Source organism: Sphingobacterium sp. GVS05A (assembly GCF_019969845.1).
GTDB lineage: Bacteria > Bacteroidota > Bacteroidia > Sphingobacteriales > Sphingobacteriaceae > Sphingobacterium.
In genome coordinates this window covers 173,015-230,685 of the sequence record NZ_JAHXYR010000005.1, presented here as the reverse complement: position 1 = coordinate 230,685, position 57,671 = coordinate 173,015, and the positions used below count along the sequence as shown (strand labels likewise).

Sequence of the window (57,671 nt, the reverse complement as noted above, 5' to 3'; positions counted from 1 at the left end):
AGTGTTTTGATTAAAAAGAAAGGCCATGAAATAATTGCTAGCCCAAACTGATCGTCAATTGGAGCCGTATCGGAATAACTAACCATGGCATCCCAAAAAGAAAATAAAACACCGAATATTCCGCCGATAATAATAAATATAAGTTTCATTCTAAACAACTTAAAAAAATCATCTTCTCTTAGAAATAGATCGAATCTGTTTGATCGAAAAATAGATCAGCCAGATAGAAAAACCTATAAAGGCAACAGTCTGAAAAGCAAATCGTATAGGTCTGGTAGTCCACTTTATCGTTGTATGCCCACCACCTATTCTACCAAATCTCAACTTATATTCGCCTTTTGCTATTCCTTCAATAGCCATACTGACGGTCATGCCCGCTAACGCCAGCAGAAATATTACCATACCTATCTGCAGTAAATAATATGCTGTGGCAAAAAGCTGTTCAATCAGATTTTCCCACGAACCCTTTGCACATATAGATGTAAGAGCAAAATATAACAACATCAAAATTATGCCAGCAACTAAACTGACAATTCCAATGCACAGTATGACCACAAATATTTCTGTTATACCCACTATCTGATATGCTTTAGCGATTTCTATCCTATTATCCGAAATAGCACAAATTACTGTTCCAATCCATTAACTTTCAAAGAAAGATCTTTAACAAGAAAGGCCTCAATCCCCCTAAATAATAAATGCGCAACTGCCGAATCAAAGATATCAAGTTATTTTCGGTCAACATTAAACGAATCTTAAGTCAATCTCGGCGAATCGTAATTTTTTGCAACGACAACAGGAGCTATTCGTACAATCAAAAAAAAATTGCAAGAGACACATTCCAAACTTACACCATATTATCCTGCAACATAATACGAGCTTATACGACATACAACTAACGGAGTCGATATACAACGTTGATAGAAATATAAAAAATGCGAACTCAACGAAACCTCTACATGATCATGCTCAACTATTCGAAAGCAAGATTAATTTTAATCACATTCATAACCCTATCACTGTCTGTATCGACAATTAAGATCATGGCACAACAGGTTCAGAGAAATGATTTCATATTATCTGGAAAAATAGCGGCTACGGAAATTACCTCGCTGCAAATTAACCTATTCAATGCAGAGGCTAAGCTGATCAAAACCGAATTTCCCAATCAACAGGGTGAGTTCCGATTTAAGGCCCTCAACAAAGGAGTGTATTACTTTAAAATTAGGCAGGGTCAATCAGACCTCTACAATTCCGATGTCATTCAGGTGACGAACCAAGACATAGCTCTACCTGAAATTCGAATAAACGAACAACGACTGGAGACCGTCGTCATTATCAAATCACGTCCTTTTATTGAACGACATGACGGTAAAATGATCTTAAATGTGGAAAGTAGCCTTCAGAATACGGGTGGATCTGCGCTAGAAATACTTGGAAAAGCACCTGGTGTTACAATAGATGGGAATGACAACATTATTTTGCGGGGAAAGAACAATATTTTGATACAGATTGATGGGAAAAACTCACCACTTACCGGCGATGAGTTAGCCAATTACCTACGCGGACTCCCCGCTTCTGCGATTGACAAAATTGAACTCATTACCAGCCCTTCTGCAAAATATGACGCAGCCGGAACCGCCATTATTAATATAAAACTAAAAAAAGGAACAAATAAGGGAACCAACGGAAGCTTTTCTACAGCGTTAGGTGCAGGTAGATACGTTAAAAATAACAACAGTTTTAATATCAACCATCGCAATAATAAGCTCAACCTCTTCGCTAATTATAATTTTGCTTATCGCGAAGCTTTTAACGAGCTTATGATCGATCGAAAGTTTTACACGGAAGGCAATTTAGAGAAAACATACTTGCAGGACAATTTCTTTAAGTTCAATACCCGCAATCATAATGGTAAAATCGGTTTCGATTACAATCTAACTGAAAAAAACTTACTGGGCGCATCTGTCAGCTTCACAAGTAATGTCTTTAAACCACGTGGTGATAGCAAAACGGCTATCCTAGATCCCAACGATCAACCATTCAGTCATACCGCTACTTTAAGTCAAACGGCCAATACCTTGAAAAATATCTCTGCTAATCTCAATCATAAGTACAGTATGGATACTCTTGGTTCCGAACTTAGCACGGATATAGATTTCATTCGCTATGTCAATACATCAAACCAAGATTTTGATACCAAAACCAGCAACAACGACGGTGAACCTATAGGTATACCCTATATCCTAAGAGGAAAAACTGATGGCGGTTTGAACATCTATGCACTAAAAAGCGACTGGATTAAGAGCTTGCCTAAAAACCTCAAACTGGAAGCCGGCTTTAAAACGAGTTACGTTAAATCAGATAACGATATTGAATTTTATGATCATAGTACATCGCCGGCTGTACGGGACACCAATAAATCTAATCATTACATCTACCAGGAGCACATCTACGCAGCCTATGGTAATGTGTCAAAAAAATGGAATAAGCTGAAAACCGAATTAGGTCTACGTATTGAAAAAACCGATGTTACAGGAACACAGCTCACCACTGAACAAATTAATAAAAGGCAATACACTCAGCTATTTCCAAGTGCCGTTTTTTCCTATGAGTTCACAACAGATCATAATCTCGAAGTCAATCTCAGCCGTCGCATCAACCGTCCCAATTATCAACAGCTCAACCCCTTTAAATACTATATTAATGCGACAACATATCGCGTTGGCAACCCCGATCTAAATGCACAAACATCGCAAAACTACGAACTCACCTATAGTTTCAAAAGTAGATATATAGCCACCCTGAGTTATAGCAAAATAAGCGACAATATCACGACTGTCATAAAACCCACCATAGAAAATGGAGAGAACATCACCGTTCAGACAGAAGAGAACCTGAAATCAGCTTCCTATTACTCCCTCAATCTCATACTACCGATCAAGCCGACCAATTGGTGGGATATAAACACCAGTGCGAACTTTTATTACGGTTCATATACAGGAAACGTTTCAGAGACGCAGATCAATAATATTGGCAATTTTACCCTCGACATGAATAGCATCCATACCCTTAAATTGGGTAAAAATTTCGTCGCCGAATTAGCGGCCAATTATAAAGCTACCGAAGTATATGCCTTCGTCCGTATTGACCCTTATTGGTATCTCAATATCGGATTGCAAAAGAAATTTAAGGACAAAAACACCTTGAAGCTCGCCGTAAGTGATATATTCAACAGCAATACTATAAAGGGAGTGACAGTCTACAATGATTACAAAGAAAATTTTAAGAGCAGAAGAGAGCCCCGCGTTTTGATGTTGTCCTATAGCTATAATTTTGGATCCACCAAAACAGGACAGTCTCGAAAAACCGGTGCCGCCGACGATCTCAAACGAAGGGCCGAATAGCGTGACTCAAGAGTTTGGATTCACAAACTCTTGAGTCAAGCTATTTATCTTTCAGAAGCGGCCGTGGATCAAAGACAACCTTTATCTTCAGGATCAACTCGTTTTCTACTTGATACCAGCCTGAACTAAAGATCTCCATTCCACCCATATCAATGTTATAGAAGATAGCCACATGATTACCATTTGTCATTACTTCTTTAATATTGTATTTAAACTTCATTTTCTTCATATCCGCAATATAATGATCCGCAGTATGCCGACTCCCAAGCACCCCCTCGAACACCATATCACTATCCAATAATTCATATGCAGCAGTAAAATCTTCTTTATTCAGACTTTCGAGAAAACTGAGCACAATGTATTTCGCTGATTTCATTTCTTTCTTTTTATGGTTATTTACACTATTCCTTATTTGGCCACTACTATTATGAATACTTAAATAGAAATTCACAACATCCTGCCTCAGGCCAGTTAAATAAAAGAACAACAAAATTGACCAAGCGTTTGATAATTTTTTATTTTCCCCTTCCCTTCTATCACTTATACCCTTATATTTCCGGCAAAACAAAGATTCCGTCTCGAAAAGCAGCCCTTATCTAGCTTTACCACTGGCATCAAAAAATAACTTGACAGGGTCAAAAATTTATTTAAATTTGTTTCTAACAAGAGAAGTATATAACCCTTCTTTATAAATCCTAACACAATCGAACCATGCCAGAGAATAAAGTTTTATCTCAATTGACCAAAGAGGAGTTAAATAAAAAGAAAAAACAGTCCATTGGAGTTATGATATCTTTTGGTATTGTCATGTTTATAGCTATTGTAGTTTTGGTCTACCTCTCCTTTAAAACAAAAAAGTATGCCCTTTCAGGTATTGCAGCTTCCTTATTTTGTGTATTTATACCGATCTATGTGAATAATATACAGATCAACCAAGAACTCAAATCGCGCCAATCCAAGAAGGAATAAATTGCAACTTTGAAGCTGTATAGATTGCTGTAATGACTATAGAAACTACGTTATGTATTGAAACAATATTCCTCACTATTGATCATAGAATGAGCAGGCCCTTAACAGTGGTCATCATTCTTAGCAACTAAAAGCGATTCACCCCAGTCGTTTAATTTCCAGAGCACCTCTACCAGACTTTTACCTAGTGGTGTCAGTGTATATTCTACCCGCGGGGGTAGCTCTTTAAAGACTTCCTTGCGAAGTATTCCGTCATACTCCAGCTCCTTTAACTGTTGATTCAATACACGCCGATCTACTTTGACAATGCCACGCAACATTTCGCTTGGACGCTTTTCACCTTGATTGATACGCCAGACAATTGGAATTTTCCATTTTCCACTGATCGCATTGACTGCAAATTCCAATGGGCATATTTTTTCTTCTATGGCCTTATCCGTTTTTTTCATAATGTTGACTTTTTTAGCCCATAGTGACAATTTTATGCGGTATTGTACTTATGGATTAACTTTCGAATCTTTGCAAAGATTAGGAATAAATATGAAAAATTGACAAGAGGATATGCCAGTATTAAATAAAAATTCAGCAAAACAGTGCCGACCACCAAAACGAACAGGCGCACGAAAAACCAGTGAGATACCAGCATCTATTCTGGAACAATTGAACAAGGGCGAGATTGAAACTGCCAATCTTGTCGAATGGCTAGCCGTAGACCAACCTGTTTTGTTAAACCATCTACTTACATACCATGATCGGACAGCCTATCTTAAGCCTATACTTAACATAATTAACCAGTTAAAAAAACAGACTGTTAACAGCATCAATGAAACCATCGGAATTGGACTTCTTGAACAGATCACGCAGCAAAATGACGCTGTTTTCCTCCAGACAATATCGCTTCATCCTGCTGATCTGGTTCGTTGTTGGGCCGCATATACTGTTGGGAAAAATAACGAGCTTAGTATCACAGAAACATTAGACCAGATCCAACAGTTTGCTGCTGACCCACATTTTGGTGTTCGAGAAATCAGCTGGCTAGCCGTACGTGAAAAAATAAGCATCAACTTACAAGAAAGCATTTCTATTCTTACCGAATGGACCAACAACGCCGATGAAAATATTAGGCGCTTTGCTTCAGAGGCTATAAGGCCCAGAGGTGTATGGTGTGCACATATCGATGCGTTAAAACAAAATCCCGCCATCGCCTTATCAATATTGGAAGCCTTGAAGTCCGATCCATCCCGATATGTGCAAAATAGCGTGGCCAATTGGCTAAATGACGCCGCCAAGACCTGCCCGCTATTTGTTAAAGAATTATGTACCAGATGGGAAAGAGAAAGTAAAAGTAAAGAAACCATGTACATCGTAAAGCGAGCAGTCAGAAACCTCAATTGAGACGACAGATAACGCTAGATATCAATTCATTTTTAATTTTTCATACAACAGGAAATACGTACATTTGGTATACATCAACTCACGGATTAAATCATGCAGGTACTCCCGCCAAAAGAATTATTGCCTTACATCAAGCACTATCTCTTTTTGGAAAGCGCTACCGATTCGCAAAAAACGCTACGCTTATTCTCGGATGGTAATACAGGAATGGTATTTCTTTTGAATCAAGGCCGTTTATCCATCAACCGAAACAATCATCTCCCCCAGTCATTTTTGTATGGCCAGATCAGTCATTTTAAAGATCTCTGTCTGATCGAACGCATTTCCTTTATTATTGTTGTATTTCAACCCGATGGTCTCTACAAATTACTGGGTATACCGGCATATGAGCTAAAAGATCAAATCATTGGCTTACAGGATATCTTTGGACAGTCCGCAGACCGGCTTTACGATCAGCTTATATACTGCAAGCATCCAACAGCTAAATTAAATGCATTAGATACCTTCTTTTATACACTCGCCATTCAACACAAATCGCTAGGTCAGACCTCCTTTTCTAACGTTTTAAAATATATTACCGACCACAAAGGGCTCCTCTCTGTGGAAGAATTACTCAAACTCAGTGGTCATAATGAGCGGCAGATGGAACGGATATTTGCCGAACAGGTCGGTATGAGTCCCAAAAAATTCGGAAGCATTGTCCAACTCCATTTCTTTTTGAAGTTACTTCGCCATAAACCTGATGGTACAACACTGACGACCATCTCCTACGAAAGCGGGTATTTTGATCAATCTCATCTCATCAGGACATTTAAAAAATATACTGGTTTTACACCATCCATATATTTGAACAATACAAGCAGACTGGCAATCAATTTTATGGAGTTCCAAGCCTTGCCCGATCGCTTGTCGGGTTTGTACAATTTATCTTAACAACTTACAAGTAGATTTGTCAATAGATCAAAGAGAGAAATATGGACAAATTAAAAATTGCTACAGCACAATTTGAGCATAAAAGTGCGGATAAAGCCTATAATCTGACAATCATCGAGACCCTTGCGCAACAGGCCGCAGCCCAAGGTGCTGATGTGATTGCTTTTCACGAATGCTCCATTACTGGTTATACTTTCGCAAGAAATTTAGATAAACAGCAAATGCTCGATATTGCCGAACTCGTTCCCAAAGGAAACAGCACCCAGAAGTTGATCGAGATAGCAGCCAAATACAATATCACCATTCTTGCCGGTTTATTTGAAAAAGATGAAAACGACAATTTATATAAGCCTTATATCTGTGTCGACAAAGATGGCTTAGTCGCCAAACATCGCAAATTACATCCTTTCATAAACCCCTACCTGACCGCAGGTCAAGCTTACACGATATTTGAGATCAAAGGATGGAAATGTGGTATTTTGATCTGCTACGACAATAATGTCATTGAAAATGTACGCGCAACAAAATTATTGGGAGCTGACATTATCTTTATGCCACATGTGACCATGTGTACTCCTTCATCTAGACCTGGAGCGGGCTTTGTGGATCCTCAGCTCTGGGATAACCGTGAAAATGACCCAACCTCCTTGCGATTGGAGTTTGATGGAATGAAAGGACGCAGCTGGTTAATGAAATGGCTGCCAGCCAGGGCCTATGACAATGCGGTTTATACTGTATTTTCAAACCCCATCGGAATGGATGACGATCAGTTAAAAAATGGTTGTTCAATGATCTTAGACCCTTTCGGGGATATTCTCGCAGAATGCCATACATTTGACGATAGTTTTGTCATAGCCACAGTCACACCCGAAAAACTGATACAGGCTGGCGGACATCGTTATATCAGCGCCCGACGACCAGAACTCTACCGCAACATTATTGGTCAGCAACATGAAGCAGAGCAAAAAGTAGTGTGGTTACATACAGAAAATAGCTAATCTCCATCAATCCAGCAACTGATTTAAGGTCTCTCAACCGAAGTCTTAAATCAGTTGTCTCACTATTATCCACCAGAGGTACCCCAGCCATCTGTCAATTAAAGTATTGCGAACATTTTTTTCGCTAAGCATCGCGCTACAACACCTTATTTATGTTAATTTAGCGGATTAATATTCACTAGCAGTTTAAATAAAATTATGAACTATATCCGAAGATATTGGAACATACTCACGAATATCGGAACGCATCCGGATATGTCCTATATCGACCTCAAAAGGATACAGATGGTCAACTTGATTGCCATACTTTGTTTATTGCCCACACTTTGCTTCTTTATCCTTAATATCATCGACAAACGTTATCTGCTGTCGACGATCAACCTATCCAATACCATTTGTTCTATTTCGGTACTCTTTCTACAATACGACGGTAAACATAACTTTGCGAAGGCGATGTTATTGGTCAGCAATTTCATCTTTTTTCTTTTGGGAGCTATGTTATTTAAAAATGGCGGAGAATATTTTCTATTATGCACCCTGATCGCGTCCATGTTACTCTATAACGACCGTCGTATCCATATCTTTTTCTGCCTTGCTACTGCTTTCGCCATTGCATTGCTCTATTTCTTTCCGACCATTCTTCCTGTAGCCCAACGTGTCCCCAGGCTAAGACTGATCTTCAACATTAGCAATGCACTTGCCTTTATTGTTATCGCTGTCAACTCCTTCCTACAGATTATTTACAACAATATGGAGAAGATTGAGGAACAGCGTCGAAAACTTGAATCTATGAATCGCGATAAGGAGAAAATATTTTCCATTGTCGCACATGATATCAAAAGTCCATTTGCCAGTTTGGAGGCATTGGTATTGATGCTTCGCGAACAGATACTCAACAATACCGTATCCAGAGAATACATACAACAGCTTTATCAACAGATTGTGCATCAAAATCAAGCGCTGGACGACTTTCTGCAATGGGGAAGTAGCAGTATGCGTGGGATTACCAGCCCTGCTATTTTAGTGCTGATCGAACCATTGATCCGCGAAATCATCATATTGTTTGCCGATCAAATACAGGCAAAACAACTCAAGATAGAGTTTGCTATACCCGAAGGAACACATATCTTCGCCAATAAAGACCACACCACCATTATTCTGCGCAACCTTATTAGCAATGCCATCAAATTTAGCTACGTAGCTGGAAAGATAAGCATCTATTGCAGTAGAAATGAGATTTATACCAACATTCATATCCAAGATGAAGGGATTGGAATTAATCCATCCAAATCGGCCTTACTCTTTAATGTAATACAGCATAAATCATTCGGTACGGAAGATGAACCCGGATCGGGCTTAGGGCTCGTATTATGTAAAGATCTGATCGAGCGCAATAAGGGTATAGTCGATATTCAGAGTATTCCCAATAAAGGTTCAATTTTCACTGTTGGCTTACCGTCATACCCCACCAGAAACCAGGCCTCCAAAAAAGAAGCACAGACCTGTTGCTAAAGCTTCTTATGCCGTGCAATATCCCCACGTATTCCTTTAGCACTGTATTCAATCAACAGCAGTACAATTGAATTTCCTCTCCTAAAAGGTAAAAGTCACTAACAGGGCCTTATGATCTGTAGGCCATATTCCTTTTGGAAGCAAAAATTCATCTTCGCTATCTTTACCCTGCTTTTTGGCATATTTCACTGTTTCCGCAGGTCCCACAATCCTCGCCTTCACCACTTTTAATGGTAGCTTACTACGATAATAGACATAGTCTATTCTGTCCCGATCATCCGCTGTGGGAGCCCAGGCCAGCTTATCAATAGGCACATCCTTATTGAACGCCGGATAGGTAAACCCGGGATGACTTACGGGGTTAGGATACTGCACACGAAAACTATCTTTAAACCCTGCCTTGTTTAATAGAACCGAACAGTCCCAAAGTACTACTGCACCCCGATGGTCGAATAAGTCCTTTGTCGCTGCAGTCCAATCCAGATGTGAAGGCTCATTAAAATCACCCGCAATAATAAAGGATTGCGATTGCTTCTCCCCCTCCACATCGCTTATTATATCACGTATCGCCTCATCCCTTTTACTTTTACGATTGGCTTCCACAATTGCTGATACCTCAGTAATCGGATTTTCCAATTTCTTCCAGGTTATACCGTCATACCCCCTAGGAAGGTAACAGGCATAATTGGTATAATCCAGGTGTAAAGAATAAAAGACAAAATCTCGGTTGCCAACCTTGATCTTGCTTTTCAACACACCCCCCATCCCACTATCTTTGCCATACAATGCATGTTGATCCACCACCGGAAATTTGGAGATCAACCCAACATCCAGCTTTTCATCACTTGACTTACCAAAATAGCTTGCACCTTTGGATTTTAATTCCGCTAATATCCGCTGGATATAATCGGTTCCTTTGTAATTACGCACCTCACTAAAGAGCACGATATCCGCATTCTTGTCGATGATTTCATCCGCAATAGCCGGAAAGCCATTGGGTACGACCGACCCCTCCTGCCAGATATTGATCTGCAGCACTTTTAACTCGGTTTTCCCTTTGGCAGTGATAATCTGTCCGATGGCGAGCAGTAACAGCAACATTATAAGTTTTCCTATTTTCATCTATATGGTATATATTTACGCATCAGTTTATGAAACTTGCCCTAGCGAACTAAGGCAAGTCCAATCCTCAAATATCCAAAGACTTTGTCACAAGTCCTATCTTATTTTTGTAACAACCATATGATTTTGTCTACATTATCTACACCGCCCCACTGACGTTGTATCGCCTTTTAAGAAATCAATCCATGCATTTCCAATCAGCGAAAAACAACGATTGATTCGAGCATAAACAAATCAGCAGTTAGCGAAGTGCGAACGTTATTTACCTAAACCAAGCACTAACGAGATCATCTTCCTTTCTTGATGAGGTTTTTATTCAAATAAAATCCCCTAAACCTTTGTGCTTAGGGGAAATTCATGATTAAATCTATAAACCGATAATGATATTCAGCAATAGTTTTTAGCAGAAAATAGGACAATGGCTTTTCCATTAATGACTATTCGAGTGTACCGAATTTACCAGCTTGGAAGTCCTCGAAAGCCTGATAGATTTCCTCTTGTGTGTTCATTACAAAAGGGCCATAACTCACGATAGGTTCGTCAATAGGTTCTCCACTCATAAACAGTAAGACAGCTTGCTCATTGGCCTTGATTACGACTTCTTCTCCATCGTTTTCAAACAGTACAAAACTATGTTCTTTGGCCAACTGTCCATTGATCACCGCTTCTCCATTGACCACCAGGACAGCAGAATTGTGATGTTGAGGAACACTAAATGCTGTCTGATGTCCCTTTTCCAGTTTAATATCAAAGAGATTGACTGCAGTATAAGTTTCGGCAGGTCCCTTTGTATCCTGAAATACACCGGCTATGATATTGACTATCCCGCCATTTTCAGGTAATTGTACTTTGCCCATCTGATCTGCCGTAATACCCTGATAATGCGCTTCGGTAGATTTATCCTTTGCAGGAAGATTAACCCAAAGCTGTACCATTTCAAAGGGGCCGCCAGCTTTGGAGAAATTCTCCTCATGGTACTCTTTGTGCAATATTCCCGCTCCAGCGGTCATCCATTGAACATCCCCGGGATTGATCACTCCGCTGTTGCCTGAACTGTCGTGATGTGCTACACTGCCTTTATAGGCGATTGTAACTGTTTCAAAACCTTTATGCGGATGAACATCTACACCACGAATATGATCTGATGGACCAAAATCAAATTCCGCATTGAAATCCAATAAGAGGAAAGGACTCATTCGTCTTTTGGTAATCCCGTTACCGGGAACCATATTATACACACGGAATCCATCACCTACCATACCTGGCTGTGCAGGACGAGGGAAGATTTTTTCAATTGATTTTTTCATTTTTAATACTCCTATCTTTTGAATTCATACATCACCGAATACACTCCGCTTGCTTGCTTGCTTACTTGCTGTTCGATTTTGTATATTCAAATTTACGCAAACAAAGAGGTATAAGCCAATAACCTAGCTTAAGCTAAAAGCTTAATGTAGATTAAGAATCCATCAGCGTCTCTTGTGCTGCAGGTTTTTTAAAAAGCAGCCACAACAAGATAAAAAAAATCAGGTAGGCAATATTAAATCCCGCCGCGAGCAACCAACCCTTCAGTACAGACGAGGGTAGGAATCTCAAGGGCAACTGATATATAGTGATAAAAACAGGACTGATAAAGGCTGCCCAGCGAGGTAACTGTGTCCTCCGCATAAAAACCAGTATCGAAAACAGCAGCCAACCTACCATCAACACCACAATAGCCGTCCCCCAAGCAATATACAGTACCTTCGTAAAACCCGAGGCCGTCTCCAACAGATATGGATGAGCGACCGGATCGGTATGGTATATTGCTTTGTATATTTCACCCGTATAATAAAAGTCCGCATGACCGAGGGGCATCAGCATAACACTGACTATCAACACAAAATAAGTTCCCCAAGCATACCACCTGGATTTGTCGTTAAAATACTGATAGGCCAACCATACGCCCGGCAGAAATAAAGTAGCCGTCATCGAGGCTATCAGTGCACCAAACATGAGACGTTCGCTCGACCCTTTCAGCATGAGTACCGCAATACCCACATCCACCTGCTCCGCATAAGTCTTCGAAAAAAGTGGATATTCCGAAGGATCTACATCAAAACCTGCGACAAACATATCTCCGATAATCCAACATACCGCCGCCAGTATACTAACAATAAATGACCATTTAATTTTTGTAGTGTAAAGCATATCAAGAATTATTCTAAATAATATAAATATGCTGCAAAGATATTGTTAAGGAAGCTAGACAGAATCCGTCTAAAGGAGCAATTTATCCGCAGAACGGATTTTTTGAATGGATACTGAGAATACGCAACAGTCGTCTCTGCTTAAAAAACATTAAATCACTCAAAAAACAACCATAACCATTGGTTATAAGCACGCATTTTTATCACTACACTTTTAATTCATATAAACATTATAACCGACTAGATTTCAAACAATAACTACACACAAGACACAATTAAAAACTCCGAGTTCATCGCTACAAATCCGTTATGGATATCCGACTCCATAGGAATCTATATTACCGATTTTATCATGCTCAAAATAGTATTTTATCAAAGCAGTCGCTTCGCTCATCGTCACTGCTGTGACGGCAAATTTGATCAGATATTCATCTATCAGTATCTCCACTTTGATTTCTTTATTATCCGCTACTTCAGTCCTATCTAAGGGTTTCAATTGTAAATAGGAATCTCCGAATTCTTGGTTGTAAAACGTATTTTCATCATCCCAATTTAATGTGTAGAACAATGCAAGAGCTTATGGATAATTCATAGGTATTCCATAATGACCGTTGGATTTACTGTGTATTACTTTCTGTAGTACCATATTAAAAATGATTTATTGAATTCAAAATAAAAGCTATGATCAGAATTTCGCTATGGAATAGTAGATCCTGGTTATTCCTTTCCTGTTTTCTACCATTTTGTCAAAGCCTCTTTCTTTTGTAAAGATAGCGTCCAGTTTATCCCTGTTCTCCAAAATAGGCTTGCCATAGATCAAATTGGCAAAACCTACATGATACTTGACCAACTTTTCCTGGTAGCTGATCACGAGTTTAGCATAGTCGGAATCATTCCAAATATCAAAACTCGCAATCTTATCCAAATCAAACTGTCGTACCCCGTCCCCCTGGACCACGATGCGATCTGAATAAAATGCCATGATATATTTTTTAGCGAGGAATTTCGAAAAAATAAATGCGACACAAGCGAAGGACAGAATACCTAAGCCTCCCATAATACCGATTATTTGTCCCCTATTCAAATCGGTGATATTATTATGCATTACAAAACCCATAAAGGCTGCTACCGGGATCAAAATAGCTATCAGGATCAGCCCAATGGCTATCTGATATCTTTTGCTGCTAAGTGCTCTAAATGTCAGATTTCCGATCACTGTCAACGATACGGTATTATTTTCAATATTATTTTCCATGTCTTAATTTTCCGATTTATAGAATTTATCTTTTATTCCCCCACCAATAATCACCGCCCCATGACCACTATTTTAAACTAGCCATCAGCATATAGCAGCTCAATACTGACTAATACCCTTTTACAAAAAAAAATAATAACAATTAATAATCAATACATTATAACAACCAAACTAAACATAAACTTCACTACTATCCATCCATCAGATCGATAAAATTATGTGAGGCAGAAATGGCTAAAAAATTTATTCCATTGTCCACTACCTATGTAGTTACACTTAAATATACGGCAATCACAGGCCGCCCACAGCGGCAAATTGATATCCGGCACATTTTATTTACCATTCGTTATATGCAAACTATTATCCGTGCAAATGAATGTTCCATTAGCAAAAAAAAACTCTTGAAATATAGCAACCAGTGCTTAGTTATCACCAAGAGGTATCGTACAAGGCGTCAAAAAAACAACTTTCTCCATCAATAGATTTTTTGTTAGTACCTGGGAATATTGGTTAATATGAGCTTCCTCTATGTTATACCTTCTTTGACAGCAAAGCTATATCCACAGCCCGCTTAACGATCTGATGCTTCTCCCTAAGGCAGCTACCCTATAATTTATTTGGTAAATATGGACTGTTTTCTATCTTTGTATCACTAATTAACAAAATATTTAATCCACTGATTTTTTAATATTTCTCAACCGTATGAACATAATGAAATACTGGTTATGCCTTACGCTATTTGTTGCTTCAACAATATCGTATTTGCACGCCCAAGAGAAGGTCAATGTGATCCTTCTCGGAACGTACCATTTTAATAATCCAGGTAATGATGCTGCCAAGGTCATTGAACGAAATATTTTAAGTGAAGAAAATCAATTGGAACTTGAAGAGATAACAGATGCTATTATCCGTAAACATAAACCTGATCAAATATTTGTGGAGAGTGCGTTTTCCAGAAAGGAACATTTGAATTACCTCTACCGCTTATATCAGGATAATCAGTACAGCCGTTATACAGACACCTTACAGAACAAAACATATAAGCGCTACTTCACAGAGGGTGAAACTTTTCAGCTTGCTTTTCGCCTGGCAAAAAAATCAAGGCACCAAGAAGTTTTTCCGATTGATACAATGATAGAAATGCGATTTGATCTTCTGCTAAAATTAGTTCATGCTAACGCGGAATTAAAAAAAGAATATGACACACAAATCATCACCTTAGGTAAAAGCACGAATAAGGCTATCGAGCAGGAAAAACTAAAAGATGTATTTTTAAGTCTCAATGAGGATAGACATTTGACAGAAAATATAGGCTTCTATTTCTGGTTATCAAACAAAATAGGGATACAAGATGATTATTTTGCAGCCAAACTAGTCTCGGACTGGTATAAACGTAATTTATTTATGTATGCCAATTTTCAGAGCCAGTTGAAGCCGTCCACAAAAACAGTTTTTATCTTGGTCGGCGAAGGTCATGCTGCCATATTTAAAGACTTCTTACGGCATGATGATCACTTCAATCTGATCGAGTTAAACAATGCACTGTAACACCAATTTTATTCAGAATATGAACATAATAAAATATTTAAGGTACATAACCTTATTTTTATCTTTAACTATAACGACGCTACATGCCCAAGAGAAGGTCAATGTGATCCTTCTCGGAACATACCATTTTAATAATCCAGGTAATGATGCGATGAAAGTCGCTGAGCGAAATATTTTGAGTGAAAAAGATCAGTTGGGGCTTGAGGAAATAACGGAAACAATCCTCCGCAAGAATATTCCCGATCAAATATTTGTGGAAAGCGCATTTTCCCAAAAAAAACATTTGAATTACCTCTACCAGTTATATCTGGATAATCAGTACAGCCGATATACAGATACCTTGCAGAGCAAAAGATCTAAGCGCTATTATATCGAGGGTGAGACCTTTCAGCTTGCGTTTCGTTTGGCAAAAAAATCAAACCACCAAGAAGTTTTTCCGATTGACACAATGATAGAAATGCGATTTGACCTCTTATTTAAAGAGCTCAATGCAAATCCAGACTTAAAAAAGGAGTTCGACACAAAATTGGCCACATCAAGTAAAATTGGAAATGAAACACTTACAAAAGAAAAACTAAGAGATGTCTTTCTGGCGCTTAATGAAGACCATGCTTTAGCTAGGAATAAAGGTATTTATCTATCCCTAATTAATAAAGTGGGGATCCAAAATGATTACTTGGGAACTAAATTAGTCTCAGATTGGTTTAAACGCAACCTGATCATGTATAGCAATTTTCAAAGCCAGTTAAAGAGTACCACAAAGACGGTAGTCATACTAGTCGGTACGGGTCATGCCGCAATCCTAAGAGACTTTATTAAAAATGATGATCGCTTTAATCTGATCGACTTAAAAAATATTTTATAATCTTTGTTAACCTTTATCTGGGACCAAAATAAAGCAATCAGATTTAACCCAAAGTGCACAACAATAATGCGCTTTGGGTTTTTAGTTTTTAAATTTTCCTCTTTTTGCTATTTCACAGTTTAACTCCCGCTGTAGCGTTTCCTGCAATTGTGTGAGCAGCGGTTTCACTTATTCAGCTGTCAACTGTACAATTGCTGCTTCCAACACGGTATCCTTTCCCTTTCTAAAATCTGCTACTGTCGGTGACACGATAATATCAGGCTGTATCCCCTTACCAATAAACTCTCCGCCATCACCAAGTTTATCCCTCTTGGTGCAGATTCTTGCCGATCCACTACCAGGAAGATCAATCATCAGAGGTTGCCCCGAACTACCACCCGTAGCCTCGCCTATTATCTTGCCACGACCAAGTGATTTAAACGCGCCGGCAAAATCTTCTGCGGCGGAATAAGTTTGTCCACTGGTCAGGACAACTACCTGTTTTCCGAAATACGTATTCGGCATTGGATTCAAAAAATTTTCGCCAGTATAAAAACGCTGCTTATAATTCCATGCGCGGTAGGCCGAATTGTATAAGCGGCTTTGCATCTGATGGATCTTCGCTGGTTTGTTGATCAAATATCTGAGAATACGCTGGAACGAGATCAAAATTGACAAAATTATACTTTGCCTCAGACCAGAACTTCGACAGACCAGCCAGCTTTTCCTCAGCAGAGAGATTTGGTCTAAATGCTGTCACCAGATTTTTGGAATCCCAGAATGAATTTCTATTAAAGAACATAGCGTCCTCCTTTTTCCTATTTTTGGCATTTTCCGCTACTTCTTTTAAAATTTCTTTCCATTGCGGATCGCTATGAAGCGAGATAAAATCAGCATCCTGTGTTAACATGTCCACCTGATGGAGTCCGTCCTTCTGCACAGCCGCTTTAAGATATTTAAATGCCAATGCATGTTCCCCCGCCAAGGCAAAATAACAAGCCGAATTATAATTGGAAATTTCAGTATCTCAACTTAAAATAGATGCCTTCAATTTGGTTAGTTGTTCCTGTCCGGAAATTTTCGCTTGTCCATGACCAGAAGCTATAGCTAATAATGTACAGGTAAAAGTTAAAAGGATAGTCTGGTATCTCATTTAGGTTTTTTTTCAGTCGTTACCCCAAAGTATATGCCAAGGCTCAATAAGTTTCCGTATATCAATTTAGGCACTAAACACGAAATTTAACTGTTCGTTTTCGGACATGCTATTGTCCAATTATGAACATCAGAAATAACTTATCATTTCACTCCTATTTTCAGTGATTTAAAGAGTCATTACCATCAGCATCTGGAGACTACTATTTTGTCCATAAAGCGTATTTGGTTCCTACAATGAATAGTGAAAAATTTCCACATCGAGCAATAAACAATTACAATCCAGCAATTGTTCCTTTCTAAAAAAGAAGAACAAAAACTGACAGTCATGAATGATATTTTGATAAAAGATCATATTCAACAATTAAAGGATGTCGAAGCAGCTGACCTCTGGATAGACGAAAATTTTGCAAAGAAACTAGCTCAGGTGGACGGAACAACAGCTTTTGAGCGTCCCATCCCTGAAATGCACAGCATCGCAGAACTAGCATCCCATTTAATCGAGTGGCGCAGGGAAGTTTTAAGCCGCCTAAAGGGAAATCCAAGAGGACTTGAGATGAGTGATGCAGCAAACTGGCGAAATAATGATGAGTTAAGAAAACGTGGTTGGAAAAATCTAATGCAGGATCTTCACGCTACACAGCAAAATATTATTTCTTTTCTGGAAGGAAAAGATGATGCTTTCCTTCATACTGCTTACCCACATGCTGACACCTCCTTTCCACACGATTATAAGTACCTGTTAACGGGTTTAATTCACCATGGCATGTACCACCTCGGGCAGATGGGCATTACGATTAAGTTCCTTAAAATTCAACATTGAGATGTTAACACATCCATTCTCAATGATTTTACAAGAACGCGATATTTAGAAAGCACAGGAGCTGATTGGTATCCTTTATTTTTTCGTTACTGTATTCGGCCACTTTCACTTTCGAGCGCTGACTTTCGACTACGCTGTTCCTTTGTTGCCCCACGGCTAAATCTATAGCCAAAACTAAGACGCACCTGCCTTGACTCATAATAGCCATAGCTTGATGACTGCAAGCCGGGTAAATTCTGCGTGTATTTAATCTGGTTGCCTTTATAGACATCCGTCACGGCTAGTCTAAGCGTCGCTTTATCCTTCAATAAACTCTTTTGTAATGCAATATCCACTTGACTGATCGGTCTACTTATCGTATTTGCTCCACCAAGCCGCTTCGAGTTGTAGACCATTGAAATCTCACACCGCATCTTATTCGGCAGCTTAAAAGACTGAAGAAGGCTAACACGTCCCGCAGTCTGCTTTAAATTGAGGTTTTGGTACTGGTCAAATGAAACATCATTGTGGATATAATATAGCACTCCATTAAAGGTAATATCCCACCAAGGTTTTGGTGATAGCGTCTGAGTCAAGGATAGCGACCAATGCTTTTGTGTACCCACATTTTTACTGATCATCATTATTTTATCAGCTTCCAATGTATCCGTTATTTTGGCATTCAATTGATCCGTATACACATAATTTAAGCCGACAACCGTCGAGCTTTTTAGGGAATAAAGTAAGGAAAATCGTTGGGTCAGTGAAGGGATCAAAAAAGGGTTTCCTTTCCAGAAAGACAGCTCATCGAGCATATAGACAAAAGGATTCAGATCCTGATAGGCCGGTCTTTCAATACGCTTGGCGTATGACAGTGAAATCGTCTGTTCATTGACCAGTTGCCTCGTGATAGATAAAAAAGGGAAAAGATTAGTGAAATTTCTATTGATTTGATCATCCAGATCCTTTTCTTGCTCCCGATAAAATAAAACACCCTTGGAATTCGCATTTTCTAGCCGTAGTCCAGCTTGGAGAGACCATTCTCCGATCGTTCTTTTATAGTCAAGATATGCGCTAGCTATGCGTTCGTCAAAATGAAAATCATTGGACCGTCTATTATCGAGACTATCACTTGCAGGGCCGACATGATAAAACCGGGAATTGTTTTTAGAGCCTACGGCCGAATATTTGGCACCTGCTTCCAATTTTCCGTCCCACAGTTTCGTAGCGTAATCCACCTTTAGCCCTTTTAGATCAATATCGATATCATTCAGCGTACGGTACAGATTCTCGTCAAAGACATTTCCCCCATTGTCCCGATAGGTATTCGATTGCAGGTTTTTATTCCATTTATCAAAAAGACCGTAATCCAAATCCACATTTAGGCTACGACCCAGTGTATCTTCATATTTGTAGTTCAGATTAAAGTTGTAACGCATAGTACTCTGGCCGTAGTAATCGTTGATTGCATCAAGAGATTCTTCCCGCACAACCGAGGGAAGTGTGGCAATCGCCGTAGCTGTATTGGTCAGTCCGCCACCAAAGATAAAATTACCGTTTGCCAAAAAACCTATTGTATTTTTATCATTGAGAAAGTAGTCTACCCCCACCTGACCACCCATTTTCTGGCGCTTGTCCACATCGACCGTGTGGCTGTCATAGGATTTGCCGTTTTGCTGACGATGGGTCCCATACAAGTAATTGTAGTTACCCAGTGTATGGTTATAATTCCCAAATACATTGAGTTTATTCACCCGGTAATTGAAGGTCATATTCTGCAATTGCTTCGGGCTGACACCATAAGCAAAGGCACTTGTTATACTTCCATTCAATCCCTTCAACTGATTTTTCTTCGTTTTGATATTGATAATACCAGCTGCACCGCTAGCATCATATTTAGCAGAAGGACTATTGACAATTTCGATGGATCGAAGATTATTCGATGACATTGACTTCAATAGATCGCTGAGCTCCTTTCCCGAAAGAAAAGTTTGCCTCCCATCCAACAAGATCTGCACTCCGCTTTTACCGTTGAGCGTAATATCGACTTCATTTTCTATTTGTACCCCAGGAGCTCTTTTCAATGCGTCAAAAGCCGAAATATCCTGTGCTCCGATACTATTTTCTACCTGATAGACAATGGTGCCACCATCAACCGTCAGCACCGCTCTTTTGCCTTCGACTGTCACCGCTTCCAACTTATTTTCCTGTCGGGAGAGTTTTACGGTACCCAGATTGCCATTAGCAAGGTCAAATAGAGCGCTCCTATGATCCAGGTAGCCAAGGTGTTTTACCGCTATAAAATATTTACCCGGGATTTTACCCCGAAGCTGAAATGTTCCCAGATTATCAGTGTTTGTACTGGATACCAATACCCCGATGCCACTGTACAAGCCTACTGTAGCCAAGGCAACAGGTGACATCTCCGGATCAACCACCGCACCTTTGACCAGGTTACTATCATTCTGCCCATAGAGTATTCCACTCCATAAGAAGACAGTTGCAATCAATACGAGTTTTGTAAAATCAAATAGGATCATTGGCTACCCTTAATCGTCCGTAATGATACAGATAAAAAAGCAAGCTATGCAATAAAACGCAAAAAACCTCTTCTTTATTGATGTTCAATAAAGATAAAAAAAATCATAGTAACTGAATTCTGACAGGGCAATATCATATATCACAATCATATATAAATTGTTTTTAGTAAATTGTAAATCGAATAATTCGAACCAACCTTTTATCTATGAAAAATCCCATCGGCATCAAGGATATTGCTGAAATGCTTGGCATTTCTGTTTCCACTGTTTCACGAGCGTTTCGAGACACGCATGATGTCAACCCCAAAACACGTCAGAAAGTATTGTCACTGGCCAGGGAACTTAATTTTAAGCCCAACAAAAATGCAGCGGCATTAGCCTCAGGTTCAACAAAAAATATTGGCGTTGTCATTCCATTTATTACCAACTATTATTTCTCGACAGTTATTTCAGGTATTCAGGAGGAAGCCTATGAACAGGATTACAATATCATTCTTTATGTCACCAACGATAGTATGGCCCGTGAGCAGAGCCTACTGGAAAACCTATCGACCAGTAGCCTCGACGGACTTCTAGTCTCCATATCTTCGGATTCCTATATCAACGGACATTTTGAACGACTGATGGCTAAAGGGCTACCTATTGTATTTTTCGACCGGGTCCCAAATAATATCGTAGCATCAAAAGTTGTACAGGATGACTTTGCGGGCGCTTTTCAGGCAACAAGATTTCTACTCGAAAATGGCGCCAACCGTATTGCCCATATCGCTGGTCCGAAAGACCTCAAATTTACACAACAGCGGCTCAACGGTTATATTGAAGCATTGAAACAGTGCAACAGACCTTTGGAAGAGAACCTGATCGTACATTCCGGTTTCTCGCAAATTCACGGCAGTGAGGATACAACCAAACTACTGGCACTACCTCAGCGTCCCGACGCCATCTTTGCTGCCAATGACCGCAAAGCTGTAGGTGCAATCTTGTGCATCAAAAAACACAACTTGCGCGTAGGTATTGATATCAGCGTTATTGGTTTTACAAATGACCCCATCTGCACCGTAGTCGAACCCAATCTGACCACCATAGAGGAACCCGCCTTTGATATCGGAAAACGTAGCTGTGCCCTGCTGATCCGTCACATAAAAAATAAAGACTTCGAAATTCAGGATATTATACTCCCCGGAAAACTGGTGGTTCGTGATTCGGTGATCAACAAGATCACCTAATTAATTTTTATAACATAATTTGCCGGATATAAAAGTATAGTGTACCCGTATATCTTGATCAAACAGAACAATATCCGCATCCTTGCCGATATCTATCGCACCCATACGATCGTCGCAGCCAAGTAATCTTGCAGGGTTTAGCGTCATCATCTTTATGGCCGTTATAAGATCTAAACCAGCCATATTGATCATAGTCCTGATTAGCCGATCGGCGGTAGCGACACTCCCAGCAAAAGAAGAGTAATCAGGTAGTTTAGCAACACCATCTTCAACAATAACTTCAATTCCACCAGTAAGACTTCCCAATATACTTTTTCCTTCGGGCATACCTGCGGCCCGCATGGCGTCTGTAATCAGAATGATTTTATCATCACCCTTGATTTTATGGATCAATTTTAAAAAGGGTTCTGGCAAATGAACACCATCGGCGATAATCTCGACATCAATAGCATCTAGGAGCAGACAGCTCTCTATTGCCCCAGCATAACGATAAGCATTCCGTCGTGTCATTCCAGACATTCCCGAATACAAATGAGTTGCCAACCGATAGCCGTGTTCGACTGCTGGGAGGATTTCTTCATAGATAGCATCTGTATGAGCCAGGGCCAGTAAAATTCCATAGTCATGGACTTTCTGTCCAAAATCAAGCGCCCCCGGAAGTTCAGGTGCGGCACTCCATCGTGCAATCAGATGATGATACTGCTCGAGAATAGGCAGATACTCATTCGGGTCTGGATTTCGAATATAACGTGGATCCTGTGCCCCTCGCTGGTTCATCGCAAAATAAGGTCCCTCCAAGTGCAACCCCAAAAAGCGCGAGCCGTGCACGTTGCGGTTTAAAGCCTCCATATAGGTATCAAACAAAGCCAATAACTCACTTGGCTCACTGGTCAGTGTCGTCGGCAACATCGCTGTGGTACCATAACAGACATGTGTCTGTGCAACTTTTAGAAAAGCATCAACCGTATTATCCATAAAATCGGCACCACCACCACCATGCACATGGATATCAATAAATCCCGGGGACAAAAAAAGCCCCTTGGCATCCAGCCATTCACCTGGCTGCTCTTCCGCTGAAACTCGCTGCGTAGCGATATCCACAATTTTTCCCTCAGCAATCCTTATTGTTCCATTTTCAATGATGCGATTGGGTGTAATGATGTTAGCGTTTGTAATCGTTAGCATAGCTCAATTTTGTTTATTAAATATATTCCATGTGCGTAACCTATGGCCTTTGAATGCATAGAAAACTAAATATAGAAAACAAGGTATCAATATCCAATAGGCAGACTTTACATCAACAGCATCTGCCCATAATCCATACAGCAACGGTAATACGGCATTCCCACTCAGTCCCATAATCAACAATGCAGACCCCTGTTTTGCATAACTTCCCAAGCCTTCCAATGCTAGGGGCCAAATTCCAGCCCAAATCAGGGCATTGGGTAGCCCGATCAGTACGATGAACCAAACCGAAATATCCAAATCTTTATTCAAAAAATAGACAGAGCCATGCGATGTACAAACTAATAACGCCAGCATTAACCCAAGGATCGTACAAAATTTAAGCGCGAGTCGTTGGCTGCAAATCTTTGGGATTAGCACAATACCACAGAGATATCCACAGATCGTAGCAGTTAATGTATAAGATGGCAGAGCTTTGGCTTCCAACAGGGATAACCCCATCGATCCGGCATAATTAATTATGGTATCGATCGCAATGACTTGCGTTCCCACATGCAAAAAAATTGCCAGCGCCCCAAGTACCAGGTGTGGGAACTGAAAGATTCCTTTTTTGTTTATCCTTTGTCCATCCACTATAGTGGCTTCCTGTTGATCCAATTCTGGGAGAATGGAAAACTTGACTAATACCCCGATCAGAAACAGCACCCCACTTACGACAGTGTAAGGCCACACGACACGTAAAATCAACTCATCCAACGCGATGACACGTGACACCTCATCCATTGCTTCCAGTTGATTAAAAAGCGTATTGTCCTGAGGCCGCAGGATAACATATGAAAAGATCAGCGGAGCCAATATTCCGGCTCCTTTGTTACAGATCCCCATCATGCTGATTCGTTGTGCTGCCCGCTCTTTTTCACCAATCAGTGTAATATACAGGTTAGCGACAGTTTGCAGCACCGTCAATCCGGTACCCAAAGTAAACAGACCCACTAAAAAAATAAGGTATGTGCGTCCATAAGCAGCCGGGACGAATAACAATGCTCCCATTGCCATAATCCAAAAACCGACCATAATCCCATTTTTATAACCCAGCTTCTTTAATATATAAGATGCAGGCATCGACATCAACAAGTAGGAAATGTAAAACGCAAACGCTACCAAATACGACTGAAAATTACTTAATTCACATGCGATTTTAAAATAAGGAATCAGTATCGCATTTACCCAGGAGACAAATCCAAAAATAAAGAACATCAGTCCTATGATCCCTATGGATACCAATGTTGTCTTTCGATCTAAAGCAGTTGATGTCATCGCAGCGGATTATAGTAAAGAAGCTGATTCTTTGTCGAGATAGCAAGTACTATCCGTGTGTTGCTGTAATATGCTCGCAGGATGCCAGTTCGAGATCGTCCCGGAGAGGCAGTTCCGCACCGCCTCTGCTTTTCGTCTATCTGGTACGGCACATATAATTTTTCGGGATAACATAATCTGTCGAATAGACATACTGATAGCCTGAGCAGGAACTTCGTCAATCGATGCAAACCATCCCTCCCCCAGCTGTTGCTGCCTGCACTGTGTATCAAGGTTTACTACCAGATAAGCTCCACTGGCATCAAAATCCGCAGGCGGATCGTTGAAAGCTAGGTGTCCATTTTCGCCTATCCCGACAAAGGCAACGTCGATGGGATGTGCACCGATTTTTTTGTCGAGACGTTCACATTCAGCTTGGGGATCCCCTTCTCCATTAATGAGCACGACCTCTTTTAAAGGGGCTACAAGATTAAGAAAGCGCTCGGTCAAATACTTACGGAAGCTTGCTTTATGTGTTACCGGAATACCGATGTATTCATCCAGATGAAACATCCGTACTTTGCCCCAATCAATATCCGTCGCCGCTACAAGCGTTGCCAAAGTTTCAAACTGGCTCTGTCCTGTCGCCAGAATAATATTTACCTCACCATTTTCCGCTATTGCAGTTTTAATAGCCTCGATTCCGGCCTTTCCAGCCTCCAAACCCAGTTCTTCGCGTGTTTTAAAAGTTTTTAAGTTCACTTGATTTTATTTATTTATTTATTTATTTAGTTGATTTCAATACTTGTGTTGTTCCACCTTTTGTTAAGTTGATATCATGTACCAGATTATCTTTCCAGAGGCCATTTGTAAAATCTGGTATTTCAATCGGCTGGGAGCCATTAGCCACAGACCATTCGCTCAATGGGCCGATAACACTCCAGCTTGCGGCATCGTAGACATCCATATCGACCGGAAGCCCATTTCTAAGACAGTCGATCAATCGCCAATCCATCATAAAATCCATCCCCCCATGACCACCAATTGCTTTTGCTAGCTCGCCGATCTTGGTGATAATACCAGGAGCATACTTCTTTTCCAATTCAGCCATCTCCGTTGCTCCTAAAAAATCATCATGCCCTATGGCGATCTTTCCAGGCAATGGATATTTTTGAGCAAACGCCTTTGTACCGCTCACCAGATGAATACGCGAATACGGACGCGGTGAGCTTACGTCATGCTGCAGCATCATCGTACTACCGTCTGAGTTCATAATGTTCGACACATTAATATTTCCACGGAAAGGTTTATCGACATAACTTTCAAACTGCTTATTTACCTGTGCCATTTCCTTTGCTTTGGAATTAAGCATAAAGTCCTTTGAAGACATTGAGTTCATATAGTCCATTTTGTTGCCACGATTGATCCGAAGTATCTGGCAAATCGGCCCCAGTCCATGGGTTGGATATAGATTTCCGTTTCGAGCAGCATTTTCTTTGAGCCGCCAAAAATCGTATCGCTTTTTCTCATCAAAAAGGCTGTCCATGATATCATGGATATAAGCTCCCTCACAGTGGATGATATCACCGAAAAACCCCTGTCTTGCCAAGTTGAGCGTCAATAGCTCAAAATAGTCGTAACAGCAATTTTCGAGCATCACACAATGTTTTTTTGTTGCTTCGGAGGTTCTCACCAATCTCCAGCAGTCCTCCACCGTAATTGCCGCAGGGATCTCGAGTGCGACATGTTTACCCTGCTCCATGGCATAGATCGCCATATCAGCATGCATGCTCCAATGTGTAGCAATATAGATCAGATCAAATTGATCCGATTCACACATCCTTTTCCAATCTTCTCCAGTTTTGGCATAAATTGTGGCAACATGCCCTGACGTCTTAATCCGCTCCTTGGCTTCATGGGCTTTCTCCGGCCTGATGTCACAGATACCATTAATGCTGACACCAGCAATCTGGCTCATTCGTTCTACCGCCACCGAGCCCCGGTTTCCAACACCAATAAAACCCACGCGTACAGTTTCAATTTTGGGTGCGGCATAGCCCGACATGTTAAAAATGCTGTTATATTTTTTAGATGCTTCCAGCCGGATATGATCGAGTTTAGTACCCGAGGTTTCCTTTTCCTGTGCGGTGCAACCGGTTATTAGTCCAAAACCGGCTAGACCAGATAATTTTAAAAATGATCTTCTATTTGTTCCCATGGTCACTAATTGATCTGGAGAGTTCCTCCAATGTTAAACTTTCTTTTATACGCATTTACCTTATTCAATAATTGCTTTTTATCCTTTTCTGGGCAGCTTTTACCACTCCAGGGCATCAGCTCATCCACATTAATATCTTCCCTGCTCAATGCCAACAACAAGGGTATATCGCCCCACTTTAAAATTCCAGGAATATGGACGGCCATGTTGAAATTTTCCAGACTGCCGGTCATATCTGGCAGGTAACTGGCGGGCAATCGCCGGAGCTGCAGTATCCGTTGTTGTGGCGATAAGTCGCTGCTGATCAAGGCTGCCAAAGCAGTTTCGCGATAGGCATGAACAATCAGCTTATGGTTACCGTAATGCTGCTGCAGATAGTTACTTACAAGCGTAATCTCGTTGGCCCATATTCCCATCATAGTTTGCCCCATCCAAAGCATTGAACGTGAGATGGTATGAAAACGAGGTAGCGCCCCATCAATATGTTCGCCACTGGCTGAAGCTCGCTCCCCGAGGCCAAAGAGATCTATGATCGCAATGCCCTCGCCCCTCGCGACCATCTGTTCAATTTCCGTAAGATTAAGTCCCTGTTTGCCCTGATCGGGGAATAACACGTGCATTATCTTCCCTCCTCCAGCAGGCTCCTTAACGAGCAGCGGAATCAGTTGCCGCTGAGCCGTTTCGAGGATAATTCGTCGCCATCCTGCCTCAGGTAATAACGTTCTTACCGAAAGCAGTCGATCCGATTCGACCTTGGAGAGCAGCAGGCGGAGCTCCTGCAGATAGGTTTCTGTGCTCCGCCCCTTAGTGACGATTAACTTATTTTCAGCTAGCTTGAACTCCCTATTCACAAAGGCTGGTATCGTCATTATTTTTTCGCTTTTAATCCCATATTGCAACACCGACAAACGACTGGTATCGAGCATATGTACCGCATTTAGCTCAATTGGTAAGGACTGACGATAATTAAAGCTTTTATTAAACCAAGAGAGCATAGCTTTATTCATTTCAATTGTATAGCTGTGCGACTCATCAAATAATTCATACGCTAATCGATCTGCCGAGTCCTGTTGTTGATATGCTAACTTGCCAAGACGATACGACTTCAGCATCTGATGAACGTTAAATGCGGCGTTCCCATCTTTTAGGGCTGTAATGATCTTTACAGCCTTAGGAGCCATCGCCTGCAAGAGCTGCCCCTCTTCAAAATACTGCAGGCCATTAGGATGTAACTCACAGACACAGTTGCTATTCATAATATAAGAGCGGAAGGTACCTATACTGACTACCGGGACAGCAGCTTTGACGCGAGCATCCATTGCTGTTAGCCACATGGTCTGATTGCCACCACCACTGGCACCAGTAGCGCCAATTTGCTCTTTATTCACATAATCCAAGCTGCATAGCAGATCTATGGCACGTTTATTTTCCTGCAGCTGTATCCCCATTAGGGGTGTCCCCATATCCAGTAATAATGACCCCAGATTGGCCCCATGATATTCATGTTCGTGCCGACGTCCACGTTCCCCCGCCCCCATAGCATCGATACTAAGGCATACATAGCCATTGCTTGCTAGTATTTGAGATGTCCGTTGCACGATTTCACTACGACGTCCCGGTGCCCAATGACCGTGGCTGTTTAATATCGCTGGAAAAGGTCCTTGCCCTTTGGGAACATAGAGGTTGGCTGGGACGTATACGCCCGGCAGACTTTGAAAGATCAGATTATATACCATATAGCCACCACAGTCCAGGCTAGCAACAACCCGCATATCGAGATCACTATCGTCGCTGTTACCCAATTGAAGATTGGTATGAATCTGATTTAAGAGTTGTCCAGGGTCTACAATACGATCCATCGGCAGTTTATACAAGAGTTCATCCGCCTGACTTTCGATTAATTCCTTGAGCGGATCAATGTCCTTTGGGATGGATAGTATTTCCGGTAGGACTGTCTGTGCAGCTACCTGCTGTCCGAATGTCATCATAAGCGTGACTGTATATAGTTTAAAATTCATCCTTATTTAACCCTTAATCCACGTCCCACCAAAGTTTAGTTGCGGCGTTATCCGCTCCACCGAGCAAGGCACGACCCTTTGTCAATTCGGCAAAGTTGTCTGTCACTTCCGTCAAAGGGTAAGGCAACCTCTTGATAAATGTTCCAGCCGGCAGGTCGGGATTGTCGGACTGTAGCACCGCATACATCTTTGGGTATCCTGAACGACGATATTCAGCCCATGCTTCCATACCGTTGGGATAGATTGCAAGCCACTTCTGTACACCAATCTGTTCACGCTGTTCAGCCTCCGTACCGCTCCATTTAATTGGAGTTACGGCAACTGCTGGAGAATTATGGTAATCGCCCGGAGCGGTCGGTCTATTCGTTGAGGAAAGGTAATTGCGGATGATTGTTTCATCATTGACACCCCATTGCGCCATACTCAGACGTATTCCTTGTTCGTAGAGCACCTGTGCTGTACCATCCATATTCCAACCATTCAGAGCGCCTTCCGCACGCAGCATAAACGATTCGGCGGCGCACATAATATGAAAATTCTGTGTAAAATTACCTTCGAGCACTTCGCCATTGTACCGCACCCAGTAGGTACCCACATTGGAATTGGCTCTCGACTGATTTCTTGGCTGCCCAAGATCGGTGGCTATAGCTCCATTACGCACACTGTTAAAGACTTTTCCACTCAAGCTGGGTTGAAAATAAATACCCAATCTTGGATCTTCATAGCCTTTGAGATATGAGGCTATCGTTGAACTCATCGAAAATTCGTTCCAAACAGCCACCTGCGACAGACCGTTGGTATCGTTGCCCGAGAGTGACTTGAGCATGGTGGCATTTTGACCATTACTGGTCATCACACCTGCTGCCACCGCAGCTTCAGCTTCAAACTTTGCCTTTATGGGATCTACTTTTGATATCCGAAGAGCGAGCCGGAGGCGCATGGAATTCGCAAAGCGGATCCAATTTTCAACATTTCCGTTATACATTAGATCATATCCCTGAAAGATTGTTGTGCCCGAAGGCAGGGCTTTCAGCTGGTCTACCGCTGTCGTAAGACGAGTAAAAAAATCTGCATAGATCTTATCCATCGGATCGTAAGGAATGACATCGCGAGCCTCTGCTGCTGCAAAATAAGGGATCGGACCAAAATGATCAGTCAAGCGGTGAAAGGCATATACCCACATAATATTCGCGAGTGCCGCTTCCCCTGTACCAGACTCGGTATTATCCATAATACTTTTAAGCTGCGGCGCGGTATCAACATACACCACAGTCCAGAATCTCCGCTGCCAGTCAGGTGTCAGCAGGTAGCGATCCGTACTGAAAGAATTAGTTGTCAATGCAAAATACTGTCCATATAGATCGGCGCCAAGATTCTGTACGGTTTGGTAAAAAGAACGGTTCAACGCAGCCGAAGACTGTGCTTTTGCAAACATAAAGGGCAGCTCACGCTGTGTGATCACCGTGATGTTGTTGGGATCGCTGTTAATCCGATCAAAATCTTTGCTGCAAGAAATAAGGCTCAATCCTAGCAAAGCTCCATATAGCATGTTTCTTCTCATGTTTACAACTGTTAAAAGGTTAATTTTAAGTTTAGCCCGAATGTCCGTACCGACGGTGGTAGTCCAACTTCCACACCCTGATAATTGCCAGCTCCCAGCGCAGCCTCGGGGTCTATCGGGTTTTTTGTCTTCCCAATGCCCGGTATATCCAGTTTGGATTTTCCGCGGTAGATGAAAAAGAGGTTACGTCCTGTTAGGGATAGCCCAGCATTCTTGAATACCGAGGTATTCTTTAAGTCCAACCTATAAGTAATGGACAATTCCCGGAGCCGCACATTAGTCATGTCATAAGTAAAAAACTCACCCCAACCATCCCGGCCATTTTGCGATACACGTGTCCACAACTGCTGTGCGGTGATGGCTTGTGTATTGGCGGCACCATTGGCATCCACAGCATCCAGTACGAGACCACCTTCGCGATACATTGAGGTGTAGTCTGCTACACCAAAGGCTGCGAGGTAGGCTGAAGTTCCTGAGACTATTTCTCCTCCAATTCTTGCATCCACTAATGTATTGAGCGTAAAACCCTTGTATGAAAAGGAATTGGACCAACCCAATAAAGCCTTGGGATTAAAGTTACCTAATTTTTGATTCGCTTCTACCACCGGCAGCCCACTACCATCTACCACAAATTTTCCACGCTGTGGATCACGTTTCCAAGCATAACCGTAGAGGTCACCATACTTCTCTCCTTCGTTTACCACAACTGTGGCATACCTGTTATTGTCGGTAATATTGGCTCGTTTTGTTTTATCGTGCAATGCGATTATCTTGTTGGTGTTACTGGCAAAATTCAACGTCGTCTCCCAAGAAAAATGTTCGCTTTTTATAGGCGTTGCCATCAGCTGCAGCTCAAGTCCTCGGTTTTCAATATCCCCTGCATTGATGTATTGCCGGCTATAACCGCTAGCCATAGGCAGCCCCAGAAAGAGTAGCTGATTTACCGTATTGCTTTTGTACAAAGTCAGGTCAAAACCTAGTCTGTTTCCAAAGAATTTCATATCAAGACCTGCTTCAAATGACTTGGTCAATTCGGGTTTTAGGTCTGGAATAGCTTTAATCGGCGAACGGGAAATAAATCCATTTCCGGCTCCCAATCCAAATGAATAAAGCTGTCTGAGCAGATACGGATCAGCATCATTACCAACCTGAGTATAAGATGCTCTAATTTTTCCAAAATTGACCCAAGCAGGCATCTGTAACAACTCATTGAATATCGCAGACATACCAACAGAAGGATAAAAATAACTGTGCGGTGCTTTCAATGTTGAAGTCCAGTCATTACGGGCAGTCATATCCAAAAAAATAGTATTGTCAAAGGATAGCTGTGTACTGGCATAAACGGAATTGAGGCGGCGCTCGTAGCCTGCTATAGCTAAAAACTCAGGCGTCGTTGCCATTTTCAGGCTAAACTCATTTGGAATGGATAGACCATTGGCCATATTCTGAAAACTACTGTATTTCCGACGTAGTGTACTAGCCCCGAGATTGTAGGTAATGGCGATATGTTCTGTCAACGGATTTTTACCGTTGATCAGAAAGTCAAGGTTACTTTCTTGGTACCGGGCATTGGTCTCATAATATTTCCCCCCTTTGCGCACATCGCCAACAGATACTGTACTCGCAAAAAAGGAACCATCCGTATTATCAATATATTTATCAAAGCTATATCTGCCCATGATGCTGATCCAGTCCCTAAGCTGATAAGTCGCCGAACCCAGTGCTGTAATGCGATCACGTACTTCATTGACAGATGTACGGTTGATACTCCAATAAGGATTATCGTAAATGGCCGATCCAGACCAGTATTTACGTAGGGGCTGACCTGTATTGGGATCGATGGTCTCATAATCCATCAGTTCATTTTTATCCATGTCCCGTGGAATAATATAGGCTTCAACAGGAATCCCCATATCCCCCAGGCGTGGCCGGTTGTCAATCTGCTGATTGACATAATTGAGTTTGACATCCGTTTTCAATTTGGGAATAAGCTCCGTATTGACGCGCAGATTAAGGCTGTTACGTTTAAGTGAGTTACCCTGGATAATCCCGCCGATTTTGTTGTTGGCATAGGAAACATATCCCTGCAGCTTCTCTGTACCACCATAGGTGCTGATACTGTTATTGAAAGTTGCCGAATTTTCATAGAAGTCCTTAACATTATTTTTATAGGTTTGTGCCTTTGGTCCCCAACTCTCCCCGATGTTTGTCCCGCTGACACCACCATTTCCTCGGCCATAGGTATTTTGAAACTCGGTAAGTAGGTTGACCTGATCAAAGAAGGCACTTCCGTTGTAATCTATCGTATATCGTCCTGACTTTCCCTGTTTGGTCGTGATCAGAATTGCCCCGTTTGCAGCTCTGCTTCCATACAACGCCGCTGCTGAGGGACCTTTGAGTACGTTGATGGATTCCACATCATCCGGATTGATATTGGCAGCACCATCACTGGTACCGTAGTTATAGGTCGTACCAGTTGCCTGCTGTGCACTTGAATTGTCATATGGTACGCCATCGACAACGATCAGGGCATTATTATTTCCTGAAATGGATTTGTTACCGCGGAGAACCACCCGTGCTGAAGCACCGGGACCGGAGGCGGCAGTGGTAATAACAGCACCGGCCACTTTACCCGTGAGACTGCTCATGATATTCCCGCTATTGTCCCTAGCGTCATTAACGGCACTGCCACTAAGCTGCTGTGTTGCATAGGTAAGTCCTCTTGTTTCCCGTTTGATACCAAGTGCTGTTACCACAACCTCATCGATGGTAAAATTCTCCTGTGCAAGGCCAACGGTCAATAAGCCTGCTGCCGTCACAGGCAACTCCGCCGATTTATACCCGATCAAAGAGAACTTGAGTCTATCCCCCACCGCAGCCCTGATACTAAAATTACCTTCTTGGTCTGTGTGCTCCGCCAGCTGCGTGCTGAGGTTTAGCACCGTCACTCCCAGTAGCGGTTTCTGATCCGTCGTGCTGATCACCTTTCCTGTCCGGGTGCTTGGCTGTGCATGAGCTCCCTTGGTAAAAAGGAAGAAATAACAGCCAATTAGCCCCACAAAAAACAAATGTTTACTGTCGATACGAGCTATCATAATTTATCGATTTAAATTGTTGGATTTTAGTTTATTTCCATTGCGTTATACCCAAAGAAAGACCTTTGGAGAAAGAAATCCAACAGATTGCCCGAATAAAGTAGCGGTAGCGTTACCGAAAATCCGCCGTCTATATAAAGCGTTCAAACGACCAACAAAACTTTTCTGACAGTGTGATCAGAGCAAATCGGACCGATAACGTTACCATTGATTTCCATTGTTGTTTTTCATAATAAACAGTAGAATTGTAAATCAGATCGAAACCCGATTGCCGCGCTAAAAAAACGAACAATGGAAAATAATAAAGCCACATTATCTTGGAAGCAGCTGAACGCTATAGATCCCACATGGGTCGATATCCCCGAGCTGTCTCTATTGACACTACCTGAACGGGTGATCCAATTTGGCACTGGAGCCCTTTTGCGTGGCCTACCTGACGACTATATCCACCGAGCCAATCTCGCTGGCATCTTTCAAGGCCGCATTTTAGTCGTCAAGTCGACCGATCAAGGCAGTACAACAGCCTTTGAACAGCAAAATTCGCTCTATACTTTACTTGTACAGGGGTACGAAGATGGACAGCATATCGTCTCTAGACAGGTCAATGCTGCTATTTCCCGCGTATTGTCTGCACAGCAACAATGGCATGAAATCTTAAAGACCGCCAGATCTCCCGAAATGGAGATCCTGATTTCCAATACCACCGAAGCTGGTATTGTCGGCTCCGAAGGTACAATCCATGACAGTCCTCCAATAAGCCTTGCCGCTAAAATACTTGCTTACCTATATGCTCGTTATCGGCATTTCGATGCGGATCCGACCAAAGGGTTGGTCATTATACCTACCGAACTCATTACAGACAATGCTGTTGTACTTAAAGATATTATCCTCAATTTATGTCATCAGCAACAACTTGAAGACACCTTTATCGATTGGGTTGATCAAGCAAACTACTTCTGTAATTCGTTAGTAGACCGGATTGTCCTCAATAAGGTAGCCCCAGAGACACTGCCTTATGTGGATTCACTTGCGATAATGGCAGAACCCTACCGGCTATGGGCCATCGAATCGGATAGCATTGTTGTACACAACAAGCTGTCTTTTGCAGCCCTGGATCCATCGATCAAAATAGTTCCAAATATCGCTAAGTACAAAGAGATTAAGCTCCGCCTGTTAAATGCGACTCATACACTCTGCTGTGGGCTGGCTATACTTTCCGGTATTGCAGATGTCAAAACATTCTTTACAGATGCAGTCCTGGACTGTTATATCCGTCAGATCCTTTTCAAGGAAATTGGCCCTAGCCTACTGCAAACAGGAATTCTAACTACAGAAGCTGACCAGTTTGCCCATACCGTCATTGACCGTTTCAAAAATCCATTTCTGTCCCATCAATGGACTTCCATTGCCATACAATTCAGCAGTAAGATCAAGACCCGTGTGCTTCCTATACTGCCTTATTGGTATGGCCAGCATCAAGCTCCCCCCACAGGGGTCGCCATCGGCTTTGCAGCCTATATTTTGCTGATGCAGCAGACTACTAAAGAAAACGACTTTCATGACGATTACCGCAGCGCAGTACAATTACATCTGCAACAGCGTGATCCTATTCCATCCTTACTAGCAGACCAGCAGATCTGGGGTGAGTCTCTCCTAAACTATTCTGGACTTGCCTGCATGGTCAGTGAAATTTTACAACGTATTAAACAGTTGGGACTACGCAGCACCATAGTTGATTATCTTTTCGAACAGCAAACAGTATGAATACACTTAAAATACATCCCAAAGACAATGTAATTGTCGCACTGAGGGATTTATACGCACAGACTACCGTAAGAAACGGATCCAACACGTATTACCTCCATAATGATATTCCGGCCAAACATAAATTTTTTATAGAGGACCTGAAAGCTGGGCAAGAGGTCCTGATGTATGGTGTCGTCGTTGGCCGTTTAACGCAAGATGTGACACAAGGCAGTCTGATGGACACTGCCAATACCCAACATGCTGTGGATTCTTTTCAATACCGAGGATTTTCACAACAATGGACACCACCAGATGTCAGCTCATTCAAAGATCGACATTTTATGGGTTACCGCCGTGCAGACGGTCGTGTAGGCACTGCGAACTACTGGCTATGTATTCCAACCGTTTTTTGTGAAAATAGAAATATTGATGTCCTCCGGCAGGCCATGGAGGAAGAACTGGGTTACGGCAGTTCCAATATATATAAAAATTATACTCGGGCTCTATTGCGCGCTTATGATTCTATTGAAAACCTAGAGCAAGTGGATCTATCACCCGAAAACACGCAACATGAAGCACGTGTTTTTACACACGTTGACGGCATTAAATTTTTACAGCATCAAGGTGGTTGCGGGGGAACCCGGCAAGACGCAACTGTACTTGCCCATTTATTAGCCGCCTATGCGGATCATCCCAATGTTGCTGGTGTTACTGTATTGAGCCTAGGCTGCGAGAATCTACAAGTCGAAGACTTTCGCGCTGCACTATTCCATCGCAACCCCCAATTTAACAAACCGTTGCTTGTATTTTCGCAGCAGCAAATAGGAAGTGAAAGAGCTCTTATGCAGCATGCCATTAAAGAAACATTTATTGGCATGGTCGATGCCAATAAACTGCGACGAACACCACAACCAATCAGCAAACTTACCCTTGGCGTCAAATGTGGTGGTAGCGATGGCTTCAGCGGCATCTCTGCCAATCCCGCAGTAGGTTACTGCTCGGATCTTCTGGTTGCTCTGGGAGGCAAGGTTCTCCTGGCCGAATTTCCTGAACTCTGCGGGGCCGAGCAGCAGCTCATCGACCGCATGCAAGATGCAGAAACCGCTCATAAATTTATAAAGCTGATGAGTGACTACAGCTTTGCAGCTGAACAGGCTGGGTCCGGCTTTCATATGAATCCTTCACCTGGGAATATTAAGGATGGCCTTATTACTGACGCCATAAAGAGCAATGGAGCTGCAAAAAAAGGAGGTACTTCACCTGTAATAGCTGTTCTGGATTATACCGAACCGGCAAACAAAGCTGGACTCAGTCTTGTCTGCACCCCTGGCAATGATGTGGAAGCAACGACAGGAAAAGCCGCCGCTGGAGCAACCCTCATGCTATTTACTACAGGTCTAGGCACACCGACAGGCAATCCAATCTGCCCGACGATCAAAATAGCCACCAACAATCGACTAGCCACCCACATGTCTGATATCATCGATATCAATACAGGAGCCATTATCGAAGGCCAGAAGACAATTGAGCAAATGGGAATAGAAATCCTTGAATATTGTATTTTGGCAGCCAGCGGAAAAATCATTCCTAAAGCAGTACAACTTCGACAGGACGATTTTATTCCTTGGAAACGTGGCGTGAGCCTTTAAGTCTTCTTTCCATCAAACAGAACTATTTTAATATCCGCTTGAGAAGACTTATGATTCGCTAACCGCAGCTAAATTCTCCCATTTGCATACTTACGTACGGCATGAAGGAGTGTCCCATTGGTTCCGGACCAGAGTGCATTCCTAGTAAACGGCTTCTTTCGAAACAGTTCATTCCTTAAAACTTAAGGTACATTAAGTCTTAGGCTTAATCTGCTTCATTTTCCACTAAAAATACCGTGCCTACCTTTAACCAAAGATTTATTATACAAATTAAAATTTTAAAATCATGGCACTTACAACAAGAATCAATGCAGATGATGTCGCATTTTTACTGATCGACCATCAAAGTGGTCTATTCCAAACAGTCAAAGATATCGAAGTACCTACATTACGAAACAATGTCGTGGCACTAGCCCAAATTGCTGCTGTAGAAAATATTCCGGTCATCACAACTGCATCAGAACCCAAGGGACCCAATGGACCATTAATGCCTGAAATCCATGAGCATGCGCCGCATGCTGTATATGTTGGCCGTACTGGTGAGGTTAATGCTTGGGATACTCCGGCTTTTGTTCAAGCAGTGAAGAATACCGGGAAGAAAAAATTAGTGATTGCGGGAGTACTGACCAGTGTCTGTGTTGCCTTCCCTGCTATTTCAGCGATCGCCGAAGGTTATGAGGTATTTGCGGTCATTGATGCCTCTGGCGATATGAGCCCGCTATCGACTCAGGTAACTCTTGCAAGACTGCAGCTGGCAGGAGTTATCCCAATCACAACTACTGCTGTTATCAGTGAGGTATTAAAAAGCTGGCAACACAAGGATGCTGCGAAATATGCCAAAGCACTTTCCATGGTCATGCCAAATTACCAGGCCTTGATTGAAAGTTACTACAAAGCACAGGAAGTGGCACTTGAGAATAAATAATAACCACACATTAGACTGTCGTAAAAATTACGGCAGTCTAAATAAAAAAAGACTAATCTCACGACTAGTCTTCCTATGAAACAACAAATTTAAGTGCTTATGTCGTCTCGAAGATAAGTCTTATTTAGAATAATTACAAATAATAATATATTTATTTAATCATTAAAATTATCGAAATTGCTTTGGTTTCATTTGACAGGCAGCCTGTTCAGCAATCTCCGCGATCCGTTTGTTCCGGGTTTCGGGACGTTTCGCTAAAGCAATCCATTGCAGCAACATTTTCTTTGCTGATTTGCTCAAACCGGTAAAGAATGCTTCAGCCTCGGGATAGCTCTTCAATGCACTGTCCAGATCTTCTGGAATAAACAGTTCCTCTACGCTATCAAGAACGTACCACGAGCCGTTTTCCTGGGCCATCCGGATTACTTCCAGTCCTGCTTGAGTCATCTGCCCACTGGCTATAAGCTTCTCTATTTTTTCCTTGTTAACTTTGGACCAAGTTCCCTTGGGCTTACGTCTGCTGAATAACTGCTTAAAAGAGCCTTTCTGAATTGTTTTTCTTGTACTATCAATCCAGCCAAAACATAATGCTTCATCCACCAATTCACTCCAGGCTACAGCCGGCTGCCCCGAATTCTTTGTATGACAGATAATCCACACGGATTTCTCCACAAGATGGTTATCCATTAGCCACTGTCGCCATTCCGCCTGTGTATGAATACTGATGGACTGCACTTCCTTTATCTGTTGTATCTTATTCATTTGTGGTTTATTTATTATTTCCAGCTCTCGACAGATTATCCCCACAGATATATTTCTACAAGGTGCAGCATTTTATTGCATTGTCAACCCGCCCCCCCTATTGCTGGTACATAAAATTAATAAAACAAAAGACAACAGTTTGTCAGTACGGAATATTTCTACAGGATTACTTCGGAGATGAATCGCTTTTGACCGGAGTTTAGTCAATTTAGGTACTGCAAAAAAACGGATAAAACCTCGTTATTTGTAGCCGAATTAATAGTATATTTAATAAACCGATTATTGATGATTTTCCAGAGAAATAACAAGATACCATCTAAAACTGAGCATTATGAAAAATATTAAAATTGAGATCAAATGGGCTATTTTTTTCACACTGATGACTTTAGCGTGGATGCTCTTAGAAAAAATGTGTGGGCTCCATGGCAAGTATATTGACTATCACCTTTACCTGACCAATCTTTTTGCTATCCCGGCAATTCTATTTATGGTTCTGGCACTGAAAGATAAGAAGAAAAATTTCTACCATGGCAATATGAGCTATATCCAAGGATTAATTTCGGGCCTAGTACTTTCTGTTATTATCGCTTTATTAAGCCCGCTGACACAATGGATTATTTCTTATGTCATCACGCCTGAGTATTTCCCCAACGTCATCAAACGATCGGTCGAAATAGGCTATTACAAAACAACGGCCGAAGCGGAGGCGAATTTCAATTATAAGAATTATGCCATTAATTCCACTATTTTTGCTTTCATTTTCGGTGCTGTCACGACAGTCATTGCGATGATTTTCATTCGTACAAAAAAATGATCCCCTAACCAGAATTTTTAAATGTATAACCAAAATTGAATAATAAAAATCTATAGGGAACTACCCGTTTCCAATACTATTTACCTCATTCTTTGCTGCTTTTCTATAAAGTCAAGCAGATCATTTTTATTACCCAGGAAAGTAAAGTTTCCTGTCAATGTGGAATAATTTCTTTTGTCCGAACAATTTCCGTAGGCAGCCTTGGCGACTTTCAGCTTTTCGTCATCCCATTGAAAACGTTTCATGATTTCACTAATTTGTTCAACGCGAAGTGTTGTCTCAGAAAAAATCGGGTTAATTATTTTGAATTTTGCATCGTCAAAAGGTTCCCTATTCATAAGACTGAATAAACGATCCAATTCTGCCCTGGTGATCGGTGTAATGGAATTTATCGGTGGGATCCCCATATCCGGATTATCACCCAGATGAATAGGTCTGCCCGGTGCACCGTAAGCATAAGCCACGCCATTACCGTTGTCTACCAACGACATGTCTATAGGAATTTGAGCAAATAGATTAATAAGCTGGCTACGGCTCCGTGTATTGCGCTGAATTCCGACTTTAAAGATCATCTCCACAAAATCACCATTTTCATTGCGTACAGTAATCTGCCTCCGTTCCATTTCCCGCTGTCCTCTTCCACTTATCAGGGTGCTAATAGTATACAACTGATCCGAAAGTCCATCGATGGTCACCTGCAATTCCGGCCGATCGTTATAAGCTACCCCGTTCAAGGAAAGAATAAAGGGCTGACTTTCGGAAACAACTGTAATTCTTCCCATATTGGAAGGACGATACTGGGCTTGTAGATTAATTCCGATCAACTGAACCAGAAAGAAAATGAGGGTATATTTCAACATAAAATACAGATTATTTAATACTATGACTCTTTCGTTCGCGCAAAGATTAATTCACCATACAATTTTTTAATAATTTTATTTAATCCATCATACCGTAGCATCATGTAGCCCACTAGCAGCACTACTTTACAGTTATTATCGTTACTTTTTACTATATTTTTTTATAATATTAGTGAGTACGCTTTCCGTAAGTTCGTGGTTTTCCAAAGTCGGAAATCCTTCCCAACGGACAATACCATCAGGGTCTAGCAAAATGCAATGTGGTATCCCCTGGACTTCAAGTTCTTTTTTTAGTTTGCCTTTTGTATCTACGGCACTGTAATAATCAATTTTAATTTCCTTGGCATTTTGAACTACAGTAGCCGCTTCGTCTGAAACACCAATTATCGCGAGCTTGTCCCCATACTTTTTATGCCACTCATTCAATTCGGGAATGACCCTACGGCAAGGTCCACACCATGTCGCCCAGAAATCAATAAGTACAAATTTGCCCTTTGTCTCCGGCGTATCAGACAGCCACTGCTCTACTTCCAATTTTGGTGCCTTCTTATTCAAAATTGATTTTGCCCATAATTTTTTATTATTGTTGCTTTCCTGTGCATGACCAATGGTACATAACAGACAAAGGGACATAAAGGCAATAGCTTTTATTCGTGTTTTTACATTCATAAAACTGGTTTTTATTTTTTTCCTCCTTATTCCTAGCAGCTGACTCATAACTATTTGCATTCAACAACCGATTTTAATTTCACTTATACAAATAATCATATTCAGCAATATCCGAAAATAAACTATTTTTTTTTATCATCCTAGAGATGGCCGAATCTGTCCATTCTTTGTCATTGTAGCCATATCACCTTCTTCGTACATTTGTACCATACAGCGTACACGATGGAAAACACAGCGAAACAAACAGAAATAAAAACAATTGCACTTTTGATCTTGCCGGGGGTTCAGTTATTGGATGTTGCGGGTCCCTGTGATGTATTTATGTCTGCCAACCACTTTTTGCCAGATGATAGCGCACTGAAGTATGAAGTGGAGCTGATATCCAGTACCTCAGATAAGATCGTATATTCAAGTGCTGGAATTCCCCTTACCTGCGGTCATTCCATTGATGATGATGATTTTCCGATAGATACGCTACTCGTTGCCGGTACCGAACTTAGCGTGCTGGATGAAATCAACACCGACCTTTACAGGTACCTGCAACGTCGGGCTACAAGTGTAAGACGTATCGGATCAGTCTGTGTCGGGGCATTTGTTTTGGCCAAAGCGGGATTATTAAGAGGTAAACAGGTCACGACCCATTGGAAATACGCTGCTATCCTGCAAAAGGACTATCCCGAGCTTGAAGTGAATGTCAATCCGTTTTTTATCCGTGATGAGGGCATCTATACCTCAGGTGGAGTAACGTCAGGAATAGATCTAGCCTTGGCACTATTGGAAGAAGATTTTGGAAAACCTTTAGCTTCCGAAGTAGCCAAACATCTTGTACTTTATTTGAAACGCCCAGGTGTGCAGACCCAATTTGGAAATCTGATTAGCGACTATGATCTATTATCCCCCTTCACAAAGACAATCAGGGATTTGCTCAAAGATAAGCTTGGCCAAGCGGTCAGTATAGACTATATGGCGGAATCTGTCTATATGAGTGTCCGTAATTTCTCAAGGGTATTTCTCAAAGAATCAGGTATGACACCCGGTAAGTTTCTGGAGAAAATGCGACTGGATCAGGCCAAAAACATGCTGGAATATACCGATATGAGCCTAGCTATGATTGCACAAAAATGCGGATTTGGAAATGTAGTCTCCCTTCGACGCCTATTTCTGAAATACCTTTCCATTTCTCCAGTTCAATTCCGAAAGACCTGTAAAGGCAGCGAGTAGTCCATTTCACCTTATTAAAATCACAAAAATACTGGTATTCAATCACCGGCAGGGAAAACTATGTCCCAATTTAACGAACAACAACTTGTATATCATGATGAATTCAAACCAAAACAACAAAAGCATGAATGTCGCATTTTTAATTTATGATCAAGTCGAGGCACTTGATCTCAATGGTCCACTGGATGTATTTATCAAGGCCAATGTCATCGCAGCCGGAAGTTATCATTGTTATACCGTCGGGAAGACCAGAGAAGCCGTGCAAATGGAAGCGGCGACCATGGCAATCATCCCGACGCACAGCATACAAACCGCTCCCCTTCCGGATATGATTGTTATTCCGGGAGCCAATCCCGATTGCGTCATGGAGTACCTACAGGATAATGATTTTCAGCAAACCTTAATGAAATGGGTCAAAAATCACTATGACCGCGGCACGATTATTTTTACAGTTTGCACCGGAAGCATGCTGCTGTCCAAAACCGGTATTCTGGATCATTATGCAATTACGACCCACGCCATGCTGCTGGATGCTTTAGAACAGCACAATCCAAAAAGTAACGTCAAACGTGCTGTTCGGTTTGTCGATCAGAAACGGTTGATCACCACTGCTGGAATAACCGCAGGAATAGATGCGGCACTTTATTTGGTGGAGCAGCATTATGGAAAAGAACTGGCCGAAAACATTATTGAAATATTTGAATACCAGCAGCCCATAGATAGGTTAAAAACAAGCTAGCCCCACCAGTTTTGGCTAAATTTCGCCATTCTGGATCAGCTACAAGTTAGGACACCTAACTAAGTTTGTATTGACAATAAGGTCATCACTTAATGATTCAATCAATATGAAAAAATCAATTTTTTATCACGCCGGCTGTCCGGTTTGTGTCAGCGCAGAACAAGATATTATTGGCCTTATCGGCGAAGCGAATGTCGAAGTTGTCAATATTGGCGAAGACCGAGCACGTATCGGTGAAGCGGAAACAGCAGGGATCCAGTCGGTACCAGCGCTGGTCACACCCAATGGAAATGTTTTACATATCAACTTCGGTGCCTCCCTGGCAGATGTAAAGGGTTAGTACCAAAGGCTGCAAGAGCACCACTAGCTTGCAGCCTTTTTCTTGTTTTCAATCTTAAAAAATTAAAAAAAATGAAAGTAACAGTTTGGGATACCTATGTAAAAAAACAAAATGGCGAAACGATGCATTTTGATATTATTGCTCCGGCGTACATCCTTGAAGAGGCCATTATCCATAAAATGGGGAAAGAATACCTGGCCACAAAACAACACGCGGATTTGCAGTTAACAGCCAAGGAGTGCCGCTTATGCCATCAGGAAATCGCCAGTGCGGAGATGCTGGAGAGCCTGCATGCAAAAGGTTATTTTATTATCGAAATGGAAGGTTGTGATTAGCTCTTTCAAAACAGCAGTCAGCACTCCGACAGCGATCGACCGTAAGATCGTATCCGCCTTGGAGAAAGTATCGCAGGTGCTGCGTACCCTTGCCTGGAAGAAGGCGACCGAGCAGTCCATCAATCCGATACAGCTGCAAATCCTTCTTTTCCTGCTCCAGCATCCGGAGCAACAGGTTAGCGTAAGTCTACTTTCCGGCACATTTAATATCTCCAAAGCCAGCATCAGCGACACCATTAAGCTACTGGAACGTAAAATGCTGATTGAAAAAGTATACGACCCTTCGGACTCCAGAAAGTTTACGATCCAGCTACTTGCGAAGGGCCGAAAAAGCGCATTGGAGGCCGCTCTTTTTGACAGGGCACTGCTGTCGGGCATAGGAGAAATGGCGGCTATAGATAAAGAAAACCTCTTTTCTGCCCTTTCGCAGCTCCTGCACAATCTATACCGCGTCAATGTCATCAGCCATCAGCGGATGTGTCAGACCTGCCAGCATTACCGAAAGAAAGAAAACCTTCACTACTGCAACCTGCTGCAACAGTATATGGCTGTTGCAGTATTACAGATTGATTGTCCCGAACATCTGGCCCAGCTATAGATAGTAGACAAAAGGCTTGAAACATAAAAAGCCCCTCCAAAAATAGAGGGGCCATCCAGCCTGTTAAAAGCACACCCTAACTGTAACAGATACCACTACTATTCTTTTGCTGGGATCTTCATCCGCAGCTTCAGGATATAATCCCTGTTCTAAGCGATCACCATAGTCGCTCATACCCCTGTGGTCAAGCGGCACTGCATCCGGAGGATTTACTCCACCGTAAACCAACGGTAGCTCTCGGCCGGTATTGTAATGGTCATTGTCGTTTTACCAAGATGATCCAAAGACGCTGTTTTTACGGTCTTGTCATCAAAGGTTATTTTCGCAGCTCCCTTTAATCCCGTGTAATAAAGAGGTATTTCAATGGTCCTTGTGATGGCAGTTTTCAACGGATTAAACAGCATCCCCAATCCCTTGCTCCCTTTCTCAGCTGCATTCACATGCAAAAAGCCATCCCAATCACGACCATCTGCGCGACGCAAGTGAATCAGATCAGCATTGAGGATCGTGCGGTATTTTTTATACCATTGAATGACATCAATCACCGTCTGCTTGGTCTGCTCCGTATCATAAAGGCGGGGACCGCGGTAGCAGGCCTGCACCCCCGCACCATAGTACTGCATCATCAGCTGTTTATAATCCTCCTGATGCTCATGCAGCGGTTCCAATACTGCCTCTTTTCCCCCTACCTGATAAGCTGTTAAGGGTACAAATCCCCAGCCCATGGACGGGTTCTGCTCCCAAAGTGCGTCAAAGATATTCTGTCTGTTGAGTATACGCTGATTTTCACGGGGCAGTGAAAAGTTCACTTCCCGATAACCGATCCCTGTCTTGTTAGAACCGTCCAAAAAGTACCAATCCGGTGAATTGATATATACGCCACGGGCATTCAGCCAATGATACAGCTGCTTTTGCATATTAAATTGTACCCATTGGCTATCCTCTAGTCCGTGGTGACCGGGATGGCTTGTTGAAGCACATTGATCGCCCGGAAAAGGGCCATCATTTTCCCAGATATCAAACCCGGTTTTCTCAAAAAATGTCTTGATCCGTTGGGCATAACCTATCCCCCATTTGGAACCAAAACAAGGAGCATTCCCGAAAAATGTTCCACCCGTCTTTCCCGTCTTTGGGTTGATAATATCATCCGCTTCGCTGATCTTACGTGAGCTAAATAAGGAGTAGGCTCCAATTTTAATATTTTTGCTGTGCGCATAATCGGCCAGTTTCTTCAATGCTGCAAGGTTTCCGGCTGTTGTATCCTCCATATTGACATGGCTGCCAAAGCTCAGGATGAGTGCTTCGTACCCTGTGGCGGCACACTGGTCAATGGCGGTGTAAACCTGCTCGTCTTTTTTGCTGACCAGATGCATAAAAATCGGATTGGCGGTAGTCCATGGTGCGATGGTCCGATACATCTTTCTGATGGCCAGTCCACGGCGCTCTCGATCATAACTATCCATCAGCAGCTCCCAGGAACGGATCGAGCTAAAGTTGTCCTTTGCAGCAAGCTTGACACCTACACCCACTGTCGGGTAAACCTCCATGATCGCCGGCGTTTTTAAGTCGTAATTCACCTGTGAGGTATAAGTAGAATCTGCTTTCCAGTGTAAAGACTGATCGCTCAGGTGATAACGCATGGCATTATTGAAAGCAAAATTACTTTCGACATAAAGGCCATGCTGTTTTTTCATATCTTCCACCGAACCTACCACCGCACTTTCTTCTTCAACCAGCGCCAGCTTCTCATTGATCACCTGATTGATCTGCACGGTCTGGTTGCCACTGTTCCGAATGGTTACCCATTTACTGATCAGCGGGATCCCGTCGTAGATGGCATAATGCACTTTCACTTCGATTCCAGATAATGCGGCGGCGGCCGGAGCAACGTAGGTAAAGGTCAGAACCTTCCCTTTTCCAGCAGCCTTATGTGTAGACCACCACTTATCTCCCTTCCAGGGCAGCAGTGGATCCAGTTCACTGATCTCATGTTTGACATAACTAAAATCTTCAGATCTTGCCGTAAATGTGGGCATCCATTCTGGTCGCAGGTAAGCGCGTTCCTTCTGCCCATCCACCCCACCGACATTATACCACTTGCCGTTGAGCTGCAGCTGAGCTTCAGGCTGTACGGCACGAATCAGCTGCTGTCCTGTAGTTAAGTTGGTAAAATCATAGCAGAAAGCATTCGGCTTGATCCAAAAAGAGCGACGCACGAGCCCATTGTCCAAGACAATATTCTGGCTGTCGACCGCAATGCGGGATTGGTACGGTGCTGCGCCACTGATCAGCCAGTCCTGCGGCTTATTCTCCTTTTTCTGTGCGAACCCATTTTCCGCGGCTATTAACGCTAATGCAACTAAAAGTAACTTAAATCTCATGTTCTTTATTTAGGTGATTGGTGTTTCCCTTTGTTTATAAAACTGTTCAGACCCTGAAATATAGGAGATTTAATTAAATTGGAGAAAATTTAAAGTCGTGCAATCGATTGTTTATTTTTTTTAAATAGGATATACAGTAGATCATTGCAAACATCTGAAAATAAAATCGTTGGTTTTGGTTGCCAGATAGATCTTCCAACCTTTTAATTGCGACCGTATATGTATCTTTACTTTCCATTGCTCAGCAAGACTAATAAAACTTTTATAACTAAATATTAAACAATTTCGATGAAAAATATATTCCTGATCATTACCTTACTGGTCATCAACGTTCAGCTCAAAGCACAATCCACGCTGCAACTAAAAAAACAACTACAAGAAATTATCGCTCAGAAAAATGCGACAGTCGGAATTTCAATAAAAGGTATAGCTGCTAAAGATACCTTAAGCATCAATGGAAATTTGAAAATGCCCATGATGAGTGTCTTCAAATTTCATATAGCACTTGCTGCACTTCATCAAGTGGACAAGGGGAAATTAAAGCTCGACCAAAAATTTTTCATCAGAAAAGATGAATTGCTTGAAAATACATGGAGCCCCATGCGGGATGATTATCCCAATGGGAATATCTACCTAACCCTGGATCAACTCTTACGGTATACGGTATCCCACAGTGATAATAATGGCTGCGACATTTTATTAAATCTTCTTGGTGGTCCAGAAAAAGTACAGCGCTTTATTACTCTACAGGGCATTAAAGATATTACCATTAAGGTCAATGAACAGCAAATGAGAACCTGGGATAATCTGTATCTCAATACAACCACACCGATAGCCAGCACGCTGCTTCTCGAAATATTCTATCAAGGTAAAATACTAAAAAAAGAAACCAGCAGCTATCTCTATCAGATCATGGTCGAAACATCCAGAGGAACTACTTGGATGAAAGCCGGACTTCCGCAAGGAACAGAGCTCGCACACAGAACAGGTATATCGAATACAAACGAGCAAAATCTCAGAGCTGCTATGAATGATATCGGTATTGTGAAATTGCCGAATGGTCATCATTTTACGCTCTCGATATACCTAATGAATATTACGGAAAAGAGAGAAGACAGTGAAAAATTAATTGCCGACATCACTGAAGCGACATGGAAATACTTTACTGTCAAATAGCCAATGCCTTTCTATGCCTCTGAATGAGCCAATACTGCCCCTTACTAACCAATAACGGTATTGAATGACCTTTGATTCAGTGGAAAAACGATTATACAATTTATGTTTACTCGCGTTTCCCCGTAATATAGGCATACATCGCAGTGGCATGTCCATGACCTAATTCGAAATCCTCTTTTAGCCAATTAACGATTTGGGTTGCTTTGATTCCTTTTTTTAATTTTCCCTCCTCAGTAAACCCTTTTTCAATAGCTAACTTTTCAAAATCAGCGCGGGACTTTCCCGTCTTTTCTTCAATGTTTTTAATATAGGTTTGAAATGACATAAGATTTTATTTTTTGTTAATTTATATTTTAAAGTCCATATTTTTCGAAATTTCCTCCGACTAATTCATGAATTCGTTCAATCTGTTTATGATCATATCCCAGTCATTATCATTAAGTTCATGTCCCGTACCGTTTAATTTCAAAAGTTCTGAATTTTTAATCTCCGATAATAGTTTGTCTGTATGGCCAAAATGCCATATTTTATCTTCAGAACCATGGATTATCAATGTTGGTGATTTGATCTCATTTAACCGATCATAATAGGCCTCCCCTCCTTGTAGTAAGGCATGGTTAAACATACTGCGGTAATTTATGGATCGATGAAAATCTGCCCGAACTCTTTCTTCTTCTTTCGCATAGTTTACTGGTTTTTGGCCAGCCATCAGATGCGAACTTTCTAGCATATACTTTACTGTGGCATTTTCATCGTCCCAATTTACATGCATTGCTTTGACCTGAAAGTCAATAATCTGCTTATCCATTTCAGGAACATTGGGATCAGGTGTACCCCATGGTCCAGTAGACATTAAAACGAGTGAACCAACCCTTTCGGGATACTTGATCGCTACAATTTGACCGATCAAACCGCCTAAAGAAATTCCCATAATATTTGCTTGTCTAATATGATATCCATCCAAAATATGAATGGCATCATCGGCAAGATCTTCCATGCTGTAGGAGATGGAACCTGGTTTTCCTGTTGTTGATTTTCCGACATCTCTGTTATCGTAACGAATGACAAAAAAACCTTTTTGGGATAATTTTTCACAAAACTCCTTATCCCAATATAATAGCGAAACAGTTGCCCCAGCTATTAATAAAATCGCTGGATTTCCCGGTTGTCCAAAATGTTCTGTATAAATGGAAATTCCATTCTTGACAATTATTTTTTCAGCATGTGATTTCATACAACTATTTATTAAAATGATAATGAGTAAAAAATTCCGATTCTTTTCATTCCCAAAAGTATCATCAGTCTAAAAACTAAAATTGTATAAATTCGACATTTATTCTTTTACAAATAATGACAGGTCCCCAGAAAAATAGGCTATTGGCTTTTTACCGGTAAAAGCTCTAAATTCTCTAATCATATGTGATTGGTCGAAATACCCCGCCTGCAATGCCACTTCGGTCAATGACAAATCTTGATTAATAGCATTCTCAATACTTTTTTCAAAACGGACAATTCTTGAGAAATTTTTAGGAGAAAAGCCTGTCAATAGCTTAAAGTTACGTTCAAATTGCCGCTGAGATAGAAATTGCTGCTGGAGAACTTCTTTCATTTTCGTACTCCCCTTATGAAAAACAATATGCTGTATTGCAGGAATGGTATCAGCTAGCCTAGTTGAAAATTTATTTATCCTTTGTTCTAGATATTCCGTCATCACAGCGACTCTTTCTTGTGTATTTACACAGTTCAAAACCTTTTCCTCTAAAAAAACGCCCTCCTTCCCCAATAATTCAGCTATTTCAATATTTTGATTCGTGATTTCAGATGTAGGAAGGTCAAAGAGAAATGGTATAGCATAAGGTTGAAAATAGATTCCAAAGACACCTACTTTTTGTTCGGCAGACAGCTGGCAAAAGGTATCTGTTTGCGACTGAAAACCACTATTGAACAAATTGATTGCTTCATGATTTTTGGAAATTTTCATTCCGGGAATATATTGGAAAGCTAATTTGGGATATATCGATGCTACAGATGAATGCTGGTACGAAGATGCTGCATCAAAATCGGCTTCAAAATTCCAGAAAAAACAAACTAAGTGCTTGATACTTTCCTTGGGATATACTTTTTCATACTTCATCTTATCGTATTTAGAATTGAGAATTTACAAAAATTAATCACTAGAAACAAAGGGAATAGCGCAAAAGGTAGCTTTCCCTTCAACATGCGAGACAGCTCATGAATAAACCTATACAAACCCTAAAACTGCTGTGTGCAACATCAAGTTCAGTAATTCATTAAGGGTTTTGATGCGCACAAAGAATGTGATATGAGTTACCAAATGCCCGCAAACGAACATTCCGCGTTCAATACAGAACAGATAAAATGCAAAACAATCAATACAAATAACTATATATCAAAACTTTATATTTCAGGCATCTCATTTGTTCTAGCAAAATTTTACCAGCAAAACTGTCTAAATTTAGCACTAGTATGGGCTCAGGTTTGCTCAAGAAAATACACTGGATAACAACACTTTTCTGAATATTCTCGGGACGATAACAAAGGAATATTCTGCTTTCGAATACTTCCCGAATGATCAGCGCCATTATTTTAATTTAGGCTATAGCTTATTTGGACTAGCACTGGAACGGGCAGTTAAAACAAACTACGGCCGCTACATAAAATCAGCGATTTTGAATTCAACAGATTTGATGAATATATTTCCAATTTGGTATTGCCCGCATTTGCCGAAAGTCCATTAACGGACTTGCAACAATATGGAACCTATTCACTGGTGGGTGGCAAAGCATCATTCCGAATATACCAAAAAGAGGGCAAATTATATACGACTTATCTAACAGACATCTTTGCGGATGCCGCCTTAAAGTTTTCAGGAAATACCGCTATGATCCTGGAAGATCAGACCGGTAAATCCGTCCGCTTCGAATTTATGCTCGATAGGAAAAGAAAAGTTTCCCTGTTAAATTTAAATCAATTGATGTAGAAAAAAGATTGATTTGCCGATACCCTTAACCAATAGGCTCGGCATGCACCCAATAATGAAAAATATCACTCTCTTCACGCTTCTGGTACAACAAGGCAATATTGGATTTCTTTGTTTTCCAGATTTTCAGCACTTTATCTTTCGGTATCGATGATTTAAAAAGTTGCTTAAACTGTTGGTTTAAAATGGCTTCGTCATCTTCAAAAGCTGCTTTGCCATACAACTGCGTGATATAGGCTGAAAGCGCCGCACGTTCGTTATCAGCCAAGTCAGGATTCGGTTTCCGATAGTCTGTGGAATCAAAACTGACTCTTAGACCCGAGAATAGTACATCATCCTTTTTCTCAGTCAGAATATAAAATTCATAGCCCAAGGTGCCATTGCTTGTATAGCCAGTATTTTGACCTAAATTTTTAACCTGATCCCAACTGACATTCAAAAAATCAGCTGAGGCCGAAATATTGACATTCATCGAATCCCTTACCAGCCTATTATTGTCTTTATAACCCGATAAAAAGATTTTATAAGTACCCGGAAGGTAGAAATGATGCCCCCATTCCGTTGTGAAAGAATAACCACCTGCCTGTTGACGCAAAAGATTAAACTTTTGGGAGCTCCCCTCCACTTGCCAGATCAGCGAATCCAAGTTGCTATATATCAGGGGTACCACCATCGATTCATTGGGTCCTTTATACGTGCTGTCCTTTAAGGTGAAGACCACCATATCATAAATGCCTGCCTTTTTAGTATCAGCAATAAGATGCAATGGCAGTGGTTTTACTGTCTCTTCTTTGGGTTCTTTATCCTTATCATCTTGATCCAACTGTTCGTATTTGTCTGAACAGCTAAAGACAAGTAAAGTCGAAAAAGCAAAAACACTTAAATATTTTAACATAGAAATATAAATTATACAATAATTAACCGGACCGTAAGATCCGACAAACCTATAAAATATTTCATTAATTAAGTAATAAAAAAGCATTAATTAAACAACAAAACGCTAGTTTAACAGGATAACTTGAATATAATGGTTATCAGCAAGAAAAGATCATAACAGCTACTAGCTATAATTTACATAAAAAACAGCTCGCATTAATCGCTAGTAGGATGCTGTTTCAGTAAATTGAAACAGCATCCTACTAGGTTAACCTGCAGGGCTAATAACTGATCACCTTCTCATTGGTCTGGAAATTATCCAAGGAGAACATGGTCTTTTTATAATAGCTGACAAAAGAAATACTTCCTTTGGGCTGGATGTCAGTGGGAAACTCCACAGCGAAATCCAATGGCGCCAAGAAAATTGAATCACGCTTATTATCTGATCTATCAAAATATACCCGCGTCCCCTGTAATGGCGAAAAACCGCTACCTACGGTCTCAACGAAAAATAGAGCTTGTTTTCGGCCACTTGGTGAAGTCGTAAAATTGTTGAATACCCTATTGAGGCTCAAGACCGTCGCACCGTAGCGTTCCCCCTCCACGGATGTCGTTGCTGTCATCGCCTTCGAACTGTCTCCTTCTGCACTAAAGCCACGTGCACTGACCGTATAGCGCGTTTCCTTCAGTTTGTCCAAAAAGATATTTTTTTCTTTTCCGATCTCGGAAGCTGCAATATTATAATACGATGTGTCCCGCAGCGCATTTAAGTCGTTGGTTACCACCAAGCGTATCCGCTTTATCTTTGGATCAGTGCTCAAACGCATATGTACCTGAGCTCTCCCGTTACCGGGATATATTGCCAATGAATCCAATGCTCCGGGATAGTAGCGCTCAGCATTCTCCAAATAGGCCTTATAATAGTGATCTTCCTTCTTACAGGCTGCCAGTCCAATTATCAGCGCAGCTATATATATTATTTTTCTTTTCATAATTTTCACTCATTACTATTAGATAATCATCTGCTAACGTTGTCCCCAGAGGGTGATCTCGGACATGATAATAGCAGAAGGATTTTTGTCTGAAGCTTCAATACCATTCCATGTACTCAATACCTTGATACGGATATAGCGGTTCTTATAACGTGGGTCTGCAGGGTTCACATCCGGAAAATCCCATTCTTCACCTTGTTTTACATAATTTTTGTCATCCGTTGTGGCAGCCTGTCCAAAGGGTAACCCTGAGGGTCTTATACTTTCGAAAGTTCCCAATAAAAACCATTTGTCAAAGCTTGGGTCATTCATATCTGGATTGTTTGATCCCCATACCTGGAATTTTTTCACATGGGTGGTCGTATAAGATCCATTTAAATCAGACATCCGTGGCCAGGTTTTGATACGGCTTAGGATAGACTGTGCACCGAGATCAATTGAGAAAGAAAAAGGAATTGGTGTCGATGCAAACCAGGCCTCATCTCCATGTGATGTCATCTTGTTATCCCATAATGTTTTATATTTCAAACTACGTCCGCCGTAAGTTCCATTAAACGTATCCCAGTCGCCACCAATGGCACCTACCGCAATCTGGGTCAGCTGCCAGGTATCTTTGGGAATCAATATTTCTTCCAGTGGCGCCAGTTCCTTTACGATGGTATCCGAATTATTGCGCCATTTATCCTGAATAAATACCCCAAAAGTGCTCATGCCTTCGCTTATGCCGCGTACACGCAGGGTCTGCGTTTCCAGGCTCGTATAGGCTGTATCAATATTTTTCCAGTTGTTTTCAGCATCCTTTTTCATGACAATGACAACCAGCGGTTGTTTCTCCTTATTGTCAATGTAAATATTGACTCCGCCATAGGTGGAATTAAATTTTGAATCATTTTTCAGGCTCTCCGAGATCAGTCGATTATAAGGTGTAGCAACGTCGACCGTCACGACGATCGGCTTGGACGTGACCTCGCCAACACTTACAGAATAAAGTTCGACATCATATCTGCCCGCAACAGAAAATCCTTCCACCCGAAGCGAATCCTTGTACTGTGTAGATTTAGTCTCTACACGACTGCCGTTGTTCAAGACATAGACCGCCTTTACATAGCGGAAATCCTTATCTGTAGGAAGGTCATATTTGATTACAGCAGCACCGGCCAATGCATAGGTGCGCACATTTGTCACCTGCCCCGCTACTGCGCCCTCTTTGATCGGCTGTATCCCCACATCCTCCTTACAGGCCTGGAAAAGAGCTATAGATAGCCCCACAAAGATCAAAAGTCTAAGTAATCCTTTTGTGTTATATACTAAGTTCATATTCATTATTTTAATAACTACCATCCATAATTTTGAACCATTTTGGGATTTCTACGCAACTCCGCGCGGCTGATCGGCCAAAAGTAATCCCGCTCTGTAAAACTCGGGGAATAGAATACCATCTGTCTGTAGTAAAGGTTGGGGTTTTGCTGATTAACATCATTGCCCACGACCTCCTTGCTCAATTCCTCCGTCCCATCTTTCCAACGGCGTAGATCCCAAAAACGCTTACCTTCAAATGCGAGTTCGATCGTCCGCTCATCCTTTATGATTTTCCGCAAACCATCCTTTGTCGCGGGGCGGCTTGGGTAGATTGAGTACTCCTGCCAAGCTGCTTCTACCCCTTTTAGCCCTGCTCTGGCACGTACTTTATCAATATAAGATATTGCTTCCGCCGTTGGGCCGTTCACCTCGTTAAGTGCTTCGGCATAAAGCAGGTAAAGGTCTGCCAAGCGGATCACTGGAGCAATGAAGGATACAATACTCATTGAATTGGAAGCCCCAAAGGTATTTTCATAGTTCACATACTTTTTAACACCGTATCCCGTGACGTTATAGTAAGTACCATTGTTTATCCCCACATTTCCCCCTAGTCGATAAAAGGTACTGAAGGCCCCTGCTTCTGTCGCATTACTCCGCATAAAATAACGTCCGCCATCGAAAGAGATATTGCCATAGAAACGTGGCTCACGGTCCAAATGTAGGCGAATAGTCTGGTTGTTGAGGGCCACATCATATTGGTATTTGGGATCGGTCACGTTGACCACCTCAAAACGTTGGCTATAAGGATAACTTTTGTCCTCGTCTATGGGTACTCCATTGGCGCTATAGTATTTAGCGATCATATTCTGACTAGCCGAAAGAAAGGAACGAATACTTGCATTCGACTGTGTATTGGCATCCCATCCGCGTGGCATATAGGATAGCTGAACGTCGTTGCTGATCAGATTATTGGAGTAAAACCAGAGTCCTTCCGTATTATCTTTATTTTGGCTAAAAGCCAATCTCGAGCTCAGCTGTGCGATAGCCTCAGGACGGGTGATGTTAACTCCGGGAGGCGCTTGCCAGACAAATAGCGACTTCCCTCCCTGCTCAGCTGCTTCAATAGCCTCCCGGCATGCATTGGCGGCACTGATCCATTTCTCCGCCGAATAAGTGGTATTAAAGAGCTGCTTGCCGTTCTGATTTTTGATCGTCGCCACCAACGATTGGTTACCATTGAACAGCGGACTTGCAGCGTACACCAGTACTTCTGCTTTGATTGCCTTAGCGGCTATCCGGTTCACACGTCCCATTTCGGCATTTACATCAACCACATTGGGGTCAAGAAACTCCATGGCACCATCAATCGTTTTGATAATATAGGTAAACACCTCATCGACCGGCTGCCGCTCAACGGCATAGTTTTCCAAATCCGACCCTACCGGGATAAATTTGTCCATGATAGGAATAGGTCCATAACGTTTCAACAATTCATAATGGTAAAAAGCTTTGAGAAATGTTGCCTCTGCTTTCCATTTATCACGTTCTTCGATAGGCATATCCGGTACCTGACCGATACTATCTATAAAGATATTGCAATCCGAGATACCGCGCCAGAGACTGGATGTGCCATCCCATTCGTTGAGCAAAGGGCTATCCGCATTCTGTGCGCCACGGAGAATGTTTTTACCAGCAGACGCGATCTGTTCATTTGTCCATATCTCTCCGGCACCCATGATTGCGGGGTTAGCATTGTAACCACTAAAATTGGGCATGGCATTATAACATGTGGCCAGATAGCGTTCGGCCATTACCCTACTTGCAAAAGCATGTTCGAGTATCGGCACATTATCCGGTACAACATCCACATATTTGCTGCAGGATGCGCTGGCAATGACCAATAACACACCAATTAAATATTTTGTAATTTCTCTTTTCATAATTAAAAGCTTGCATTAATACCAAGGTTAAACACCCGTTGTAGCGGATAGCCCAATCCATTACCACCGAGCTCAGGATCCCACATTTTGAAACTACTGAACTTCAGTAAGTTGGTTGCGCTAGCGTAGACTCTAAACCGCTGAAATTTATAGCGTTTGGCGACTGCCGGATTTAATTCAAATCCCAGTTCGACCTGTTTGAGACGAAAAACATTACCATTACGCATCCAAAATGTACTTGTCTGCGTATTATTCGCCATCGGCGTACTACTCAATCGTGGCCATAGGGCATATGGATTTTGGTTACCTTCTGACCAATAGCTGTCTGCCCACACCTGTAGCACGGCATTCGGCGCCGTTACACTGCCAAATGGAGCAGATCCGGCATAAGTCGGATTGATAAACAGGGAGGTCTGCGCCATGCCTGCAAAAAAGAAAGAAAAATCAAGTCGTTTATAGCCCGTACTCAAGCCAAAACCATAATTGATCTCGGGTGTTGTCGGCAAACCAATAGGCACCATGTCATTGGAATTAATGACACCATCTTTATTGATATCCAAATATTTTATGTCCCCGCCCAGTACCTGCTCAGAAAACGTTTGTGCCGGACTGTTGCGTACTTCATCATCATCAATAAACAACCTTTCGGCAACATATCCTCTTTGCTGTGTGGCACTTAGACCAATCCTACTTAAGTAAGGGTATTCGTATTGCGGTTCTTCGTAATTAACGTATTTACCAGTCGCGTAAGTAAAAGTACCCCGGGCCTGAAACCATAGGTCGGAATTTACAGATTTTGAATAGTTCATTTCGGCATCAACACCCCGTGAACTATACTTGCCAACATTGGCCAGGATATTCGCCGAATAACCTGCCGTAGATGGAATAGATGCTCTGGTCTGCACGATATTCGAGCGCTTTTGGTTGAAATAGTCTACAGTCAATTTAAATGCGCTTTTAAAAAGTCCCAGCTCAAGACCAAGATTGGACTGTCTGGAAATCTCCCAGGTGATGTCGTTGTTCTGGTATTGTCTGATATCGATGCCATTGATCGTTCGGCGGGTTTCTCCGGGCATCCCCCATGTATAGGACTGATTCCCCGAATTGAGCTCTACATCCGAAAGATAAAAGAAGCGGGAACTGGTCGCAGAAATCACGTCATTCCCCACCAGACCGTGTGTAGCCCTCAATTTAAGGAGTGAAACAACATCCCTATAGGGTTCCATAAAGCTTTCATTCTGTACATTCCAGGCAAGGCCCGCTGATGGGAAAAATCCCCAGCGATGTTTATCTGCAAACCGTTCTGAGCCGTTATATCCAAAGTTAAATTCTGCGGAATACCGTTTATCAAACGAATAGGTAAACCGTCCCGAATAGGAAACATTGCGGTAAGGCAATGTATTCAGTAAAGATGGGGTACGGGTATCAGGCTCCACACGGTCCTGGATTGCTGTTAAAAACATTCCACTAAGCGCGTGTTTGCCAAATGTGCGGTCATAAAGGATCTGGTTTTCCAGGCGAAAGATAGCAGCGTTGGTGCGATCTGCGGGGCTATAATCCAGATATTCTGTTCCTTGTTCGGGATTAAGTGGATTATAATAGGGCGAATTACTCGCGTCATACCCCATAAACTCATAATAGAAAGGTTTGTACTGTCTATTTTCGGCGAAATAAGAATTACGTGTCACGTTGAGCATGCCACGATAACGGAGTCCCTCAGTCAGGAAATCCAACTTTTGGTTCAATTCAACAGAAAGGACAATATTGCTGCGCTTGTAGTTTTGGTACCCCTTTACCACCTCGGCATAGGAGTTTAGATAACGTCCATCCTCTGCATTTCCAAACATGGGGTGCCGGATATAGGATTGTTCTATTCCAGGTCTGTATACGGGTTGAAAAAGAACCGGGTTTGAACGCAGGGCATATCTGAATGCATCAGCTCCCCCCACAATCGGACCACTGTAATCCTGAAGATTGGCCAATGCTCTTACCGCAAGAGTGGTCGACTTGGTCACATTGATATTGATGTTGCTCCGAAGGTTATACACCTTGAAATCAACATTGTTATTGAAATTATTCAGGG

At 41.7% G+C, this 57,671-nt stretch carries 52 protein-coding genes (2 of these 52 running past the window's edge); 21 read left to right on the top strand and 31 right to left on the bottom strand.

Going from position 1 to position 57,671, the window contains the following annotated elements:
* A protein-coding gene (locus LC454_RS14405) for a hypothetical protein (protein ID WP_223583197.1) crosses the window boundary here: on the bottom strand, positions 1–149 show its 5' portion. Its footprint begins 73 nt before the window's first position; the window shows 149 of its 222 coding nt (coding positions 1–149); it begins with the start codon at positions 147–149; its stop codon lies off the left edge, out of view.
* 19 nt (positions 150–168) lie between these two features.
* The gene (locus tag LC454_RS14400; protein ID WP_223583196.1) at positions 169–402 is read right to left on the bottom strand and encodes a hypothetical protein; all 234 of its coding nucleotides are present in this window, start codon (positions 400–402) and stop codon (positions 169–171) included.
* A 533-nt stretch (positions 403–935) separates the two neighbouring features.
* On the opposite strand from LC454_RS14400, the gene LC454_RS14395 reads away from it, so the two are divergent.
* Positions 936–3,407, top strand: a complete 2,472-nt coding sequence (locus tag LC454_RS14395) for an outer membrane beta-barrel family protein (RefSeq protein WP_223583195.1) — start codon at positions 936–938, stop codon at positions 3,405–3,407.
* 40 nt (positions 3,408–3,447) lie between these two features.
* Here LC454_RS14395 and LC454_RS14390 read toward each other — a convergent pair whose 3' ends face one another.
* The gene (locus LC454_RS14390) at positions 3,448–3,783 is read right to left on the bottom strand and encodes a nuclear transport factor 2 family protein (RefSeq protein ID WP_223583194.1); all 336 of its coding nucleotides are present in this window, start codon (positions 3,781–3,783) and stop codon (positions 3,448–3,450) included.
* 335 nt (positions 3,784–4,118) lie between these two features.
* Between LC454_RS14390 and LC454_RS14385 the strand changes: the two genes are divergently transcribed.
* Positions 4,119–4,376: a hypothetical protein gene (locus LC454_RS14385; protein ID WP_223583193.1), complete on the top strand. Its 258-nt coding sequence runs from the start codon at positions 4,119–4,121 to the stop codon at positions 4,374–4,376.
* A 101-nt stretch (positions 4,377–4,477) separates the two neighbouring features.
* Here LC454_RS14385 and LC454_RS14380 read toward each other — a convergent pair whose 3' ends face one another.
* Positions 4,478–4,825 (bottom strand): winged helix-turn-helix transcriptional regulator, encoded by a 348-nt coding sequence (locus tag LC454_RS14380; RefSeq protein ID WP_223583192.1) that lies wholly within the window; start codon positions 4,823–4,825, stop codon positions 4,478–4,480.
* A 112-nt stretch (positions 4,826–4,937) separates the two neighbouring features.
* On the opposite strand from LC454_RS14380, the gene LC454_RS14375 reads away from it, so the two are divergent.
* The 4 genes from LC454_RS14375 (at position 4,938) to LC454_RS14360 (ending at position 9,214) form a co-directional block, all read left to right on the top strand.
* Positions 4,938–5,771 carry a DNA alkylation repair protein gene (locus LC454_RS14375; RefSeq protein WP_223583191.1) on the top strand — a complete coding sequence of 278 codons (834 nt, stop codon included), beginning with the start codon at positions 4,938–4,940 and terminating at the stop codon, positions 5,769–5,771.
* A gap of 93 nt (positions 5,772–5,864) precedes the next feature.
* Entirely contained in the window at positions 5,865–6,704 is an 840-nt protein-coding gene (locus tag LC454_RS14370; protein ID WP_223583190.1) for a helix-turn-helix transcriptional regulator, read from the top strand.
* A 41-nt stretch (positions 6,705–6,745) separates the two neighbouring features.
* Positions 6,746–7,702: a nitrilase family protein gene (locus LC454_RS14365; protein ID WP_223583189.1), complete on the top strand. Its 957-nt coding sequence runs from the start codon at positions 6,746–6,748 to the stop codon at positions 7,700–7,702.
* 198 nt (positions 7,703–7,900) lie between these two features.
* Positions 7,901–9,214 carry a sensor histidine kinase gene (locus LC454_RS14360; RefSeq protein ID WP_223583188.1) on the top strand — a complete coding sequence of 438 codons (1,314 nt, stop codon included), beginning with the start codon at positions 7,901–7,903 and terminating at the stop codon, positions 9,212–9,214.
* Positions 9,215–9,295: 81 nt separating this feature from the next.
* On the opposite strand, the gene LC454_RS14355 is transcribed toward LC454_RS14360, so the two are convergent.
* The 5 genes from LC454_RS14355 to LC454_RS14335 form a co-directional block, all read right to left on the bottom strand.
* A complete protein-coding gene (locus LC454_RS14355; RefSeq protein WP_223583187.1) occupies positions 9,296–10,336 on the bottom strand; it encodes an endonuclease/exonuclease/phosphatase family protein in 1,041 nt (346 codons plus the stop codon).
* Between the two features lie 437 nt (positions 10,337–10,773).
* Positions 10,774–11,643: a pirin family protein gene (locus tag LC454_RS14350; RefSeq protein WP_223583186.1), complete on the bottom strand. Its 870-nt coding sequence runs from the start codon at positions 11,641–11,643 to the stop codon at positions 10,774–10,776.
* Between the two features lie 151 nt (positions 11,644–11,794).
* Positions 11,795–12,526 carry a DUF6796 family protein gene (locus LC454_RS14345; RefSeq protein ID WP_223583185.1) on the bottom strand — a complete coding sequence of 244 codons (732 nt, stop codon included), beginning with the start codon at positions 12,524–12,526 and terminating at the stop codon, positions 11,795–11,797.
* A 306-nt stretch (positions 12,527–12,832) separates the two neighbouring features.
* Positions 12,833–13,093: a hypothetical protein gene (locus LC454_RS14340; RefSeq protein WP_223583184.1), complete on the bottom strand. Its 261-nt coding sequence runs from the start codon at positions 13,091–13,093 to the stop codon at positions 12,833–12,835.
* Positions 13,094–13,210: 117 nt separating this feature from the next.
* Positions 13,211–13,780 carry a hypothetical protein gene (locus LC454_RS14335; protein WP_223583183.1) on the bottom strand — a complete coding sequence of 190 codons (570 nt, stop codon included), beginning with the start codon at positions 13,778–13,780 and terminating at the stop codon, positions 13,211–13,213.
* Positions 13,781–14,482: 702 nt separating this feature from the next.
* Here LC454_RS14335 and LC454_RS14330 point away from each other — a divergent pair.
* On the top strand, positions 14,483–15,328 hold the full coding sequence (locus tag LC454_RS14330; RefSeq protein ID WP_223583182.1) for a DUF5694 domain-containing protein: 846 nt from the start codon (positions 14,483–14,485) through the stop codon (positions 15,326–15,328).
* Between the two features lie 19 nt (positions 15,329–15,347).
* A complete protein-coding gene (locus LC454_RS14325; protein ID WP_223583181.1) occupies positions 15,348–16,193 on the top strand; it encodes a DUF5694 domain-containing protein in 846 nt (281 codons plus the stop codon).
* Between the two features lie 168 nt (positions 16,194–16,361).
* Here LC454_RS14325 and LC454_RS14320 read toward each other — a convergent pair whose 3' ends face one another.
* Together LC454_RS14320 and LC454_RS14315 are read right to left on the bottom strand one after the other, a co-directional pair.
* A complete protein-coding gene (locus tag LC454_RS14320) occupies positions 16,362–16,781 on the bottom strand; it encodes a S41 family peptidase (protein ID WP_262903081.1) in 420 nt (139 codons plus the stop codon).
* Positions 16,735–17,190 carry a TPR end-of-group domain-containing protein gene (locus LC454_RS14315; protein WP_410528661.1) on the bottom strand — a complete coding sequence of 152 codons (456 nt, stop codon included), beginning with the start codon at positions 17,188–17,190 and terminating at the stop codon, positions 16,735–16,737. The genes LC454_RS14320 and LC454_RS14315 overlap by 47 nt, the downstream gene beginning before the upstream one ends.
* Positions 17,191–17,652: 462 nt before the next feature.
* Here LC454_RS14315 and LC454_RS14310 point away from each other — a divergent pair, with 462 nt between their 5' ends.
* Positions 17,653–18,147, top strand: coding sequence for a DinB family protein (locus LC454_RS14310; protein ID WP_223583178.1), 495 nt, complete (start codon positions 17,653–17,655; stop codon positions 18,145–18,147).
* A gap of 86 nt (positions 18,148–18,233) precedes the next feature.
* On the opposite strand, the gene LC454_RS14305 is transcribed toward LC454_RS14310, so the two are convergent.
* Entirely contained in the window at positions 18,234–20,666 is a 2,433-nt protein-coding gene (locus tag LC454_RS14305) for a TonB-dependent receptor (RefSeq protein WP_223583177.1), read from the bottom strand.
* A 206-nt stretch (positions 20,667–20,872) separates the two neighbouring features.
* On the opposite strand from LC454_RS14305, the gene LC454_RS14300 reads away from it, so the two are divergent.
* Positions 20,873–21,892, top strand: a complete 1,020-nt coding sequence (locus LC454_RS14300) for a LacI family DNA-binding transcriptional regulator (RefSeq protein ID WP_223583176.1) — start codon at positions 20,873–20,875, stop codon at positions 21,890–21,892.
* On the opposite strand, the gene nagA is transcribed toward LC454_RS14300, so the two are convergent.
* The 7 genes from nagA to LC454_RS14265 are packed head-to-tail and all read right to left on the bottom strand — an operon-like array spanning position 21,893 to position 33,265.
* The gene (gene nagA, locus LC454_RS14295; protein ID WP_223583175.1) at positions 21,893–23,077 is read right to left on the bottom strand and encodes an N-acetylglucosamine-6-phosphate deacetylase; all 1,185 of its coding nucleotides are present in this window, start codon (positions 23,075–23,077) and stop codon (positions 21,893–21,895) included. It lies immediately after the preceding gene.
* 3 nt (positions 23,078–23,080) lie between these two features.
* Positions 23,081–24,394, bottom strand: coding sequence for a sugar MFS transporter (locus tag LC454_RS14290; protein ID WP_223583174.1), 1,314 nt, complete (start codon positions 24,392–24,394; stop codon positions 23,081–23,083).
* Positions 24,395–24,403: 9 nt separating this feature from the next.
* A complete protein-coding gene (locus tag LC454_RS14285) occupies positions 24,404–25,135 on the bottom strand; it encodes a glucosamine-6-phosphate deaminase (protein ID WP_223583173.1) in 732 nt (243 codons plus the stop codon).
* 22 nt (positions 25,136–25,157) lie between these two features.
* On the bottom strand, positions 25,158–26,591 hold the full coding sequence (locus tag LC454_RS14280) for a Gfo/Idh/MocA family protein (protein ID WP_223583172.1): 1,434 nt from the start codon (positions 26,589–26,591) through the stop codon (positions 25,158–25,160).
* Positions 26,592–26,596: 5 nt separating this feature from the next.
* Positions 26,597–28,609 carry an alpha/beta hydrolase family protein gene (locus LC454_RS14275; protein ID WP_223583171.1) on the bottom strand — a complete coding sequence of 671 codons (2,013 nt, stop codon included), beginning with the start codon at positions 28,607–28,609 and terminating at the stop codon, positions 26,597–26,599.
* Positions 28,610–28,622: 13 nt separating this feature from the next.
* Entirely contained in the window at positions 28,623–30,170 is a 1,548-nt protein-coding gene (locus LC454_RS14270; RefSeq protein ID WP_223583170.1) for a SusD/RagB family nutrient-binding outer membrane lipoprotein, read from the bottom strand.
* An 11-nt stretch (positions 30,171–30,181) separates the two neighbouring features.
* Positions 30,182–33,265, bottom strand: coding sequence for a SusC/RagA family TonB-linked outer membrane protein (locus tag LC454_RS14265; RefSeq protein ID WP_223583169.1), 3,084 nt, complete (start codon positions 33,263–33,265; stop codon positions 30,182–30,184).
* Positions 33,266–33,556: 291 nt separating this feature from the next.
* Here LC454_RS14265 and LC454_RS14260 point away from each other — a divergent pair, with 291 nt between their 5' ends.
* From LC454_RS14260 to LC454_RS14250, 3 genes are all read left to right on the top strand, one after another.
* Positions 33,557–35,029 carry a tagaturonate reductase gene (locus LC454_RS14260; protein ID WP_223583168.1) on the top strand — a complete coding sequence of 491 codons (1,473 nt, stop codon included), beginning with the start codon at positions 33,557–33,559 and terminating at the stop codon, positions 35,027–35,029.
* The gene (locus LC454_RS14255; RefSeq protein WP_223583167.1) at positions 35,026–36,660 is read left to right on the top strand and encodes a UxaA family hydrolase; all 1,635 of its coding nucleotides are present in this window, start codon (positions 35,026–35,028) and stop codon (positions 36,658–36,660) included. Before LC454_RS14260 ends, LC454_RS14255 begins: the two co-directional genes overlap by 4 nt.
* Before the next feature lie 286 nt (positions 36,661–36,946).
* Positions 36,947–37,585, top strand: a complete 639-nt coding sequence (locus LC454_RS14250; RefSeq protein ID WP_223583166.1) for an isochorismatase family protein — start codon at positions 36,947–36,949, stop codon at positions 37,583–37,585.
* A gap of 168 nt (positions 37,586–37,753) precedes the next feature.
* On the opposite strand, the gene LC454_RS14245 is transcribed toward LC454_RS14250, so the two are convergent.
* A complete protein-coding gene (locus LC454_RS14245) occupies positions 37,754–38,347 on the bottom strand; it encodes a YdeI/OmpD-associated family protein (protein ID WP_223583165.1) in 594 nt (197 codons plus the stop codon).
* 331 nt (positions 38,348–38,678) lie between these two features.
* Between LC454_RS14245 and LC454_RS14240 the strand changes: the two genes are divergently transcribed.
* Positions 38,679–39,161, top strand: coding sequence for a DUF4199 domain-containing protein (locus LC454_RS14240; protein ID WP_223583164.1), 483 nt, complete (start codon positions 38,679–38,681; stop codon positions 39,159–39,161).
* Positions 39,162–39,241: 80 nt separating this feature from the next.
* On the opposite strand, the gene LC454_RS14235 is transcribed toward LC454_RS14240, so the two are convergent.
* Positions 39,242–40,021 carry a DUF4476 domain-containing protein gene (locus LC454_RS14235; protein ID WP_223583163.1) on the bottom strand — a complete coding sequence of 260 codons (780 nt, stop codon included), beginning with the start codon at positions 40,019–40,021 and terminating at the stop codon, positions 39,242–39,244.
* Between the two features lie 141 nt (positions 40,022–40,162).
* Positions 40,163–40,690 (bottom strand): TlpA family protein disulfide reductase, encoded by a 528-nt coding sequence (locus LC454_RS14230; RefSeq protein WP_223583162.1) that lies wholly within the window; start codon positions 40,688–40,690, stop codon positions 40,163–40,165.
* Positions 40,691–40,912: 222 nt separating this feature from the next.
* On the opposite strand from LC454_RS14230, the gene LC454_RS14225 reads away from it, so the two are divergent.
* The 5 genes from LC454_RS14225 to LC454_RS14205 all read left to right on the top strand — a co-directional run bounded on the left by LC454_RS14225 (position 40,913) and on the right by LC454_RS14205 (position 43,923).
* A complete protein-coding gene (locus LC454_RS14225; protein WP_223583161.1) occupies positions 40,913–41,911 on the top strand; it encodes a GlxA family transcriptional regulator in 999 nt (332 codons plus the stop codon).
* 94 nt (positions 41,912–42,005) lie between these two features.
* Positions 42,006–42,650, top strand: a complete 645-nt coding sequence (locus LC454_RS14220; RefSeq protein ID WP_223583160.1) for a DJ-1/PfpI family protein — start codon at positions 42,006–42,008, stop codon at positions 42,648–42,650.
* Positions 42,651–42,720: 70 nt separating this feature from the next.
* The gene (locus tag LC454_RS14215; RefSeq protein WP_223583159.1) at positions 42,721–42,990 is read left to right on the top strand and encodes a thioredoxin family protein; all 270 of its coding nucleotides are present in this window, start codon (positions 42,721–42,723) and stop codon (positions 42,988–42,990) included.
* Between the two features lie 71 nt (positions 42,991–43,061).
* Complete coding sequence (locus LC454_RS14210; protein WP_223583158.1) at positions 43,062–43,325, top strand: DUF2024 family protein; 264 nt, start codon at positions 43,062–43,064, stop codon at positions 43,323–43,325.
* Entirely contained in the window at positions 43,318–43,923 is a 606-nt protein-coding gene (locus LC454_RS14205) for a MarR family transcriptional regulator (protein WP_223583157.1), read from the top strand. Before LC454_RS14210 ends, LC454_RS14205 begins: the two co-directional genes overlap by 8 nt.
* 209 nt (positions 43,924–44,132) lie before the next feature.
* Here LC454_RS14205 and LC454_RS14200 read toward each other — a convergent pair whose 3' ends face one another.
* Positions 44,133–46,304, bottom strand: coding sequence for an alpha-galactosidase (locus LC454_RS14200; RefSeq protein WP_223583156.1), 2,172 nt, complete (start codon positions 46,302–46,304; stop codon positions 44,133–44,135).
* Between the two features lie 288 nt (positions 46,305–46,592).
* Here LC454_RS14200 and bla point away from each other — a divergent pair, with 288 nt between their 5' ends.
* Positions 46,593–47,480 (top strand): class A beta-lactamase, subclass A2, encoded by an 888-nt coding sequence (bla, locus tag LC454_RS14195; RefSeq protein WP_223583155.1) that lies wholly within the window; start codon positions 46,593–46,595, stop codon positions 47,478–47,480.
* 106 nt (positions 47,481–47,586) lie between these two features.
* Here the strand turns inward: bla and LC454_RS14190 are convergent, their stop codons facing one another.
* The 3 genes from LC454_RS14190 to LC454_RS14180 form a co-directional block, all read right to left on the bottom strand.
* Positions 47,587–47,805 carry a DUF4287 domain-containing protein gene (locus LC454_RS14190; RefSeq protein ID WP_223583154.1) on the bottom strand — a complete coding sequence of 73 codons (219 nt, stop codon included), beginning with the start codon at positions 47,803–47,805 and terminating at the stop codon, positions 47,587–47,589.
* A gap of 60 nt (positions 47,806–47,865) precedes the next feature.
* A complete protein-coding gene (estT, locus tag LC454_RS14185) occupies positions 47,866–48,714 on the bottom strand; it encodes a macrolide hydrolase EstT (protein WP_223583153.1) in 849 nt (282 codons plus the stop codon).
* 99 nt (positions 48,715–48,813) lie between these two features.
* Positions 48,814–49,614: an AraC family transcriptional regulator gene (locus LC454_RS14180; protein WP_223583152.1), complete on the bottom strand. Its 801-nt coding sequence runs from the start codon at positions 49,612–49,614 to the stop codon at positions 48,814–48,816.
* Positions 49,615–50,205: 591 nt separating this feature from the next.
* Between LC454_RS14180 and LC454_RS14175 the strand changes: the two genes are divergently transcribed.
* Complete coding sequence (locus tag LC454_RS14175; RefSeq protein WP_223583151.1) at positions 50,206–50,481, top strand: hypothetical protein; 276 nt, start codon at positions 50,206–50,208, stop codon at positions 50,479–50,481.
* Between the two features lie 25 nt (positions 50,482–50,506).
* Here LC454_RS14175 and LC454_RS14170 read toward each other — a convergent pair whose 3' ends face one another.
* The 5 genes from LC454_RS14170 to LC454_RS14150 form a co-directional block, all read right to left on the bottom strand.
* Positions 50,507–51,376, bottom strand: a complete 870-nt coding sequence (locus LC454_RS14170; RefSeq protein ID WP_223583150.1) for a hypothetical protein — start codon at positions 51,374–51,376, stop codon at positions 50,507–50,509.
* Between the two features lie 262 nt (positions 51,377–51,638).
* Positions 51,639–52,349 (bottom strand): DUF4998 domain-containing protein, encoded by a 711-nt coding sequence (locus LC454_RS14165; protein ID WP_223583149.1) that lies wholly within the window; start codon positions 52,347–52,349, stop codon positions 51,639–51,641.
* A gap of 33 nt (positions 52,350–52,382) precedes the next feature.
* Positions 52,383–53,666: a DUF5000 domain-containing lipoprotein gene (locus LC454_RS14160; RefSeq protein WP_223583148.1), complete on the bottom strand. Its 1,284-nt coding sequence runs from the start codon at positions 53,664–53,666 to the stop codon at positions 52,383–52,385.
* A 17-nt stretch (positions 53,667–53,683) separates the two neighbouring features.
* On the bottom strand, positions 53,684–55,588 hold the full coding sequence (locus LC454_RS14155; protein WP_223583147.1) for a RagB/SusD family nutrient uptake outer membrane protein: 1,905 nt from the start codon (positions 55,586–55,588) through the stop codon (positions 53,684–53,686).
* Positions 55,589–55,590: 2 nt separating this feature from the next.
* A protein-coding gene (locus LC454_RS14150; protein WP_223583146.1) for a TonB-dependent receptor crosses the window boundary here: on the bottom strand, positions 55,591–57,671 show its 3' portion. Its footprint extends 1,321 nt past the window's final position; 2,081 of the gene's 3,402 nt are visible here — the last part of the coding sequence; its start codon lies beyond the right edge, outside the window; it ends in the stop codon at positions 55,591–55,593.

Coding starts and splice junctions, on each gene's coding strand:
- LC454_RS14220 (WP_223583160.1), top strand. CDS start 42,006: ATGATGAATTCAAACCAAAACAACAAAAGCATGAATGTCGCATTTTTA.
- LC454_RS14235 (WP_223583163.1), bottom strand. CDS start 40,021: ATGTTGAAATATACCCTCATTTTCTTTCTGGTTCAGTTGATCGGAATT.
- LC454_RS14160 (WP_223583148.1), bottom strand. CDS start 53,666: ATGAACTTAGTATATAACACAAAAGGATTACTTAGACTTTTGATCTTT.
- LC454_RS14360 (WP_223583188.1), top strand. CDS start 7,901: ATGAACTATATCCGAAGATATTGGAACATACTCACGAATATCGGAACG.
- LC454_RS14155 (WP_223583147.1), bottom strand. CDS start 55,588: ATGAAAAGAGAAATTACAAAATATTTAATTGGTGTGTTATTGGTCATT.
- LC454_RS14385 (WP_223583193.1), top strand. CDS start 4,119: ATGCCAGAGAATAAAGTTTTATCTCAATTGACCAAAGAGGAGTTAAAT.
- LC454_RS14365 (WP_223583189.1), top strand. CDS start 6,746: ATGGACAAATTAAAAATTGCTACAGCACAATTTGAGCATAAAAGTGCG.
- LC454_RS14280 (WP_223583172.1), bottom strand. CDS start 26,591: ATGGGAACAAATAGAAGATCATTTTTAAAATTATCTGGTCTAGCCGGT.
- LC454_RS14255 (WP_223583167.1), top strand. CDS start 35,026: ATGAATACACTTAAAATACATCCCAAAGACAATGTAATTGTCGCACTG.
- LC454_RS14240 (WP_223583164.1), top strand. CDS start 38,679: ATGAAAAATATTAAAATTGAGATCAAATGGGCTATTTTTTTCACACTG.
- LC454_RS14400 (WP_223583196.1), bottom strand. CDS start 402: ATGGTAATATTTCTGCTGGCGTTAGCGGGCATGACCGTCAGTATGGCT.
- LC454_RS14165 (WP_223583149.1), bottom strand. CDS start 52,349: ATGAAAAGAAAAATAATATATATAGCTGCGCTGATAATTGGACTGGCA.
- LC454_RS14170 (WP_223583150.1), bottom strand. CDS start 51,376: ATGTTAAAATATTTAAGTGTTTTTGCTTTTTCGACTTTACTTGTCTTT.
- LC454_RS14325 (WP_223583181.1), top strand. CDS start 15,348: ATGAACATAATAAAATATTTAAGGTACATAACCTTATTTTTATCTTTA.
- LC454_RS14300 (WP_223583176.1), top strand. CDS start 20,873: ATGAAAAATCCCATCGGCATCAAGGATATTGCTGAAATGCTTGGCATT.
- LC454_RS14395 (WP_223583195.1), top strand. CDS start 936: ATGCGAACTCAACGAAACCTCTACATGATCATGCTCAACTATTCGAAA.
- LC454_RS14225 (WP_223583161.1), top strand. CDS start 40,913: ATGGAAAACACAGCGAAACAAACAGAAATAAAAACAATTGCACTTTTG.
- LC454_RS14190 (WP_223583154.1), bottom strand. CDS start 47,805: ATGTCATTTCAAACCTATATTAAAAACATTGAAGAAAAGACGGGAAAG.
- LC454_RS14265 (WP_223583169.1), bottom strand. CDS start 33,265: ATGATAGCTCGTATCGACAGTAAACATTTGTTTTTTGTGGGGCTAATT.
- LC454_RS14330 (WP_223583182.1), top strand. CDS start 14,483: ATGAACATAATGAAATACTGGTTATGCCTTACGCTATTTGTTGCTTCA.
- LC454_RS14375 (WP_223583191.1), top strand. CDS start 4,938: ATGCCAGTATTAAATAAAAATTCAGCAAAACAGTGCCGACCACCAAAA.
- nagA (WP_223583175.1), bottom strand. CDS start 23,077: ATGCTAACGATTACAAACGCTAACATCATTACACCCAATCGCATCATT.
- LC454_RS14245 (WP_223583165.1), bottom strand. CDS start 38,347: ATGAATAAGATACAACAGATAAAGGAAGTGCAGTCCATCAGTATTCAT.
- LC454_RS14370 (WP_223583190.1), top strand. CDS start 5,865: ATGCAGGTACTCCCGCCAAAAGAATTATTGCCTTACATCAAGCACTAT.
- LC454_RS14305 (WP_223583177.1), bottom strand. CDS start 20,666: ATGATCCTATTTGATTTTACAAAACTCGTATTGATTGCAACTGTCTTC.
- LC454_RS14310 (WP_223583178.1), top strand. CDS start 17,653: ATGAATGATATTTTGATAAAAGATCATATTCAACAATTAAAGGATGTC.
- LC454_RS14275 (WP_223583171.1), bottom strand. CDS start 28,609: ATGAATTTTAAACTATATACAGTCACGCTTATGATGACATTCGGACAG.
- LC454_RS14250 (WP_223583166.1), top strand. CDS start 36,947: ATGGCACTTACAACAAGAATCAATGCAGATGATGTCGCATTTTTACTG.
- LC454_RS14350 (WP_223583186.1), bottom strand. CDS start 11,643: ATGAAAAAATCAATTGAAAAAATCTTCCCTCGTCCTGCACAGCCAGGT.
- LC454_RS14230 (WP_223583162.1), bottom strand. CDS start 40,690: ATGAATGTAAAAACACGAATAAAAGCTATTGCCTTTATGTCCCTTTGT.
- LC454_RS14200 (WP_223583156.1), bottom strand. CDS start 46,304: ATGAGATTTAAGTTACTTTTAGTTGCATTAGCGTTAATAGCCGCGGAA.
- LC454_RS14355 (WP_223583187.1), bottom strand. CDS start 10,336: ATGAAAATAGGAAAACTTATAATGTTGCTGTTACTGCTCGCCATCGGA.
- LC454_RS14335 (WP_223583183.1), bottom strand. CDS start 13,780: ATGGAAAATAATATTGAAAATAATACCGTATCGTTGACAGTGATCGGA.
- LC454_RS14390 (WP_223583194.1), bottom strand. CDS start 3,783: ATGAAATCAGCGAAATACATTGTGCTCAGTTTTCTCGAAAGTCTGAAT.
- LC454_RS14260 (WP_223583168.1), top strand. CDS start 33,557: ATGGAAAATAATAAAGCCACATTATCTTGGAAGCAGCTGAACGCTATA.
- LC454_RS14345 (WP_223583185.1), bottom strand. CDS start 12,526: ATGCTTTACACTACAAAAATTAAATGGTCATTTATTGTTAGTATACTG.
- LC454_RS14380 (WP_223583192.1), bottom strand. CDS start 4,825: ATGAAAAAAACGGATAAGGCCATAGAAGAAAAAATATGCCCATTGGAA.
- LC454_RS14270 (WP_223583170.1), bottom strand. CDS start 30,170: ATGAGAAGAAACATGCTATATGGAGCTTTGCTAGGATTGAGCCTTATT.
- LC454_RS14210 (WP_223583158.1), top strand. CDS start 43,062: ATGAAAGTAACAGTTTGGGATACCTATGTAAAAAAACAAAATGGCGAA.
- LC454_RS14320 (WP_262903081.1), bottom strand. CDS start 16,781: ATGCAAAGCCGCTTATACAATTCGGCCTACCGCGCATGGAATTATAAG.
- bla (WP_223583155.1), top strand. CDS start 46,593: ATGAAAAATATATTCCTGATCATTACCTTACTGGTCATCAACGTTCAG.
- LC454_RS14180 (WP_223583152.1), bottom strand. CDS start 49,614: ATGAAGTATGAAAAAGTATATCCCAAGGAAAGTATCAAGCACTTAGTT.
- estT (WP_223583153.1), bottom strand. CDS start 48,714: ATGAAATCACATGCTGAAAAAATAATTGTCAAGAATGGAATTTCCATT.
- LC454_RS14290 (WP_223583174.1), bottom strand. CDS start 24,394: ATGACATCAACTGCTTTAGATCGAAAGACAACATTGGTATCCATAGGG.